The sequence below is a fragment of the Azospirillum formosense genome, from assembly GCF_040500525.1.
GTDB classification, from domain to species: domain Bacteria; phylum Pseudomonadota; class Alphaproteobacteria; order Azospirillales; family Azospirillaceae; genus Azospirillum; species Azospirillum formosense_A.
Window position 1 is genome coordinate 612569 of sequence record NZ_CP159402.1, and the last position, 54672, is coordinate 667240.

Below are 54672 nucleotides of genomic sequence, written 5' to 3' on the forward strand. Positions count from 1 at the left end.
GCCGGCCAGCGCGCGGCTGCGCTCGGCCAAACGCCGCTCCAGCGTGTCGAGCACCGCCGGGCGCCCCGCATGGTCGAGGTCGGTGCAGAACTGGTGCAGGGAGCGGAGTTGGCGGAGCAGCGCCTCGAACAGCAACTCGTCGAGGTCGCCGCCGTTGGCCGCCTTTCCGACAAGATCGAACAGCGTGTCGGAAAGCCGCCACGCCGCTGACAGGCAGTCGTTCATCGCCTTGCGGTCGGCGGGTTCGACGAAGGCGTTGGCCTCCTCGCGGTGCTCCTCTTGGTCGTCGAGGTTCCGCATCGCGACGACGAGCAGCCCGTCCACCGAGGCCAGCGTGGCGAGGCTGGCGTGCAGCGCCTTGATGCCGCGGTCGGCGCCGAAGCCGTCCATGGCCTCCGCCGCCCGGCGCAGGGCGTGGCGGGTGAGACGACGCGATTGATAGACGACGTCGCGCAGGGCGACGGTGGCGCCCAGCGTCTCCAGCATCAGCCGCCGCGCCTCGAAGCGCAGCAGGGCGTGGGCGAGGCTGTCCATGGCGCCGGCGGTGACGCCCCCCGCGATGCCGGCCGGATCGTCTTCCGCGGCCGGCGCATCGCCGCGCACCAGCCGGTCGGCGTCGGCGCGGGCGTCCGCCTCGATGGCCGAGACCACCGACAGCACCGCGCCGCGCCCGGCGCCGCGCAGCAGGGAGACCAGGGCGCGCAGGGCGGTGGCCACCTCCAGCGCGCCGGGCAGCCCATCCTCGGCGGTGCCCTTGTTGTGGACGACGCGGTCGATCAGATGGTCGCGCAGGCGCGGCAGCAGGACGTCCAGGATGATCGGCGCGGTGGGGCGCAGCAGCGCCTCCAGCAGGCGGCCCTGCGGCTGGCCGGGCATGGCGGCCAGCGGGTTGACCGGCTTGGGCACCAGACGCGGGCGGTGGGGCTCCAGCAGGGCCAGCACCTCGTCGCCGCGCAGGGGGGTGATGGTGCCGCGTAGAAGCCGGACGAGCGTCACGGCGTCGCGGGCTTCCCTGGCGCCGCGCAGCGGAACCGGCGCCCGACCCGAGCGCATCGGCATCTTTTCCGAGACGGCGGAAGGAAGAAGAACGCGCGGAGGCTGTGCCGCCCGGTTGCGCGTCTCCTGTTCCTTACGCTTCATCGGCCACATGGCCTTGCCTCGTCTTGCGGTGCACTGAATCCCGTTCGGAGAACTATGGTGTCGGCTCGTCATCCGTTCAAACGGATATTTTTAAGATATTTGGAGTAAGCCGAAAGTTGCTTCGGCCGTTTAATCGAATTGTTTTTGAATTCGAAATGTATTGCCGGGCGGACGGTTTCGTCCTGCGGTGACGCGGCCTCTTGGCGGACGCGCCGGTTCGCGGTATCCATGAAAGAATTGTGGATTTGAGAGCGCGATGGCGGACGGTTCGGCGAGCGGTGGATTGCGGGATGCGCGGGGGCGGCTGATCGATCCGGATTCGCCGCTCGCGCTGAAGGCGCATCGCACCAACCTGCTGAACGTGACGGCGGACGCGCTGTGCGCCGAGTCCTTCAACGACGAGCCGCGGCGCCTGCGCATCGGCGGCACGCGCAGCGAGCACGCCGTGCTGTTCGAGGCGCTCGACGAGAGCCCGGACAGCCTGATCGCCGCCGACATCTTCCAGCACTACATGGCCTTCACCTTCGGGCTGAACCCGGACTTCTCCGGCGCCGAGGGCATGGACGGGCGGCGGCGCTACCGCGCCAGCTATCTGCGCCTGCTGAAGGGGTGGCTGTTCGACAGCAACAACGCCGAGGGGGCTGTGCTGAAGGGCTGGGTGGAGAGCCGCTTCGGCCTGCTGCCCACCTATCACAAGGAGCCGATCCTCCGTTTCGCCTCCGACGCATGGCGGACCTATGGCGAGGAGAAGGTCGCCACCCGCTTCCACAACAACAACATCAACCTGCAGCTCGATCTGCTCTACGAATATTGCCAGTGGTGGATGCGCCGCGGCTGGCCGGACGCGCCGATGCCGTCCCGCGCCAGCCACATCCGGCTCTACCGCGGCGTCAACGATTTCGAGGAGCACCACATCGTCGCGCGCCCCGACAAGCGCACGGCGGTCCTGCGCCTCAACAACCTCAGCTCCTTTTCCATTGAGCGCGACATCGCCGGCCAGTTCGGGGACTACATCCTCGAAACCTGGGTGCCGCTCACCAAGGTGGTCTTCTTCCGCGACATCCTGCCCCGCTATCCCTTCAAGGGGGAGGGCGAGTATCTGGTCGTCGGCGGGGACTACAGGGTGGGGGTGTCGCTTCTCTGACAACCGATCACGGGACAGATCCGGCCCATGACTGACCATTCCATCCGCTCGCGCGCGCTGGGCGCCTATCTCGGGCTGGCCTGCGGCGACGCGCTGGGCGCCACCGTCGAGTTTCTGACAAAGGGCGAGATCGCCCACCAGTACGGCGTGCACAAGCACATCAAGGGCGGCGGCTGGCTGAAGCTGCCCGCCGGGCAGGTGACCGACGACACCGAGATGTCGATCCATCTCGGCCGCGCCATCCTCGCTGCTCCGGAATGGGACGCCCGCCGCGCCGCGGAGGAGTTCGCCGTCTGGCTGAAGGGCGTTCCCGTCGATGTGGGGGACACGACACGGCGCGGCATCCGCCGCTTCATCATGCACGGCACCCTGTCGGAGCCGGAGAGCGAATACCACGCCGGCAACGGGGCGGCGATGCGCAACCTGCCGATTGTCCTGGCGACGCTGGGCGACGACGCGGCCTTCGAGCGCTGGACGGTGGAGCAGGCGCACATCACCCACTGCAACGCGATGTCCGACGCGGCGACCCTGACGCTCGGCCGCATGGTGCGGCGGCTGGTGCTGGGCGGCGGCGTGCTCGATGTGCGCGACGAGATCAACGCGCTGATCGCCGCGCACCGCCAATTCAAGTTCCAGCCCTACCGGGGCCTGTCCACCGCCTACATCGTCGATACGATGCAGACGGTCATGCACTATTATTTCCAGACCGACTCCGTGGAATCCTGCGTCGTCGAGACCGTCAATCAGGGCGGCGACGCCGACACCACCGGCGCCATCGCCGGCATGCTGGCCGGCGCCACCTACGGGGTGGAGACCATCCCGCCGCGCTGGCTGCGCAAACTCGACCGCGCCGTCTACGACGAAATCTGCGCCCAGGTGGACGGGCTGCTCGCCCGCGCCCCGGCGCTCAAGCAGGGGTGACCGCAACCATGGCCGACGTGATCTTCTTCGAAAAGCCCGGCTGCGCCGGCAACAACCGCCAGAAGGCTCTGCTGGCGGAGGCCGGGCACACGGTCCACGCCCGCGACCTGCTGTCCGAACCCTGGACGGCGGACCGCCTGCGCCCCTTCTTCGGCGACCGCCCGGTGGCCGAGTGGTTCAACCGAAGCGCCCCGGCGGTGAAGAGCGGCGAGGTCGATCCGGACGCGCTGGACGAGGCCGCCGCCCTGGTGCTGATGCTGAAGACGCCGCTGCTGATCCGCCGTCCGCTGATGCAGGTGGGCGACCGTCGCGACTGCGGCTTCGAGGCGGAACGGGTGGACGCCTGGATCGGGCTGGCCGCCGGGGCGCCGGAAGGCAAGCTGGAAGGCTGCGCCCGCGCCGGGATGCCGCCCTGCCCACCACCCGCAAAGGGATGACGGGACAACCCGGACTGTCGTAGGTTTGCCCCCGTCCTGTTTGAAACCCGACATTTCAGCGATGGGGGCCGATCCATGTGCGAACTCCTGGGCATGAGCGCCAACGTGCCCACGGACATCTGCTTCAGCTTTCGCGGCCTGATGCGCCGCGGCGGGCAGACCGGTCCGCACCGCGACGGCTGGGGAATCGCCTTCTACGAGGGGAAGGGCTGCCGCGCCTTCCACGACCCGGCGCCAAGCTGCGAGTCGGAGATCGCGCGGCTGGTCAGCAGCTATTCCATCAAGTCCTGCGTGGTGATCTCCCACATCCGCCGCGCCAACCGCGGCCGGGTGTCGCTGGAGAACACCCATCCCTTCACGCGGGAGCTGTGGGGCCGCGTCTGGACCTTCGCCCACAACGGCCAACTCAAGGGCATCAAGGAACGGACGTTGACCTTCTACGAGCCGGTCGGGACGACGGACAGCGAGCACGCCTTCTGCTGGCTGCTCGACCAGATCCGCATGCAGTATCCGGAACCGCCCAAGAGCAGCGGCGCCCTGATGCGGCTGATCCGCGACCTCGCCACCGACCTCGGCACGCTGGGCGTCTTCAACATGCTGCTCAGCGACGGGCGGTACCTGTGGTGCCATTGCGCGACCAACCTCGCCTGGCTGACCCGCAAGGCCCCCTTCGGCCCCGCGACGCTGATCGACGAGGACATGAGCGTCGACTTCGCCAAGGAGACGACGCCCAACGACGTGGTGACGGTGGTCGCCACCCGTCCCCTGACCCGCGACGAGAACTGGACCGTCATGAAGGGCGGCGAGATGGTCGTGTTCAGGGGCGGCAATCGGGTGCGCTGACCGGACATTGTTCCAATCCATGCAACGAAGATTGGCGAAATCGGGGCTCAATCGATTGGCGTAAGCGGGCTTATGGTCACTCCCGAGACAAACCGAAGCGGTGACGGTGCCCGACCGGCGCCCCGCTTCCCGGACAGGAAGACGTGACCATGAAGATCCTTCACATCGACTCCAGCCCGCTGGGCGACGCCTCCGTTTCGCGCCAGCTCACCGCCTCCATCGTCGCGGCGCTGCGCCAGGCGACGCCGGACGCCGAGGTCTCCCACCGCGACCTCACCGTCGCCCCGCCGGACCACCTGACCGGCGAGCTGATGCAGGTCGTGAAGTTCCGCAACCTGGAGGGCCTGACCGCCCGCCAGCAGGAGGAACTGGCCCTGACCGACGCGCTGGTCGACGAGTTCCTGGCCGCCGACGTCGTGGTGATCGGCGCCCCCATGTACAACTTCACGGTCCCGACCCAGCTCAAGGCCTGGATCGACCGCATCGCCCAGGCGGGCCGCACCTTCCGCTACACCGAGACCGGCCCGGTCGGTCTGGCCGGCGGCAAGAAGGTCTACATCGCCTCGACGCGCGGCGGCGTCTACTCGACCAACGCCGCGATGAGCGCGCTGGACCATCAGGAGGCCTTCCTGCGCACGGTGCTGGGTTTCCTGGGCGTCACCGACGTGACGGTGATCCGCGCCGAGGGCGTCGGCATGGGCCCGGACGCCCGCGCCAAGGCGCTGGCCGCCGCCCAGCAGGAGATCGACGCCCTGGCGACCCCGGTCGCCGCGTAAGGGTTGACTGTCCCCAATGGTGCCCCCTCTCCCCTCCGGGGAGAGGGGTGTTTTACGCCCCCATCGCCTCGCTGATCCGCCGGACCGCCTCGTCCAGCGTCAGGTCGATGCGGGCGATGTTCTGCAGCTCCAGGAAGCGCGCCTCGTTCTTCGACAGCTCGCCCTCGATCACCGCCCAATGCCGGTCCGACGAGCGCTTGGCGATCTGGCGGGCGAAGGTGCGCTGGATTTCCTGGTCGAAGCGGCAGCCGAGATAAAGGAAGCTTCGGCCCGCCCGGCGTTCCTGCACGACGGCGGGAATCGGTGTCTGGATGTCGATCTCCGTCAGGATCTCGACGAAGTCACTGTCGGAAATCAGATAGTTCCCCGCCGGAGTCGCACTGCCCGACGGCTTGTAGAGCAGGGTCTCCCAGCCCGACGCCGCGCCGGCCTCGACCTCCGCTCCGCCCGGCGCGTAGTATTTCACCCATTCGCCGACGCCCTGCGGGTGGGACAGGCCCTGGATCTGGCCCCAGCTCCGCCCCGCATCGGCGGTCAGCAGGCGTTCCAGCGTGTTGTCGTACCAGACGTCGACGATCATCGGCGGGGCGGGCAGGGAAGCCAGCCACGCGTGAACCGGCGTCGCCGGAACCTCGCGCTTAAAGATCTCGTTCAGGATGCCGTCCAGCGTCTTGCGGTGGCGGCGCGATTCGATGAACTGGGCGACGGCGGTCAGCTGGCTGCGGATGCGGCCCGGTGCGGCGACTTTGGCGTTCAGCCGCTGCGCCAGCTCCAGCGAGGTGCGCGGGATCGGGCAGTCAGCCTCCGGCAGCAGCGCGAAGGCGCCCGGCCCGAGATAGGGCACCACGCCCCGCGCCTTCAGCACCGAGGCGATGTCCGCGATGATGGTGTCGGTGTCCGTGCTGGTGTCCGTGCTGTCGATGACGGCGGTGTCGGTCATGCTAACCCCGTTCGGCTGGCGTTTGCCCCCTCCCTGACCCTCCCCCGCTTCGCAGGGGAGGGGAATGGCGCTGGGAAGGGGCCGCGTTTCACAAATAGATCGCCGCGCCCGCCCCCGTGTTGACGGTGGCGTCCTTCAGCGTGTCGACGATGAACTGCACCTCGTCGGCGGTGACCTTGTGGTGCAGCGGCAGGGCCAGAACGCGGTCCACCGTCTTCTGGCAGACCGGGCAGTCGGCCCGGCTGGCGCCGCGCTCCTGGTAATATTGCTGGGTGTAGAGCGCCTGCCCGTAGTCCGACGCCTCGACGTCGTGCGTCGCCAGATCCTCCAGCACCGCCTTGCGCCCCGACGCGGTGAAGCGGGTGCCGAGATGGACGGCGTAGACCATCGGGTGCACGTCGTCGGCGCCCGGCCCCTTGTAGGGCGGCTTGATGCCTTCGAAGGAGGCCATGGCCGCCTCGTAGAAGCCGACCACCGCCCGGCGCTTCGCCAGGATTTCCGGCAGGCGCTTCAACTGGACGAGGCCGAGCGCGGCGGTGATGTTGCTCATGCCCGCCTGGAAGGGGATGTTGCGGGTGATGACCACCGTGTTGCGGTGCTCCGCCTCGCGCCGGCGCAGGTAGCGGAGCTGGTGGGCGAGGTGGCGGTCGTCGGTGACGATCATCCCGCCCTCGCCGGTCACCAGCACGCAGGGTTCGGAGAAGTCGAAGACCGCGCAGTCGCCGAAGCTGCCGACCAGCTTCCCCTTGTAGGAGGAGGCGATCGCCTCGGTCGAATCCTCGATCAGGATCAGCCCCTTGTCGGTGGCGAGCGCGCGCAGCTCGTCCCAATGGGCGGGGTGGCCGTTGACGTTGCCGGCCAGGATGGCCTTGGTCCGCGGCGTGATCTTCGCCTCGGCCTTCGCCGGGTTGATGGTGTGCTGCCAGTAGTCGATGTCGACGAAGACCGGCTCGGCGCCGGCCAGCGCGATGGCGTGCTGCACCTGATGCCAGCCGAAGGGGGAGCAGAGAACCTCGTCCCCCGGCCCGATGCCGTAGGCCTTAAGCACCATCAGCGTGGCGATGGTGCCGCTGGACACCGCGACCGCGTGCGCGCGGCCGAGCCAGGCGGCGAAGGCCTCCTCGAACCCCTCCGTCATCCGCCCGTCGCTCAGGCTGCCGGAGGTGAGGATGCGGCCGACCACCGCCACCTCCGCTTCCGAAATGTCCGGGTCAATCAGCGGGATGTACTCGCCGGGTCCGCCGTCGTCTTCGTCTTCGGCTGTGCCGTCCTGGGGCATCGTCATTCCGCGATCCTTGTTCAGTCGTCCTCGTTCAGTCGTCCTCGTCCCGTTGCGCGATCACCACGCCGGTCGCCGTCTCAGGCTTGTTGGTGATGAGCCAGCAATGGTTGGTGCCGTCCACGAGGTAGAGGTTGAAGCCGGGCTCCTCCCGGAAGGCGTCCTCCGCCATCACCGCGGCGTGCGCCCCGGTGACGTTGGACAGGTCCGGGTGCGCCTCGCGCACGGCGCGAACCACGGCGTCGAGCCGGGTGCCGTCGGCGAAGAGGCTGCCGGCCAGGGCGGCGATGGCGTCGATCCGTTCCGGGGACAGGGCCATGGCCGTCACTCCGCGCCGCGTTTCTTGGCTTCGACGGTGATGGGCAGGCCGGTGTCCGCCGGCATCTCCGGCAGGTCGAGCGTCCAGCCGTTGGCGACCTTGATCCAGCCGCCCCACAGGCCCGGCTTCTCCATCTCGACGACGGCTTCCTCCAGGTCCTTCTTGGCGACGTAGATCGTGTATTGCTCACCGGCCTTGCGCACCATCACCTTCATGTCACTCTCCAGTCGTCGTGTGTTTGGCTGTCTTCAGGTCAGGCCGCGATCCGCGCGTAAAGCGCGGGAAACTCGTTGAGGACCGATTCCACCTCCTCCGCCGTGGTGCAGCGGCTGAGGGAGAAGCGCAGGCTGGCCGCCGCTTCCGCCGGGCTCAGGCCCATGGCGGTCAGGACGTGGCTCGGCTCGTTGCCGCCGGACGCGCAGGCCGCCCCCATGGAGACGGCGATGCCGGCGCGGTCGAGCCGCATCAGCAGCTCCTCCGCGTCCAGCGGGCGGCCCTGCGGGTCGGCGAAACGGATGTTGCTGGTGTTGGGCAGGCGGACCGCCCCCTCGCCGTTGATCCGGCTGCCCGGCCAGGCGGCGAGCACGCCGCGCTCCAGCCGGTCGCGCAGGATCGCCATGCCGCCGGCCTCCGCCACCGTGGCGGCGGCGCGGCCGGCGGCGGCGCCGAAGCCGACGATGGCCGGCACATTCTCGGTCCCGCCGCGGCGGTGACGCTCCTGATGGCCGTGGATCAGCGGGGCGAAGGGCACGCCCTTGCGGATGAAGAGGGCGCCGATGCCCTTCGGCCCGTGCATCTTGTGGGCGGACAGGGTCAGCAGGTCGGCGTTCACCGCGTCCACCCGGATGGGCAGCCGCCCGGCGGCCTGCACAGCGTCGGTGTGGAACAGGGCGCCGCGCGCCTGGGCGATGTCGGCGGCGGCGCCGACCGGCTGGATCGCCCCGGTCTCGTTGTTCGCCCACATCACGGAGACCAGCGCCGTATCGGGCGTCACCGCGTCGCGCAGGTCGGCGAGCGCGATGGTGCCGCTGCCGTCCACCGGCAGGACGGTGACCCGCCAGCCCTGCCGTTCCAGATCCTTCGCCAGCATCAGCGTCGAGGGATGCTCGATCGCCGTGGTGACGAGGCGGCGGCGCCGCGGCTGTTCCGCCACGACGGCGTGCAGCGTGCCGAGCAGGGCCGTGTGGTTGGCCTCCGTCGCGCTGGCGGTGAACAGGATGTCGGCGGCCTTCGCGCCGACCAGCGCCGCCACCCGGGCGCGCGCCTCGCCCACCGCCCGCTTGGCCGCCATGCCGGCGGCGTGCGGGCTGGAGGGGTTGCCGAACTCCCCGGACAGGTGCGGCAGCATCGCCTCCCGCACCTCGGGCGCCAGCGGGGTCGTCGCGTTGTTGTCGAGATAGATCATGGGTCCATCGCAGGCCGTGGCACGGAGGGGGCGGTCAGTCCATCACGCCGGGGACGCCGCGGCGGCGGCCGTCGGCGGGCGTGATCTCCTCCTCCAGGCAGCCGACGACGACGCCGGCCGGGAACTCCACCAGATAGACGGGGATCTGCGTGCCCTCGGCGTGGCCGATGCGCACGATGGTCCCGGGCGTGCCCTTCGGGGCCAGCAGCGCGCCGTCCTCGGCGTTGGGGTGGCTGCCGTCGTTGTGGAGGTCCACCGCGGCGGTGACCGCCAGACCCCAGTCGTAGAGCGGTTCGCGGGGCGGGATGAAGCCGGGCTTCTTCGCTTCGGTGACGGCGTCGCTCATCGCGTGCTCCTCAGGCGGGAAGGTCATTGCGGGTCGTTGCAGCGGGCGTCGACCAGTTCGAGTTCCTTGGCGCGCATGCCGACGATGATGCGCTTCTCGTAAAAATCGACGCCGTAGATGTAATACATCTGTAGGTAGGTACCGATCGACTTCACATAGCCGATGTCCCCGGCGCGGATCAGGAAGTCGCCCATCGGGCGGCCGGGGTAGGTGCCGTCGTTGCGCACGTCGCGAAGCGCGCGGACCTTCTGGCCCTCCTCGAAGGCGGGGCGGTCTTCCAGTTCGATCGGTTCGTTCGGATCGCGGGCGCGCTCGCGCATTCGGTGCTCCTTGGTGCGGGGGCGTCAGTCGGGAATCAGGTCTCCGGTGGCGGGCAGTCCGGCGCGGCGCTTCTGCGCCACGGTCCGGACGTCGTCCACCGGGTCCTCGGTCAGCGGGGCGAGGTCTTCGGGCGGCAGGCGGCTGGCGACGACGAAGCGCACGCACCAGTCGGCGTCGCGGATCAGCGCGGCCAGCTTCTCCGGCGGCAGGCGCCGGGCGACGACCATGCGGACGCGGGCGCTGTCGTCCCAGGCCATGCTCATCAGCCACTCCAGCCCGATGCGGTTGGCGACCTCCAGCCGGATTTCCGGGTCCTCGTCGTGCATCATCGCCGGCAGCATGCCCTCGGGCACGCGGCGGGCGACGCGCAGGCGGACGGAGTAGTCGGGGTCGCGCATCAGCGGCGAGAGGTCGGCGTCCTCCAGACGGGAGGCGACGGCGATGCGCACCTCGCGGTCGGGGTCGCCGCGCATCTTCAGCAGCAGGCGGCGGGGCAGGCGGCGGGCGACGGCGGCGCGCACCGTCTCGTCCGGGTCGTCCATCAGCCGCGGCACGATGAAGATCGGCGCGAAGCGGGCGGCGTTGGCGCGGACCTCGAAATAGGGATGGTCGAGGTGCTCGCCGGCCAGATCGTCGTTCCACTGGAAGAAGCGCTGGATGCGCTTGGCGTAGCGGTCCTGCACGCAGGCGCGCAGCGGCTCGCAGCGCCCCTCGGCCAGACGGTCGCGGCAGGCGCAGCCGTCGCAGTCGACGGGGTTGCCCAGCCAGTCCAGCGCGCTGTCGATGTCGTCGCTCATGCGTCGTCGTCCTCCGGCCCGGCGTCGTCCTGGCCGGCTTCGTATCGGTCGGCGGCGGCGAGCAGGCGGGTGGTTCCGAAGCGGTCCTTCGGGTCCAGCTCCCGAACCTTGTTCAGGGCCTCGCGCCCTTCGGCCAGACGGCCCAGGCGCAGTTGCAGGTAGCCAACCGCGGTCAAGGCGAACAGGAACAGGCGCGGGGCCGGCTCAAGACCCGCGAAGTCGCTCTGATCCCGACTGACCGTGCGCCAGTCGGCGTGGTTCAGGCCGATGGCCGCCATGGCATGGCCGAGCATCCGCTCGCCATAGAGCAGGGCGGTGTCCAGGTTCGCCTTGTAGAAGTGGAACTTGTAATGGCCGAGATCGACCAGCCGGTGCCCCGGCGCCAGCTCGGCGGCGCGGGCGAGGTGACGCTCCGCCGCCTCGGCATCGGCGTGGCTGGCGGCGGCGAGATGCAGGAACCGCTCCGCCTCGGGCGGCAGGTCGCCGCCGTAGTATCGGCGGCTGAGCCAGCCTTCATCCACCTCGTCCAGCATGGCGGTGCGCTCCATGGACGCCCTCTCCCGTGATGGGACGGGAGAGGGGTTTCGGGCGATCAGGCCGGGACGCAGCAGTCGGCCGGGCAGACCGAGGCGCATTGCGGGCTGGAGAACTGGCCCTTGCATTCGGTGCACAGGTCCGCGTTGATGGCGTAGGCGCCCTTCTTGAAGCTGATGGCGTTGTTCGGGCACTCGGCCTCGCAGGCGCCGCAGGCGGTGCAGTCGGAAGCCTTGATCTTGTAAGCCATGACACTCTCCTTGCAGGTGGGGCGGCTGTTGCGGTGGGCCGCCGGGTGAATCCGTGGGTTCGGGCCGGTTTCTCGGCTATCAGGCCCGCAGGGCGGTGAAGGCGCCGGTGCGGATCACCGCGTCCTGGCCCTCGCGCGCGTTGATCGCACCTTGGCCGAGGCGCTCGGCGTAGTCCTTGAAGTAGGTCAATGCCGACTCTTCGATGTATTCGAAGGCGAAGCGATCAACCGGCTCGATGCCCGCGTCCTTGAGGTTCTGCGACGGGCAACCGCCGATCTTGGCGACGAAGACCGCGGTGCAATCGTTGATCGCCGACAGCACGCCGCCGAGCGCGTCCTCGTCGCCCGATCCGCCTTCGCAATACTGGTCGACGCGGCGGTGGCCGACGAACTTGGCGCCCTTCGGGCCAACCTCGTAGATCTGGAATTCCTTGGCGTGGCCGAAATGCTCGTTGATGCGCTCGCCGCCCTTGGTGGCGACGGCGATCAGGATCGGCTGCACGTCGGTGCCGACCGTCTCGGCCACGTCGGCCTGCGCTGCGGCCTTGGCGGCGTGGCGCCCGGCGCGCTCGCCCTCGACGTGCTCGCGGTAGGTGCGGGCGGCCTCCTGGTCGTACTCCACCTCGCCCATCGCCTCGATCTGGTCGATGGTGAATTCGGAGCCGCGGTCCTCGCCGAGCAGGCCGACCGCGTCGGCGCGGCACTGGCGGCAGTGGCGCATCAGCTTGGCCCCGCCTTCGCATTGGTCCTGCAGGACCTTCAGCTCCTGCGCGGTCGGGCCGCGCTGGCCGGTCAGGCCGAAATGCGTGCCGTGCGCCGGGTCGGAGATCAGCGGCATGATGTTGTGCAGGAAGGCGCCGCGTGACTTCACCGCCTTGTTCACGTCCATCAGGTGCTCGTCGTTGATCCCCGGGATCATGACGGAGTTCACCTTCACCAGGATGCCGCGCGAGGTCAGCATCTCCAGCCCGAGCATCTGGCGCTCGTGCAGGATCTTCGCGGCGTCCAGCCCGGTCCAGCGCTTGTGGTCGTGGAAGATCCACGGATAGATGCGCTGCCCGACCTCGGGATCGACCATGTTGATGGTGATCGTGACGTGGTCGATGTTGTAATTCGCGATGGTCTCCACATGGTCGGGCAGGGCCAGACCGTTGGTGGACAGGCACAGCTTGAGGTCCGGCGCCTTCTTCGCCAGCATCTCGAAGGTCTTGAAGGTGTTCTTGCCGCCCGCCGCCAAGCTGTCGCCGGGGCCGGCGATGCCGATGACGGAGAGCTGCGGAATTTCTTTGGCAACCGCCATGATCTTGCGGAGCGCCTGATCGGGGGTCAGCTTCTCGGAGACCACGCCCGGCCGGCTCTCGTTCGAGCAGTCGTATTTGCGGTTGCAGTAGTTGCACTGGATGTTGCAGGCCGGTGCCACGGCCACGTGCATGCGGGCGAAATAGTGATGCGCCTCCTCGAAGTAGCAAGGGTGGTTCTTCACCTTCTCCCACACCTCCGGCGCCATGTCGGCGGGGCCGTCCGACGACCCGCAGGAGGACGCGCAGCCGGAAGCGGCGGCGGGCGGCGCCTCGACGGGAGGCTTCAACTCACCCACGCCCAGGATGCTGTCGAGCGAAATAACGTTGGCCATCGTCCACTCCCTTCCCAGCCGCGCCGTCGGCGCCCTTGGTCGGGCTTGTCAAAAGCAAGTTCGGGGCCAACTAGATGAATTAAGCGTTTTCAATTGTTTAGAGGGATATGTCGGGTCTGCGGGCCATGTCGGCATTGCGACAAAGGCGGACAAAGCCAAACAATGGCCGACAAAGCGGAGCGCCTGTCGGAGACCCGACAAGGGGGCGTGCACCGTCAGGCGGTCCCAACTTGGAAGGCCAGGACATGGTCCTCGTCCGGCCGCAGCGGTTCTCCCCCGAAGCCGATCAGCCCGCTGCCGGTCAGCTTCGTCGAATCGCGGCGCAGCAGCAGGGAGGGGGAGTCGCCCGTGCGGATGAAGGTGCCGTTGGTCGAGTGATCGGTCAGCAGGAAGCCGCCGCGGCTGAAGTCGATCACCGCGTGCTGGCGCGACGTCCGGCGGGAGGGGATGCGCAGGCCGCAACTCTCGTCGCGGCCCACCGTGACGCGGGGCAGGAGCGGTGTCAGGGTTGCCTCGGCGCGGCGCCCGGACAGGTGCAGGGACGGCAGGCCGCGCCCGCTGCCGGGTTGCGACAAGGTCAGCCCGATGGTCGCGTTGTCCTCGGCCTCCGGCGGAGCGTCGCTGCTGCGGATCTGGTGGACGCGGACGGGCGCCGCCTTCCCCTTCACCGCGACGCTGTTCAGAAGACGCGCCTGTTTTCGCAGGGGAGGGGAGAGTCTGTCGACCAGATCATCGGTCGCCAGGATTTCGCCGGGGCGGGCGATGGATTCCAGCCGGGCGGCGACGTTGCAGGCGTCACCGTAAAGATCGCCGGGCCCGGCGATCACCGGACCGAAATGCAGCCCGGCGCGCAGCCGCAGCCCGAAATCCCCCTGCCGCTCCATCATGGCGAGCACTGCGCGGGTGGCGCCGTCGCTCATGGGGAACGAGGCCAGCAGCCCGTCGCCCAGGCTCTTCACCACCGTGCCGGCGTTCTCCCCGACGATCCGGCCTAAGTCCTCCAGAACCCGCTGGGTCAGCGCCGCCGCCTTCCGGTCGCCCGCCAGTTCATAGAGCAGCGTGCTGTCGGCGATATCCACGAAGAGGAGGGCGAGGGGCTTTTCCATCTCGTGCAAAGCCCTGAAGCTGGAGATTGCGGGAGGCGGGGCGCAGCGTACAGCCGGTGGTCTACCTTCATAACACAACTTTTTGTAACGGTCACAGGACCCTTGGGCCACAGACATTGTAAGCGTCTTGCGGGCGTCGGAACCCTTGACCGTCCTGCGACCCGCTGTCGAAAATCCTCAAGGGTGACGTGACCCGGCCAGACGCTGCTTCAATTCCTTGACGGTGACGCCCCCCACCGCGATGTCTTCATCCGGCAGTTCGTGGATCGACACCAGGAAAAGCTCCTTCGGGATTCCGGTGATCCGCACGGAAACGTCTGTCAACTGCTGGATCAGCTCCGCCTTGACCTCCTTGCTCAGCGCTCCGGATTCAAAAACGATCACAGGCATGGCTTGTCCTCCGGCATGGGTGGTTGCGGCGAAGGAATGAGAATCCCGGACGCCGCGGACGGTTATCGAAAGTTGAGAAAATGATCGATCAACGCACGCGGCGACCATGTGACCGTTGGTCTCACGGCGGCCGGTTTGGCCCCCAGCTATCGAGAGGCCGTCATCAAGGGCGATGGCGGAGGCCCCGGTCGTCAGAAGCGCTTGATCTCGATGTTGTACTTGCGCAGGGCGTAGCTGACCTGACGGGTGGTCATGCCGAGCAGGCGCGCGGCCTTGGCCTGCACCCAGCCGGTGCGCTCCATCGCCCAGAGCAATCGGTCGCGCAGCGATCCCGACTCCGGCTCGTCCAGTGGGACCTCGGCGGCGGACGGCGGAGCGGCGGCGGAAGCCGTCGAGGATGTTGGAGCCGGGACGGCGGGGGCGTTCGGCTCGGGCAGGGGCAGCGGGATCAGGGGAACCGGAGCCACCGGCTGGGCGGCGCCGCAGACCGGCGACGGGCCGGCGGAGCAGCCCGACGCGCAGGCTGGCCACGCGCCGCCGCCGGCACCCGCCGGTTCCGGCACCGGGGCTGGCATCGCCGAGGCCTTCGGCGCGCTGGCCGGTGCCGGGACGCCGGGGCGTCCGGGGGGAGCGCGGTTGATCGCCCCAGGCCCCATGGACGGGGCGAGCCCGCCGACCGACGCGCCCAGCGTGCGGTACTGGAACAGGACCGAGGAGTTGCAGAGGTTCAGGCTGCAGGACAGGGACTCGGTGCGGATGATGCCGTCGCGCGACTGGGTGGCCGCGCGCTCGATGCAGTTCTCCAGCTCGCGCACGTTGCCGGGCCAGGTGCAGCGGTTCAGCACCTCCAGCGCCTCGTCCTCCATGACGAGGGTCATGCCGTTGTCCTTGGCGAACTTCGCCACGAAATGGCGGGCCAGCGGGCCGATGTCCTGGCGGCGTTCGCGCAGCGGCGGCAGGTGGATGGTCACCACGTTGATGCGGAAATACAGGTCGGCGCGGAACTTGCCGTGGCCGACCGCCTCCTCCAGGTTCAGGTTGGTGGCGCAGATCAGCCGGACGTCGGTCTTGATGGTCTTGGACCCGCCGACCCGCTCGAACTCCTGCTCCTGCAGCACGCGAAGCAGCTTGGCCTGGAAGTTGGGCGAGATGTCGCCGATCTCGTCGAGGAACAGCGTGCCGCCCGACGCCAGCTCGAACCGGCCCTTGTGGTCCTTCTGCGCGCCGGTGAAGGCGCCCTTTTCATGGCCGAACAGCTCCGATTCCAGGAGCGATTCCGGCAGGGCGGCGCAGTTCACGCGGATGAAGGGCGCGTCCTTGCGCGGCGACATGTTGTGGATGGCCCGCGCGATCAGCTCCTTGCCGGTGCCGCTCTCGCCGCGGATCAGCACGGTGGACTTGAAGGGCGCCACCCGGTGGACCTGGGCCATCACCTCCAGCATGTTGGGGCTGGTGCAGACCACGTCGTTGATCGGGGCGGCGACCGGCCGCAGCTCCTTCTGCATGCGGAAGGTCTCCCGCATCATGAAGCGGCGCTCCTCGGCCACGGTGCGGTGCAGCCGCACGGTCTGGCCGATCAGGTTGGCGACCATGGTCAGGAAGCGCACGTCGCTGCCGAAATGGCCCTGCGGCCCCTCGTCGGAGATGCGGTCGATGGTCAGCACGCCGACGACCACCCCCGCCGCCTTGATCGGCACGCCGACCAGCGAGGCCACCTGCTCGTCCAGGTCCTCGCGCCCGCCGGTGCGGTTCAGGAACAGCGGTTCCTCCGCCAGGTTCGGGACGACGGCGGGCATGCCGGTCTTCAGGATGCGGCCGGTGATGCCTTCCCCGTCGCGGAATTCGATCTGGGCCGCGGCCTCGTTCGACAGGCCGTTCGCGGCCACGAGACGCAGCACGTTGTCCTCGCCGACCAGATAGACGCGCCCGCGGTGCATCTGCAGCTGGTAGGCCAGCGCGCGAAGCACCTCGCGCAATGTCTGCTGGAGGTCGAGAGAGGAACCGAGGACCTTGCTGACCTCATAAATGGTCAGCAGCTCCAGGTTCGACGTGGACTGGCGCATTGCACCCGGCATGATCGACACCCCCTGCTCAACCGGGATTCCGGACGCCGCGCACCGGCGCGCTCGTCGCATTGATCCCGGTACGGCGCCTTGAACCGTTCCTCCCGGGGTGGGGTGTGCGCTCGTTGCTGATCGGCGCCTTTGACCACCGGTGCGCCCGCCGCGCGTGCTTCCGTGACAAGCCGTTCGCGCTGCGGACTGTCGAAAGTTTCGGAAACTCTCGGACGAAAGGCAAGCCCTTTTGCATATCAGTTGCTGCGGCGCACAATGACTTATGGCTGCGGCAGAACGGCGCAACCCTTAGGAAAACTGGAAATTCTTCCGGCGATCCGTTAGTAACTGACCGGTCAGTAATATTTTCTCCACCCTGGAGAACGGCATGCCGGAGGAAGATCCCGCCGTTCCGCGCTGGCGCCGCCGGAAGGAGGCGCGCCCCCGGGAGATCGTCGACGCGGCCCTGACCGTCTTCGGCGAGCGCGGCTTCGCGGCGGCCCGGCTGGAGGACGTCGCGGCGCAGGCCGGGGTCAGCAAGGGCACGCTCTACCTCTACTTCCCGAACAAGGAGGAGCTGTTCAAGGCGGTGGTCCGCGAGGCCATCCTGCCCAATCTGGACATGGCCGAGCGTCTGCTGGCCGGGGCTCAGGGGCCGAGCTTCGCCGTTCTGGAAACGCTGCTGACCCTCTTCGCGACGCGCATCCTGAAATCCCGCGCCGGCGCCATCCCCAAGCTGATCATCGCCGAGGCCGGCAACTTCCCCGACCTCGCCCGCTTCTATTACGACGAGGTGATCCGCCGCGCCTTCGCCCTGCTGGCGGCGGTGCTGGAGCGCGGCATGGCGCGCGGCGAGTTCCGCCCGGTGGACGTCGATTCGACCGTCCGGCTGATCGTCGCGCCGATGCTGATGAGCGCGTTGTGGCGTTCCTCCTTCGAGGCGCTGGAGGGCCGCCCGCCTGACGTGGCGGCGCTGCTGGCCGCCCATCTCGACGCGCTGCGCCGGACGCTCGCCCCGGAGGGAGGGCCGCCGTCATGAGCTGGATCGCCGAAACGCTGGCGGTGGCCTTGTCGGTTCTCGGGCTGGGTGGTGGGGACGCCGTGCCGCTGGCCCACGGCTACGCCGAAGGGGAATATCTGCGCATCGCCGCCCCGGTGGCCGGGACGCTCGACACGCTGGCGGTGACGCGCGGCGGGCGGGTGGAGGCGGGCGCGCCCCTCTTCGCCCTCGACCGCACCGGCGCGCGGGCGGAGCGCGACCGGCTGGCCGCCGCGCTCGCGCAGGCGCTGGCGCAGCTTGCCGACCTGCGGACCGGCCGCCGCCCCGACGAGCTGGCGGTGGTCGCCGCCCAGCGCGCGCAGGCCGAGGCGGCGCTGCGCTACTCCGAAGCGGAACTGGCGCGGCAGCAAACACTGGTGGCGCGCAAGGTCAGCTCCGACGATCGGCTGGACGCCGCCCGCGCCACCCGCGACCGCGACCGCGCGCGGCTGGAGGAGCTGACCGCGCAACTGGCCGTCTCCAACCTGCCGGCCCGTCCCGACCAGATCCGCGCCGCCGAGGACGCCGTCGCCCAGGCCGAGGCGGCGCTGGCCCAGGCGGACAAGCGGCTCGCCGAACTGGCCCCGCCGGCGCCCGAGGCGGCGCTGGTCGAGGACACGCTGTTCAACCCCGGCGAATGGGTGCCGGCGGGCGCCCCGGTGGTCTCGCTTCTGCCGCCGTCGAAGCGGAAGCTGGTTTTCTTCGTCCCGGAGCCGCTGATGGCCCGCGTCCGTCCGGGCGACCGGGTGACGGTGCGCTGCGACGGCTGCCCGCCCGGCCTGTCGGCGCGGGTGACCTATGTGGCGCCGCGGGTGGAATACACCCCGCCGGTCATCTACAGCGTCGGCAGCCGCGAGAAGCTGGTCTTCCGCGTGGAGGCGCGGTTGGAGGATGGCGCGGCGCTGAACCCCGGCCTGCCGGTGGACGTGGAACTGCCGCGATGACCGGGGAACCCGCCATTGACGTGCGCGGTCTGGTCAAGCGCTTCGGCGCCAAGACGGTGGTGGACGGCTTCTCCATCCGGGTGGCGCGCGGGCAGATCTACGGCTTCCTGGGGCCGAACGGGTCGGGCAAGACGACGACCATCCGCATGCTCTGCGGGCTGCTGACCCCCGACGCCGGGGAGGGGACCTGCCTCGGGCTCGACATCCGCCGCGAGAGCGCCGCGATCAAGCGGCAGGTCGGCTACATGACCCAGAAGTTCAGCTTCTGGGAGGATCTCAGCATCGCCGAGAATCTGGATTTCGTCGCCCGGATGTACGGGCTGCCGGAGCGGCGGCAGAAGGTCGCCGCGGCGCTGGAGCGGCTGGGGCTGGGCAACCGGCGGGCGCAATTGGCCGGCGAGCTGTCCGGCGGCTGGAAGCAGCGTCTGGCGTTGGCCGCCTGCATCCTGCACGAGCCGAAGCTGCTGCTGCTCGACGAGCCGACCGCCGGGGTGGACCCCAAGGCGCGGCGGGAGTTCTGGGACGAGATCCACCGGCTGGCCGGCGACGGGCTGACCGTGCTGGTCAGCACCCATTACATGGACGAGGCGGAGCGCTGCCACGCCATCGCCTACCTCGCCTACGGTCGGCTGATGACCCAGGGCAGCGTGGAGGAGGTGATCGCCAACTCGGGGCTGGTGACCTACGAGGTCGGCGCGCGGGGAACGGACGGGCCGGACCTCGGGTCCGTCGCGGCGGCGCTGCGCGACCGTCCGGGGGTCGAGATGGTCGCCGCCTTCGGCGCGCGGCTGCATGTCAGCGGCGGCGACGGCGCGGCGCTGGAGGCGGCGCTGCGTCCCTGGTCCGGCGACTCGGGCCTGTCGGTGCGGCGGACGGAGCCGACGCTGGAAGACGTCTTCATTCACCTGATGAACCGCAGCACGGACAATTTCGCATGACCGCACCGGGGATCGGAAAGATTGGGCCGTCCCCGCGCCGATGCGAACGCCGGGGCGGGGACGGTGCGCGGTCATTCGATCGACGCGGAGGTCACCCCGGTGTTCTTGTTCCAGCGCAGCGTCAGCTTGGAGATCTTGCAGAGGTTCAGGTTCTGCCAGACCGCCGACTCGCCGTCGTCGTAGATGACCTTCATGTCCCACTTGCAGGTCTTCTCAGCCTTGTCGAAGCTCAGTTCGAACTCTTCACCATCGTCGAGAACGTCACGGCCGAGGATGTCTTCATCCCACTTCTCGTTGGCGGACTCGCTGACGTAGATGTGCTTCAGCGCGTAGCCCGTCTGGTTCGCGATGGTGAAATCCTGCTGCCCGGCCAGGGCGGCGCCATGAAACAGGAACAGGGCGGCGACGGCGGCGGCGCCCTTGGCAAGAATAGAGGTCATGGTATGTGTCCCGCATACGAGTTAATCCGTTTGGACGATGCTTGAGGCAATTTCGATATGTCAACGGGACTCAAGTTGCATGATGCGGCATTGAAGTAAAAAGTTGTGTTTCATCCTTGAAACGCACGGACGGTGAGGCTTTCGTGATGCGCTTTTCCTTCGCGCGCTTCGTCGCGGTGATGGTGAAGGAATTCATCCAGATGCGGCGCGACCGGTTGACCTTCGCCATGATGGTGGGGGTGCCGGTGCTCCAGCTCGTGCTGTTCGGCTTCGCCATCAACTCCGACCCCAAGAGCCTGCCGACCGCCGTCCACGTCGCCGACTCCAGTCCCTTCGCGCGGACGCTGGTGTCGGCCATGGCCAATTCCGGCTATTTCGACGTGACGCGCGGCGCCGACAGCCCGGCGGAGCTGGACCGCCTGCTGGCGGAAGGGCGGGTGCAGTTCGCCGTCACCATCCCCGCCGGCTTCGCCCGCGACCTGCAGCGGGGCGAGCGGCCCGTGCTGCTGGTCGAGGCCGACGCGACCGACCCGGCGGCGACCAGCAACGCGCTGGCCGCCCTGTCCACCCTGGCGCGGCAGGCGCTGGACCCCGACCTGACCGGGCCGCTGGCCCAACGGCGCGCCACCCCCGACCCGGTCGAGCTGCGGGTCCACCGCCGCTACAACCCGGAGGGGATCACCCAGTACAACGTGGTGCCCGGCCTGATGGGGGTCGTCCTGACCATGACCATGGTGATGATGACCGCGCTGGCCGTCACCCGCGAGCGGGAGCGCGGGACGATGGAGAACCTGCTGGCGATGCCGGTCCGCCCGTTCGAGGTGATGCTGGGCAAGATCGTGCCCTTCATCCTGGTCGGCTACATCCAGGTCGTCATCATCGTCCTGGCCGCCCGGCTGCTGTTCGGCGTGCCCATCGTCGGCAGCCTGGCCCTGCTGTCGGCCGTGCTGGTGCTGTTCATCGCCGCCAATCTGGCGGTGGGCTTCACCTTCTCCACCGTGGCGAAGAACCAGCTCCAGGCGATGCAGATGTCCTTCTTCTTCTTCCTGCCGTCGATGCTGCTGTCCGGCTTCATGTTCCCCTTCCGCGGCATGCCCGGCTGGGCGCAGGCGGTGGGGGAGGTTCTGCCGCTGACCCATTTCCTGCGCATCGTCCGCGGCATTCTCCTGAAGGGCAACGGCCCGGCGGAAATCGCGGAGGAGGTGGCGGCGCTGCTGGTTTTCCTGGTCGCGGTTACGGTCGTCGCGCTGAAGCGCTACCGGCAGACCTTGGACTGAGCAGTAAACGAGGACCGGACGGCGCCCGTCATCATCGGCGCCCGGCGTCGGCGCCAAGTCGAAACCGGTTGTGACATGAGCGTGAGCCTCACCTTTCGTTAAGGAACATTGGCTCTAATCTTTCCCGATTGGCGGTCCGTGGGGGAAGATGATGGGGCGCTTGGCGATTGGCCCGACGATCGGGATTCTTGCGGCGGCCTTGGTCACAGCCGGTTTGGTCGCCGCTGCTCTCGCCGGCCCCGCCGAGGCCGGATCGCACAAGAAAAAGAAGCACGCGCCGCCGGCCCCCAACTCCATCGCCTGGAGTCAGGTGAGCGGCCCCGCCCTGGGGCCGGCACAGTCCATCGGCGGCTACGCCGCGGGCTGCGTCACCGGCGCGCAGGCCCTGCCGGCGGAGGGCACCGGCTATCAGGTGATCCGCCTGTCGCGCCAGCGCTTCTACGGCCATCCCGAACTGATCGATTATCTGAAGGGCTTCGGGCGGAAGGTCGCGGCGGCCGGGCTGGGGACCGCGCTGATCGGCGACATGGGGCAGGCGCGCGGCGGCCCGATGAGCTTCGGCCACGCCAGCCACCAGATCGGGCTGGACGCCGACGTCTGGTTGCGGCTCGACCACCCGCCGATGGGGCGCAACGCTCGGGAAAGCCTGTCCGAGATCAAGTACGTCGATTACGGGCGCGTCCGCGTCACCGAGGACTGGTCGGAGCGGCAGGCCCAGCTCGTCCGCATCGCCGCCAGCGATCCTCGGGTGACCCGCATCTTCGTCAACCCGGCGATCAAGCTCGCCATGTGCCGCCATCCCTGGCCGGACCGCGCCTTCCTGCGCAAGCTGCGCCCCTGGCACGGCCATGACGGGCACATGCACGTCCGGCTGGGCTGCCCGGCGGGAAGCCCGCAATGCGAGGACCAGCGCGACATTCCCGACGGCGACGGCTGCGGCGACGAGGTCGCGTCCTGGCTCGGCTCCGTCTACCCGGTGGTGGAGCGGCACAATGGCAAGCCGCAGCCGCGCTACGTCAGCATGCCGCCCGCCTGCACCGTGGTGCTGCGCGCCGCCGGGACGCGGGTCGCCGCCATGGACGATTCGCACGCGGAGAAGGCGTTACGGTAATGTGACGCAGGATTTTGCGCTTGCACGAACGGATCACCCGGATACTGTGAAAGTCGGAATGAATTCGTCCGGCGGTCCAGGCAATGGGGCAGGCGCGAAGGCGATGAGCGATAAGGGCGGACACGATCAAGCGGGGGCTCCCCGCATCACGCTCAAGACCCGCCTTCACGCCTGGTGGGAGGGGTACGACCTCTCCGGCCTGAAGGGCCGGGGCGGGGAGGACGATGGCAAGCCGCCGCCCGCCGCCGCCGCGTCCCAGCCCGCCCCCCGGGGCCATGGTCCCGGCGTGAACCGCTGGGGAAAGCCGCTGTGGAGCGCCACGCGGATCGAGGTGGCGGAGAAGCTGTGGGGCGAGGGCTTCAACACGCCCGGCGGCCACGACCACATTCCCTATCTGGTGAAGCCGCTGGGACTCAACCCGGCGATGAGCGTGCTGGACCTGTCCGCCGGGCTGGGCGGGACCAGCCGCACCATGGCGAGCAAGTACGGCTGCTGGGTCACCGGGCTGGAGGCGTCGGAGCTTCTGGCGAAGGAGGGGATGATCCGCTCCTTCAAGGAAGGGCTGGAGAAGAAGGCCCCGGTCGAAACCTACGACCCGGAGAACTTCAGCTATTCCAAGCGCGTGGACGCCATCGTCTACAAGGAGGGGATGTTCTCCGTCCAGGGCAAGGACCAGCTGTTCGACGGGATGGAGCTGGCTTTGAAGCCGCGCGGCCATCTGTTGATGACCGACTACGTGATCGACCCGGCGCTGGCCGGGGCCAAGGCCGTCCAGGTTTGGTGCGACAAGGAGCCGATGCAGCCGCATTTGTGGTCCAAGGACCAGATGGCCGCCGCCTTCGCCCAGCGGAACCTGGACCTGCGAATCGCCGAGGACATCACCGACACCCATCGCGCCCTGATCGTCAGCGCCATCCAGGGGCTGGTCGAGCATCTGGAGCGCCATCATCTGGATCACGAGACCAAGCTCGCGGTGATGGACGAGGTCGAACTGTGGGTCCGCCGCGTGTCCGCCATCGAGGCGGGCATGAAGGTCTGCCGTTTCTACGCGCTGAAACCGGCGGAGTAGCGTCGAAACGGCCGTGTCCGGCGGGAAACGCAACCGCCACGGGGGCCGTTGACAGCGGGGGTGCGCCGCACTATGGTGCGCGCCTTCGATCGAGCCGCCGACCGACCAGGATGAAGAATTATGAAGATCGTTAACTCTCTGAAGTCGATGAAGACGCGCCACAAGGCCTGCCGCGTGATCCGCCGCAAGGGCCGCGTCTACGTCATCAACAAGCAGAACCCGCGCTTCAAGGCCCGCCAGGGCTGAGACCGGCGGCCGGGTCCGCCCGGCCGACGCGTGTTGTGCTGTTGAACGCGACGCCGCGCCGTTCCCCTGGGACGGCGCGGCGTCGCGTTTTGGCGTGTCCGGATGCCGGTCAGTCCTGCAGGCGCGGGAAGACGCCGCCGGTGGCAATGAAGTAATGCAGGCCGGGCGCGGGCGACTCCAGCGTCGGCAAGGCGAAGTCCTTCCGCCCATCGCCGCCATAGGTCGTGCCGAGCAGCGTGAAGAGCGCGATGAAATCGTTGACCGACAGCAGGCGCCCGTCCGCCGGCAACCACCCGAGAGGCAGCCGGGCGTAGGAGAACAGGCGGATCTCGCCGATGTAGACATCAATCTCGGGATTGCCGGGGTGCATTCGCGTGTCTCCGTTCCGTGGCATTCGCAAGGCGTGGCCGGCGAGCCGGGGCGGCGCGCCGTGGTTCCCTTTTTATCGTCTGCCGTAAAAATGGCAATCCGGACATCGTCCTTCCGTCAAGGTTGAAGGGGGAAACCTGCGGGGGCAGGGCCGAACGCACGCGGGGGCTGGCATCGCCCCTCGTCCGATGTTACCTGTGGAAGGGAACGCCGCGGGAACAATCCGGGCGACGGAACCTGGGGGAGGAACGGCCGGCCATGCGGATGCCCGCGCCCGACGACGGCGTCATCGCGCGCCGCCGCGAGATCATCGCAGCGCTGCGGGCCATCGTGCCCGGCGAGGGCGTGATCGCCGACGAAAGCGAACTGCGCGCCTATGAATGCGACGGGCTGACCGCCTACCGCCAGCTTCCCATGGTCGTGGTGCTCCCCAGCACGGTGGAGCAGGTCAGCCGGGTGCTCCGGACCTGCAAGGACATGGGGGTGAAGGTGGTGCCCCGCGGCGCCGGAACCTCCCTGTCCGGCGGCGCCCTGCCGCTGGCCGACGGCGTGCTGCTGGGGATGGGCAAGTTCAACCGCATCCTCGACATCGACGTCGCCAACCGCTGCGTGGTGACCCAGCCGGGGGTGACCAACCTCGGCATCTCCAACGCGGTGGCGCATGAGGGCTTCTATTACGCGCCCGACCCGTCCAGCCAGATCGCCTGCACCATCGGCGGCAACATCGCCGAGAATTCCGGCGGGGTGCATTGCCTGAAATACGGGCTGACCACCAACAACGTGCTGGGTCTGGAGATGGTGCTGATGGACGGCACCGTCCTGCGGCTGGGCGGCAAGCATCTCGACGCCGGCGGCTACGACCTGATGGGCGTCGTCACCGGCTCCGAGGGGCTGCTGGGGGTGGTGACCGAGGTCACGGTGCGCATCCTCAGGAAGCCGGCGACCGCCCGCGCCGTGCTGATCGGCTTCCCGACCAGCGAGCAGGGCGGCGACTGCGTGGCGGCCATCATCGCCGCGGGAATCATCCCCGGCGGCATGGAGATGATGGACAGGCCGGCCATCCACGCGGCGGAGGATTTCGTCCATGCCGGCTACCCGCTGGACGTCGAGGCCCTGCTGATCGTCGAGCTGGACGGCCCGGCGGCGGAGGTCGACCACCTGATCGAGCAGGTGGCGGAGATCGCGCGGTCCAAGGGCTGCTGCTACTCGCGCGTCTCGACCTCGGAGGAGGAGCGGCTGTCCTTCTGGGCCGGGCGCAAGGCGGCCTTCCCGGCGGTGGGGCGCATCAGCCCCGACTACTACTGCATGGACGGCACCATCCCGCGCAAGGCGCTGCCCCTGGTGCTGCACCGCATGCAGGAGATGTCCGACCGCTACGCCCTGCGGGTCGCCAACGTCTTCCACGCCGGCGACGGCAACCTGCATCCGCTGATCCTCTACGACGCCAACAAGCCGGGCGAACTGGAGCGGGCGGAGGCCTTCGGCAACGACATCCTGCGCCTGTGCGTCGAGGTCGGCGGCGTGCTGACCGGCGAGCACGGCGTGGGGGTGGAGAAGCGCGACCTGATGACCGACCAGTTCGACGAGGTCGATCTCGACCAGCAGCAGCGCATCAAATGCGCCTTCGACCCCGACGGGCTGCTGAACCCCGGAAAGGTCTTCCCCAAGCTGCACCGCTGCGCCGAGCTTGGCCGCGTCCACATCCACAAGGGGGAGCTGCGCTTCCCCGACATTCCCCGATTCTGAGCCCCCGATCCTGAGGCCACCCGCATGACCGTGACCACCATCAAGCCCGACTCGGCGGGCCAGGCCGCCGACGCGGTGCGCTGGGCCTTATCGGAGGGGACGCCGCTGGACGTCGCCGGTTCCGGGTCCAAGCGCGGCCTCGGGCGCCCGATCCAGACCGCCTGCACGCTCGACCTCTCCGGCCTGTCCGGGGTCGTCGCCTACGAGGCGGAGGAACTGGTGCTGACCGCCCGGGCCGGCACGCCGATGGCCGAAATCCTGCCGATGCTGGCGGAGCGGCGGCAGCAGCTCGCCTTCGAACCGCAGGACCTCGGGGCGCTGTTCGGGCAGCCGGAGCGGCAGGGGACGCTGGGCGGGGTGATATCCTGCGGGCTGGCCGGGCCGCGGCGCATCAGCGCCGGCTCCGCCCGCGACCACACGCTGGGCATCGAAGGGGTGAACGGGCGCGGCGACCTCTACAAGGGCGGCGGCAAGGTGGTGAAGAACGTCACCGGCTACGACGTGCCCAAGCTGATGGCCGGCTCCTTCGGCACGCTGACCGTCCTGACGGAGCTGACGGTGAAGGTGCTGCCGGCGCCGGAGGATGTCCGGACTCTGCTGCTGGCCGGGCGCGAGGACGCCGGGGCTGTCGCGGTGCTGACCGCGGCGCTGCAGAGCCCCTACGACGTGTCCGGCGCCGCCCATCTGCCGGCCGCGGTGGCGGCGCGGTCCCAGTTGCGGGTGGTCGCCGGAGCGGGCGGGGCGGTCACGCTGGTGCGGGTGGAGGGCTTCGGCCCGTCGGTCACCGCCCGCGTCGCCGCGCTGAAGGAGGAGCTTGGCGCCGACGCCGTGCTGGACCGGGACGAGTCGCGGGCGCTGTGGAAGGAGGTTCGGGACGTGGCGTATTTTGGCCCCTCCCCTGCGTCAGCGGGTGAGGGCCGGGGTGGTGGCGACGACTCCCGCCACTCCTCCCGCCACGTCTGGAAAATCTCCGTCCAGCCCTCCGAAGGGCCGCGCGTGGCGGAGTCGATCCGCTGGGCGCTGGACGCCGAGCTGTACTTCGACTGGGGCGGCGGGCTGATCTGGGCGGCGGTGGCGCCGACACCCGACGCCGCGACGGCGATCCGCGGCGCCTTGGGCAGCGCCGGCCACGCGACGCTGGTGCGCGCGCCCGAGGATGTGCGGATCACGGCGGAGGTGTTCCACCCGTTGCCCGACCCGGTGATGGCGCTGAGCCGCCGGGTGAAGGAGAGCTTCGACCCCTGCGGCATCCTGAACCCCGGCCGCATGTACGCGGGAGTGTAAGGCATCCATGCAGACCAACTTCACGCTCACCCAGCTCGCCAACGCCGACTACCGGGACTCGGAAGCGATCCTGCGCAAGTGCGTCCATTGCGGCTTCTGCACGGCGACCTGCCCGACCTACGTGCTGCTGGGCGACGAGCTGGACAGCCCGCGCGGCCGCATCTACCAGATCAAGGACATGCTGGAGAAGGGCGGGCCGCCCACCGAGCATCAGGTGAAGCACATCGACCGCTGCCTCTCCTGCCTGTCCTGCATGACGACCTGCCCGTCGGGCGTCAACTACATGCATCTGGTCGATCACGCCCGCGCCCATGTCGAGGCGACCCACGCCCGCCCGCCGGCCGACCGCGCCATCCGCGACCTGCTGGCCCGCGTGCTGCCCAACCCGCGGCTGTTCCGGCTGGCCCTGCTCGCCGCCTGGTTCGGCAAGCCTTTCGCCGGGCTTCTGCCGGGACGGCTGGGCGCGCTGCTGGCGCTGGCGCCGAAGTCGGTGCCGGGGCCGAGCCACAGCGACCGGCCGGGCAGCCATCCGGCGGTCGGGCCGCGCCGCAAGCGCGCCGCGCTGCTCGTCGGCTGCGCCCAGCAGGTGCTGGCGCCGCAGATCAACGAGGCGACCATCCGCCTGCTAAACCGCCACGGGGTCGAGGTGGTGGTGGCTAAGGGCGCCGACTGCTGCGGCGCCCTGACCCATCACATGGGCAAGACGGACCTCAGCGACGCCGCGGCGAAGAAGACCATCGACGCCTGGATCGCCGAGATGGACGGGGAGGGGCTGGACGCCATCATTGTCAACACCTCGGGCTGCGGCACCACGGTGAAGGACTATGCCTTCCAGTTCCGCGAGGACGCGGAATACGCGCCCAAGGCGCTGCGCGTGGCGGCCATCGCCCGCGACGTGACGGAGTTCCTGGCGGAGATCGGCCTGTCCGCTCCCGTGATCGAGACCGGGCAGGCCATCGCCTACCATTCCGCCTGCTCCATGCAGCACGGCCAGCGCATCAAGGACCCGCCGCGCCATCTGCTGCGCGGCGCCGGTTTCCAGGTGAAGGAGGTCCCGGAGGCGCACATCTGCTGCGGCTCGGCCGGCACCTACAACATGCTCCAGCCGGAGATCGCCGTGCAGCTGCGCGACCGCAAGGTCCGCAACATCGAGAGCACGGGGGCCGCCGCCATCGCCGCCGGCAACCTCGGCTGCATCACCCAGATCGCCACCGGGACCGGGCTGCCCGTCGTCCACACGGTCGAACTGCTGGACTGGGCGACCGGCGGTCCGAAGCCGGAGGCGCTGAGGGACAGCCCGGCCTTCGCCGGTCCGGACCGCTCGCCGGGCGCGGCGGCGCGCGCGGCGGAGTAGGCCCACCGGCCCCTCCGCCCCGCCCACCGACCCCCTTGGACTTTTCGCGGCGTATGGCTAGGTTGGCGCCAACGGGACGATGAGGCGCTCAGTGGACAGCGGGTTCAAGGACGACAGCGACGGCGGTTACGGGATCGGGCGGCGGCTGTCGGCCTGGGGGGTGCACGCCTTCACGGGCAGCGGCGTCGTGCTGGGGCTGCTGGCCCTGCTCGCCGCGGTCAACGGCGAAGCCAAGGCGTGCCTGGGCTGGCTGGGGCTGGCGCTGGTGGTCGACGGGGTGGACGGCACGCTGGCCCGCCGGGCCTCGGTGAAGGAGGTGCTGCCGGGCATCGACGGGTCGGCGCTCGACCTCGTGATCGACTATCTGACCTACGTCGTCGTCCCGGCGGTCTTCCTGTACCGCTTCGGCCTGCTGCCCGACGGCTTCGGCGTGGCGCTGGCCGCCTTCATCATGATGACCTCGCTCTACTGCTTTTCGAACACCGGGATGAAGAGCGGCGACAACTACTTCGTCGGCTTCCCGGCGATCTGGAACGTGGTCGCGCTCTATCTGTGGATTCTGGCGCTCGATCCGTGGATCAACACCGCGGTGGTGCTGGTCCTCGGCCTGCTGACCTTCACGACGGTGAAGTTCCTGCACCCCTTCCGGGTGCGCCGCTGGATGCGCCTGAATCTTCTGGTCAGCGGGGCGTGGCTGGCCTCCAGCGCGGCGTTGGTGGTCCTCTATCCGGACCGTCCCGACGCCGTCTGGTACGTCTGGCTGGCCAGCAGCGCCTATTACGCGGCGATCTGCGCGTGGCGGACGCTGCGCGGGCCGGCTGCGGCTTAGGCCGAATTACGGCTTCTCGGGAGCGGTCTCCCGGTTGATGTCGTCCTTGGCGTCGCGGGCCTTCTGCTGGATGGCCGCGCCGGCGTCCTGCATCATCCGGCCGGCCTCGGCGCCGATGCCCTTGGCGGCCTCGCCCACGCGCTCCGCGGTCTGGTCCACCGCCCGCCCGATCTCCTGGCCGGTCTTCTCCGCCGACTGCTGGTCGTCGCAGGCGGCCAGCAGCGGCAGGGCCAGGAGCGGAAGGGCAAGGACGGCGGTGCGAATCCCGTTACGACGAGCCATGGAATGGTCTCCACAATTGATCCATGGAGGCGTAACGGCTCACGGAGGCGTTTGGTGCCTTAAAGGCTGCCGTCGGCAAAGGAAAAGCGGACGCCGTAGCGCCGCAGCGAGAGATTCGGCACCATCCGTGCCGCCGCCTTGGCCTTGGCGTCGAAGTCGGAAGCGACCAGGATGCCACGGATGTCCCGTCCCTCCTCCTCCTCGGCGATGTCGCCCATGTAGCTGAGGATTTGGGCCACGGCCCGCTGTCCGGCGGTTCCGGTCTTCAGTTCGATGACGACCACGCGCCCTTGGGCATCGCGTGCGGTGATGTCAATGAAGCCGGACGGAACCGACCGTTCCGCACCCTCGTCGATCACCGTCATTCCGGCTTCGAGCTGACCGATTTCCAGGCGCAGCGCGGCCTGCAGATCGCGTTCCAGCCCGATGCGTTGCCCGAGATCCTCGTCCGCAATCGCCACCGTCATTCCCTCCGCCGCAACATCGGCCAGCGCATCGGCGGTGTCGCGGAACCGGCGGTAGCGCTCGATGGCGCCGCGGTACGAGGCGAGGTTGGCCCGGATGTCGCCTTCGATGGGAATCTTGCTCGGGTTGGGCCGGTTGAGCCGCGCATCGTCCGTCGAATAGCGCAACTGCTGGAGAAGCGACGCCATCCGGTCGCGGACGTAATGCTCGTCGACATCGCCGTAATGCTCTTCTACGCGCGCTATGCGGTATATCTGCGCGGTGACCGTTCCGGCCCCGTATTTCTGCCGCTCCAGCCAAGCCCGGTATCCGGTCTGCATCGAACACTCCACGTTTGCGGCGGTGAAGCCCCGTCCATCCGGAAGACGGACGGGGCTTCACCGGGCTGTTGACGTCAGAACTGGTCCTCGCTCAGCGCCATGACCGTGCGGTGCGCGGTCAGGATCGGCAGCAGCAGGCCCGGCCCCTGGGCCAGGATCTGCTCGGCGTAGAAGCGGGCGGTGACCAGCTTGGCCTCCAGGAAGGGGGCGTTGGCGCCGGGCTGGCGCAGCCCCTCCAGGGCCTTGGCGGCGGAGCGGGCGAGCATCCAGCCGCCGGCCACCGTGCCCCACAGCTTCAGATAGTTCACCGCCCCCGCGGCCGCGGCGCGCAGGTCGCCGTCGGCCTGGGTCTTGACCACCCAGGCCACCGCCTGCTCCAGCGCGTCCAGGCCGGCGGACAGGTTGGTGCGGATCGCCTCCATGTCGTCGCCGGGGATGCTCTCCAACTCCGCCACCGTGGCGCGCATCTCGGCAATGAAGGTCCGGGCCGACTCGCCGCCGTCGCGGCCGGTCTTGCGGAAGGTCAGGTCGTTGGCGTGGATGCCGTTGGTGCCCTCGTAGATCGGGGTGATGCGGGCGTCGCGGTAATGCTGGGCGGCGCCGGTCTCCTCGATGAAGCCCATGCCCCCGTGGATCTGCACGCCGGTGGAGGCGACGTCGCAGCCGATGTCGGTGCTCCACGCCTTCACGACGGGGGTCAGGATGTCCACGCGGGCGGTGGCGGCGGCGCGCACCGCGGCGTCCTCGTGGTGGCGGGACACGTCGAGCTGGGTGCCCGCGTAGAGCGCCAGCGCGCGGGCGGCCTCCGTCTTGGCGCGCATGTCCAGCAGCATCCGGCGCACGTCCGGGTGGCGGATGATGGCGACGCCGGAGCCCTTCGGGTCGGCCAGATCCTTGCTCTGCACGCGGCCCTTGGCGTAGTCGCGGGCCTGCTGGTAGGCGCGCTCGGCGATCGCCACGCCCTGGATGCCGACGCCCAGGCGGGCGTTGTTCATCATGGTGAACATGTATTCGATGCCGCGGTTCTCCTGGCCGACCAGGAAGCCGACGGCGCCGCCGTTGTCGCCGAAGGCCATGACCGCGGTGGGGCTGGCCATGATGCCCAGCTTGTGCTCCAGGCTGGCGCAGCGCAGGTCGTTGCGCTCGCCCGGCGTGCCGTCCTCGTTCGGCAGGAACTTCGGCACGATGAACAGGCTGATGCCCTTGATGCCCGGGGGCGCGTCGGGCAGGCGGGCCAGCACCAGATGGACGATGTTGTCCGTCAGGTCATGCTCGCCGTAGGTGATGAAGATCTTCTGGCCGGTGATGCGGTAGGTCCCGTCGTCGGCCCGAACCGCGCGGGTGCGCACGGCGGCGAGGTCGGAGCCCGCCTGCGGCTCCGTCAGGTTCATGGTGCCGTTCCACTCGCCGGCGATCATCTTCGGCAGGTAGAGCGCCTTCTGCTCGGCGCTGGCGTGCTCGGTCAGCAGGTCGACGGCGCCCTGGGTCAGCAGCGGGCACAGGCCGAAGGACAGGTTGGCCGCCTGCCACATCTCGTTCACCGCGAAGGCCACGGTCCAGGGCAGGCCCTGCCCGCCATACTCCGGCTCGAAGGGCAGGCTGTTCCAGCCGCTCTCGATGAACTGGCTGTAGGCGTCCTTCCAGCCGGTCGGCGTGCGGACCACGCCGTTCTCCAGCACCGAGCCCTCCTTGTCGCCGACCCGGTTCAGCGGGGCGAGGACGCCGGAGGCGAACTTGCCGGCTTCCTCCAGCACGGCGTCCACCAGATCGGGAGCCGCCGAATCGCAGTTCGGAAGCGCGGCGACCGTTTCGAGGCCGACCACCTCGTTGAGGACAAAGCGGAGGTCATCGACCGGAGCGGTGTAGGGAATCATGGATGGAACGGCCTCCCGTGACCCGATTGTGCGTGCGTTTCTGCGTGCCCGATTGCGCGTGAACACGCCTTGGGCGGTTTACGTGCGCGTCACCATACCGTACCGAATGGTGCATGGCGAGCCTCACCGTCGGACAGGAATATTGGCATCTGGGTTGCGGCGCGAACAGCGCGGCTGCGACGCAGGAGGAACTGCCCGACTTGGCATCCCGGTTGCAAGAGTGGGGCAGCACCGCTCACAGGGGTTCCTCCCATGACCATCGCCTCCGCCCTTGCCCGTCAGGCCGAATCCGCCGTCCAGGCCGCGAAAATCAGCCGCGGGCCGGAGAACGTCGAGGCGGCGGTCCGCAACGCCAGCGCCAAGACCGGGGTCGATTTTTCCTACCTCATGGAAAAAGCTGCCGTGGAGAGCGGCTACCGGACGGACGTGAAGTCCTCTTCCTCCTCGGCGACCGGGCTCTATCAATTCATCGACAGCACGTGGCTGGCGACGATGCGCGACCATGGGGCGGACCACGGCTACGCCAAGTACGCCAACGCGATCCAGACGCGCGGCGACGGGCGCCCCTACGTCACCGATCCCGACCTGAAGCGCGAAATCCTGGACCTGCGCAAGGACCCCAACGCCTCGGCCCTGATGGCCGCGGAATACACCCGCGACAACAAGGAGTATCTGGAGGACACGGTCAAAGGAGGGAAGGTCGGCTCCACCGAACTCTACATGGCGCATTTCCTGGGGGCGGGCGGGGCCTCGAAGTTCCTCAACGCCATGCAGGACAACCCCAACCGCGCCGCCAAGGAGCTGTTCCCCGACGCGGCCTCGGCCAACAAGGCGGTGTTCTTCGACAAGGACACCGGCCGGGCCAAGTCGCTGAAGGACATCTACGACCGCTTCGCGACGAAGTTCGCGGAGACGCCCAACGCCGACTTCGCGCCGGCCCAGACCGCCATCGACCGGGTGCGCCGCCAGGACATGCCGGACGGCTTCACCACCCAGGTTCCCAGCATGCCGCAGAAGGCGCTGAACGGCACGCCGCTGTCGATCTACCATGTGCTGGCCCTGAACGCGCTGGAGACGCCGGACGAGGTGGACAGCATCTCCGGCAAGCCCGCCCGTGGCCGCCGTCCGGACGGCGAGGACAAGGACAACCGCCGCATGCGCGACCAGCCGGTCCGCACGGATCAGAACGAGCACACGGGGCTGGGCCTCGGGCTTGGCCTGTCCAAGGTGGTCGGGCAGGGAACCGGGACGGCGGACACGACGACGAAGGCGGCCTGACCGGCTGACCGCGGGGCTACAGGTCCTTGAGGCAGTCGCGGGCGTCCGCCGCGATGGCCGCGAACACTTGGCGGTCGCCGGGCAGCAGCGCGTCGGCGGTCAGCCGGCGGTGCGGCTCGAACCGCAGGCCCGCCCGGTGCGCCGCCGCGGCGCTTCCCCAGAAGGCCGACGGCCGATGGCTCAGGCCCGCCGCATGGCGCGGTTCGCGCAGCCGCACCTCCCGCAGCACGTTGGTCAGGTCGAAATCGATGAGGAGCCGCCGTCCGCCGGAACCCGTCAGGCGAATCCAGGCGTGGAAGGGGAAGGACTCCGTCTCCTGCCGCCGCTGCGCCGGATCGGGCGGACGGACATCGGCCGCCGCCGCCGGGTAGCCGAGCCAGCGGGCCCGGCCGTGGGGCTCGGACTTGCGGAACGCCACGCGGCCCAGCGCGACCTCGGCCCGCCCGTGGCCCAAGGACTCCAAAAGCATCGCCCCGGCGAAGGCGTAATACTGGCAGCCGCCCAGCCGGTGGGTGTGGACCAGGTCGCGGTGAAGCGGGTGGGCGGTCACGGCGTCATGCACCGCCCGCCGGATGCGCTCCTGCTCCGGCGGCAGGGCGCCCGTGGTAGACGCGCCCTGCACCGGCGTCGTCTCGGCCTCGCCCAGCATCAGGCGCATCCACGCCGACATCGCGAGAAGCATCGCCGCCTCCGTTCCGCGGTTACCGACCGACTCCTACGAACAGGCCGGAACCGCGAAAGGTCGCACGGGGCGGGCAGGGCAGCTCTTTAGAGCAACATCCCTTACGGCAGCATCTTGCCGGGGTTCAGAAGGCCATTAGGGTCGAGCGCCGTCTTCATGGCGCGCAGCAGGTCGAACTCGACCGGGCTCTTGATGACCGGCATCTCGTCCTTCTTGAAGCGGCCCACCCCGTGCTCGGCGGAGATGGATCCGTCCAGGTCGAAGATGACCTCGTTCACGACGTGGCAGATCTCGTCCCAGCGGGCGAGGTAGGCGGCGGTGTCGGCGCCCTCCGGCTGGCTGAGGTTGAAGTGGATGTTGCCGTCGCCGACATGGCCGAAGGGGGTCGGGCGGATGCCGGGGCAGGCCGCGGCCACGGCGGCCTCGGCGCGCTCGATGAACTCGGCGACGCGCGATACCGGGACCGACACGTCGTTCTTGATCGAGCCGCCCTCGAACTTCTGCGCCTCGACGATGGCCTCGCGGATGAACCAGAGCTGGTTGGCCTGGGTCTCCGACTGGGCGATGGTGGCGTCGGTGGCAAGCTCCGCCTCGAAGGCTTCGCCCAGCGCCGCCTCGACCGCCTCGCGGAAGGAGTCGGACTGGGTGCCGGCGGTCAGCTCGGTCAGCACGTACCAGGGCGACGGCTCCGCCAGCGGGTCGATGGTGCCGGCGACGTGCTTGAGCGCGAACTCCAGGCAGCGGCGCGACATCAGCTCGAAGGCGGCGACGGCGTCGCCCGACGCCGCGCGCAGGCGGGCCAGCAGTTCGATGGCGGCGGCGGGGCTGGGCACGGCGATGAAGGCCGTTTCCGACTGGCGCGGGCGCGGGTAGAGCTTCAGCACCGCGGCGGTGACGATGCCCAGCGTGCCTTCCGCCCCGATGAACAGGTGCTTCAGGTCGTAGCCGGTGTTGTTCTTGCGAAGGCTGCGCAGGCCGTTCCAGACGCGCCCGTCGGCCAGCACGACCTCCAGCCCGAGCACGAGGTCACGCATGTTGCCGTAGCGCAGCACGTTGATGCCGCCGGCGTTGGTGGAGATCAGCCCGCCGATCTGGCAGGTGCCCTCCGCCCCCAGGCTCATCGGCAGCAGGCGGTCCTTGTCCTTCGCGGCCTCCTGCGCGGTCTTCAGAACGACGCCGGCCTCAACCGTCATGGTGTAGTTCAGCGTGTCGATGCCGCGGATCTTGTTCATCCGCGACAAGCTGATGACGATCTCGCGCCCCTCCTCATAAGGGATGGAGCCGCCGACGAGGCTGGTGTTGCCGCCCTGCGGGACGACCGGGATGCCGGCCTCCGCGCAGATTTTCACCACCGCCGCGACCTCCTCGGTGCTGGACGGGCGGACCACCGCCGGGCTGTTGCCCTTGAAGCGCCCGCGCCATTCCGACAGGTAGGGGGCCATGTCCTCCGGCGCGGTGAGAAGGCCGTTCGGGCCGACGATGGCGCGGATCCGGTCGAGGGCTGCGGCGAGGCTGGCGGCGTCAGGGCTGGCGGAGGTCATGGGCAGGGCGTCCGAGGCTGGTGTAAGCGCTGGGCCCCCTCCCCAACCCTCCCCCGCTGCGCGGGAGAGGGGACCGCCGCCGTCCTTGCAAATCGGCCCTCTCCCGCGCAGCGGGGGAGGGAGGGACCCGCGGAGCGGGAGGGTGGGGGCAAACCGCAGAACTTCTACAGCCTTGCGGGCCGGGATTCTAGCTCCGCGGCGCGGCGGCCCGCCGCAGCCGGTCGTTAATGGCCACGCCCAGCCCCTCGTCCGGGATCGGCATCACCGCGATGGCGCGGGTCCCCTCCTGGTCAAGCGCGCGAAGATGGGCGAACAGGTTCGCCGCCGCCTCGTTCAGGTCACCCTGGAGGCTCAGGTTCAGCCGGGCCTTGCCGCCGCGGATGAAGCGGTCGGGGCCGAAGGTCAGGAACGCCTCGTCCTCCTCGGCGCTGGTGGCGTTCAGGCGCACCGGGGCGTTGGGGGCGTAGTGGCTTTCCAGCTGACCGGGCGACTTCGGGGCGTCCGGGTTGCCGGCGGAGAGCAGGACGGGGCCGACCAGCCGCTCGATCTCCTCGCGCAGCACCGCGCCGGGGCGCAGCAGCACGGGTGTCTCGCCGGTCAGGTCGAGGACGGTGGACTCCACCCCGACCTGGCACTTCCCGCCGGCCACCACCATGCTCACCCGGTCGCCCAGGCTCTCGATGACGTGGTGGGGGGCGGTCGGGCTGACCGCGCCGGAGCGGTTGGCGCTGGGTGCCGCGATCGGCTTGCCGGCGGCCTTGAGCAAGGCCTGCGCCACCGGGTGGGCGGGCACGCGCACCGCCACGCTGTCCAGCCCGGCGGACACCAGCAGCGACAGACCAGCCTCGGCGCGGCGGGGCAGCACCAGGGTCAGCGGGCCGGGCCAGAACTGGTGGGCCAGCTCCACCGCGCGCTCGTCGAGCACGGCGATGGCCTCGGCCGCTTCCAGGTCCGGCACATGGGCGATCAGCGGGTTGAACTGCGGGCGGCCCTTGGCGGCGAAGATCGCGGCCACGGCCCGGTCGTCGGTGGCGTCGCCGCCGAGGCCGTAGACGGTCTCGGTCGGGAAGGCGACCAGGTCGCCGCTGCGCAGGGCCTCGCCGGCGCGGGCAAGGCCGGCGGGCGTGGCGGGGATGATGTCGGGATGCTTGTCGGTCACGGGACGATTTGTAAAGCGTCGGGGGATGAAGTCAATTCGCGCGGTTGCGCCGGCTCTGTCCAAGCCTTATGACGGGTGTGCGCGATAAACAACCAAATGATGGGTGTGGGCATGGCGGGCAAGGTCTTCACCGTGGCTCAGCAGAAGGGCGGGGCCGGCAAGACCACGCTGGTCGCCCATCTCGCCATCGCCTGGATGCAGCTCGGGCGGTCGGTCGCCACGGTGGATATCGACCCGCAGGGCAGCCTGACCCGCTGGCAGGCGGTGCGGGCGGAGGCCACGGGCGGGGCGCCCGGCTTCACCCATGTCCAGATCACCGGCTGGCGCACCCAGACCGAGGTGGAGAAGCTGGCCCGCGACCACGACATCGTGCTGATCGACAGCCCGCCCCACGCCCAGACGGAGGCGCGGATCGCCGTGCGCGCCGCCAGCCTCGTCATCGCCCCGGTGCAGCCCAGCCCGATGGACCTGTGGGCGGTGCAGCCGACGCTGGACCTCGCCGCGCAGGAGAAGCGCCGCCTGCTGCTGGTTCTGAACCGCGTGCCGCCGCGCGCCCGCATCGCCGACGAGCTGATCGCGCGGGTGCGCGGGTTGGTGAACCCGCCGGCGGTGGACATCGCGGAGGCGCAGATCGGCAACCGCACCGCCTACGCCGGGACCCTGCTGTCCGGCCTGTCGGTGACCGAGGCCGCCCGCAAGACCCAGGCGGCGGCGGAGATGCAGGCGCTGGCGGAAGAGATCCTGACCCGCGCCGGCTGAGTCCGGGACGCTGGCACCGACACCGGCACGGGGGGTGCATGGACGGCACGATACAGAGCGTCGATCTGGTCGAGCATCTGGCGGCCAACCCGCATCTCGGCCACCTCCTGCGGGGCGGCGACGGCAACCCGGTCGCTGCCGTCTTCGACCGCTGCGTTCTGAACAACCACCTGATGTTCCCGGTGACGCCGGATCTGCGCTGCTTCCGGCCGCATTTCGGCATGTTCCACGAGATGGCCTACGGGATGGTGGGGCAGCCTCCCTCACCGGTCTTCCTGAAGGCGCTCGATCAGCCCGAACCGCCCGGCCGGTATCTGGCGATGGGCGGCAGCGACAATTACTTCCATTGGTGCCTGGATTTCCTGCCGCGTCTGGTCTTCGGAGCGCTCGCCCCGGACGGCGCGGAGCGGCGGGTCATCATGGACGGCCCTCCCAACCCGTGGCAGGCGGCTTCGCTGCGCCTCTTCATGACCGGGCTGAAGCTCGACAGTCTGGACCTGCATGTCAGCCGCAGCGATTGGAGCGGTTATTCCGATTGCCTCGTGCCGCTTCCGCTGCGGTCGCAGGCGGTGGCGATCTGGAACGTGGTGCTGAACCACGCCCGCGACGTCCTGCCGGCGCCGAGCGGGGCGAAGCGGCTGTTCGTCCTGCGCAGGAACACCACAAAGCGCTTCGCCGTGAACCAGGACGAGGTGGCGGAGGCGTTGGAGCCGCTGGGCTTCCTCGCCGTCGATCCGGGAAGCCTCACCTTCGAGGAACAGATGACCCTGTTCAGCGGCGCGGAACTGATCGTCGGCTGTCACGGCGCGGCCTTGACCAACATCCTGTTCGCTCCGGCGGGAGCCACCCTGATCGAGCTGCGTGGCCGCGTTCTGCAGCCCTTTTTCGGGAATCTCGCGGCCCAGCGGGGGATGCGCTACCGCGATCTGGCTTGCCCTGACCAGCCCGACAGCCATCACGACATCATCGAGCGGGACTACGTGGTTCCGCTCGATGGCTTGCGCGACCTCCTCGCCGGGGTCGGCGTCCGCTGACGCGGCGGGGGATGATGCCCCCACCGCGTCCCGCAACGATCACAGCGCCTGCAGCGCCTTCAGCACCGCCGCCACATGGCCGGTGACCTTCACCTTGCGCCAGACATTGCGGACGATGCCGTCCTTGTCGATCAGGAAGGTCGCGCGCTCCAGCCCCATGTACTTGCGGCCGTACATGCTTTTCTCGACCCAGACGCCGTAGGCCTCGGCGACGCCGGTCTCCTTGTCGGAGGCCAGCGTGAAGGGCAGCTCGTACTTCGCCTTGAACTTGTCGTGGCTGGCCACGCTGTCCTTGGACACGCCGATGATGACGGCGTCGAGACCGCTGAAGTCCGGAAGCTGGTCGCGGAAGCCGCAGGCCTCCGACGTGCAGCCCGAGGTGTCGTCCTTCGGGTAGAAGTACAGGATCACCGGCTTGCCCCGCAGCGCGGACAGCGTGACGCTGCCGCCGCCGTCGGTCGGCATGGTGAAGTCCGGGGCGGGGGTACCCACCTCGATGGCGGGCGTCTGGATATCGCTCATGGAAGTTTGGCTTCTTCGTTGGTCTCTGGGGGAGGCAGCCTTGACGCCGGCTCCTCGACCAGCGCCACGAAATGGCGGTGGGCGCGGGCGGCGATGTCCCGGATTCTGCTGTCGAGCGCGGCGAAGTCAACCGCCGGCTCCTCGTCCGGGAAGGCGGCGCGCGAGAGGCCCTCCCGCAGCGTCGGCGAAACCTGCCGCGGATCGAGCACGCCGTCGGTGGTCAGGCGCAGGAAACCCTGCACCCGGCGCCACAGCTTCAGCGTCGCCACCAGCTCCTCCGCCACCTCCGGCGCCAGCAGCCCGGCCGCGGCGGCGTTGAGCAGGGCGCGGCTGGTGGCGATGGACAGGATCTCCGGATGCGCGTGGCCGTGGCGGAGCTGGAGATACTGGGCGGTGAACTCGATGTCGATCAGACCGCCGCGGGCGTATTTGACGTTCCACGGGTTGGTGGTGCCGAACTCCTTGTCGATGCGGCGGCGCATGTCGGCGACGTCCCGCAGCACCTTGGCCGGGTCGCGCGGGCCGGTCAGCACGCCGCGGATCGCCGACTCGACCTTGCGGCCCAGCGCCGGATCGCCGCCGATGACGCGGGCGCGGGTCAGGGCCATGTGCTCCCACGTCCAGGCGTCCTTGGCCTGATAGGCGGTGAAGGCGTCCAGCGCGGTGGCGAGCGGCCCGGCGTTGCCCGACGGGCGCAGCCGCATGTCCACCTCGTACAGCCGCCCGTCGGCCATCGGGGCGGTGATGGCGTTGGTCAGGCGCTGCGTCAGCTTGATGTAGTACTCGTTGGGGGCCAGCGGCTTGGCCCCGTCCGACTGGCGCGTGCCCGGCGGCACCTCGTAGACCACGATCAGGTCGATGTCGGAGGTGATGGTGAGCTGCCGGCTGCCCAGCTTGCCCATCGCCACCACCACCCAGGCGCCGCCGGGGATGCGGCCGTGGCGGGCGGCGAACTCCTCCTCCACGCGGGCGGCCAGCTCCGGCACCACCACGTCGGCCAGATCGGCGAGGAAGGGGCCGCAGCGGTCGCCGTCGGTGATGCCGCGCAGGATGTGCGCCCCGGCGCGGAAGCGCTGGTCGTTGGTCCAGCGCCGCGACAGGGTCAGCACGTCCTCGAAATTGTGCGCCCCGGCGATGAAGCGCCGGTACTCCGGCGTCAGCCCCGCCGCGTCGGGCAGCGGGTCGAAGAAGTCGGGCGACAGCACGGCGTCGAGCAGCGACGGGTTGCGCGACAGCGTCTCGGCCAGCTGCGGCGCCGTGCCCATGATCTCCGCCACCAGGGCGAGCAGCCAGGGGTTGGCGATGAACAGCGAGAACAGCCCGACCCCCGCCGGCAGCCGCTCCAGGAAGCTGTCGAACTTGACCAGCGCGTCGTCCGGGGCGGGCGTCTTGGCCAGCTCGTTCAGCATGGCCGGCACCAGCTCGGTCAGCAGCTCCCGCGCCCGGCCCGAGCGGGTGGAGCGGTAGCGCCCGCGGTGCCAGGTGGAGACCACGGCGATGACCCGGCTGGGGTCGCGGTAGCCCATGCCGGCCAGCGTCTTCACCGTGCCGGGATCGTCGTCGGTGCCGGTGAAGACGAGGTTGCCGGGGCCGGACAGCGACGGCGCCTCCTCGAACAGCTCGGCGTAGCGGTCCTCCACCCGGCCGAGCTGGGCCAGCAGGTCGGCGCGGAAATCCTCCGCCCGTTCGTAGCCGAGGAAGGTCGCCAGATGCGCCACCCCCTCGTCGTCCTCCGGGATCTGGTGGGTCTGGCGGTCGTCGGTCATCTGGATGCGGTGCTCGACCCGGCGCAGGAAGCGGTAGGCCTCCTCCAGCTCCTCCACCGCCGCCTCCGGCACGCGCCCGATGGCGCAGAGCGCCTTGTTGGCCAGCAGGGTGGGGGCGATGCGCACGCGGATGTCGCGGCCGCCGAAAATGAGCTGCTGGGTCTGGGCGAAGAACTCGATCTCGCGGATTCCGCCACGGCCGACCTTGATGTCGTGGCCGTTCACCGTCACTTCACGATGGCCCTTGTGGGCGTTGATCTGACGCTTGATGGAATGGATGTCCTGGATGGCCGCGAAGTCGAGGTGGCGCCGCCACACGAACGGTTCGAGGAAGCGCAGGAAATGCGCCCCCGCTTCCGGATCGCCGGCGATGGGACGGGCCTTGATCATGGCCGCGCGCTCCCAGTTCTGCCCGACGCTGCCGTAATAAATTTCGGCCGCCGAGACGGACACCGCCAACGGCGTGGCCCCGGGATCGGGACGCAGCCGCAGATCTGTACGGAAGACGTAGCCGTCCTTGGTCCGTTCATCCATAATGCGGACAAGATCGCGCGCGATACGAATGAACGTGCGGGCGAGGTTGTCCGGCTGGGGCGTTTGAACGACGGCGTCGTCGTACAGGACGATCAGGTCGATATCGCTGGAATAGTTGAGCTCGCGCGCACCAAGTTTGCCCATGCCAAGCACGATCAGGCCCGACCCGACCCATGGCCGCTGCGGTTCCGGCAGCGTCAGCGTGCCCGCCTCCGCGGCGCGGCGCAGCAGGTGGTTTGCCGCCATCCGCACCGACGTCTCGGCGATGTCGGACAAGGCGCCGGTGACGGCCTCCAGCTCCCACGCGCCGGTGATGTCGGCGACCGCGATCAGCAGCGCCGCCCGCCGCTTGGCGACGCGCAGGGCGGCCATCAGCCGGTCGATGTTGCGCTCCTCGGCGCAGTCCGCCTCCAACCGGCGCAGCAGCGCCGCGAAGGCGTCGCCGTACCCCTGCGTCACCATTTCGCGGACGAAGGGCAGCTCGCGCGTCATGATCTGGCCGAGATACGGGCTGTTGCCGCACACCGCGTCGATCAGCGCCCGGCCCTCGGCCGAATCGGCGTACGCCTCGGCCCAGGCGCGCAGGGCGTCGCCGCCGGCATCGTCGCCGTCATTGTCCGCGGCGTTCGCCGCCTCGGCGCGCCAGCGCTCCAGGCCGCGTTCGGCGAGGGCGGTGTCGAAGGGTTTCGGCAGCGTGGTGGTCATGGTCGCGGCTATCCCTGCACAAGAACTGAGCAGGAGGGTGCGCGGTCGCGAGGGTTCGGTCAACTGTGACAACACGCGGGCATCGTCGCCGGGACACCGTCCGTGATCCGGCGCACCGCGAAGATTCTCGCCTGGACCGCCGCGGGCGCGGTCGTCGTCGCCGGCGCCGCCGGCGGGCTGTTCGCCTGGCGGCTGGCCCAGGGGCCGATCGCGCTCGACCCGCTGACCCCCTATGTGGAGCGGGCGCTGAGCGACCCGCAGGGCCGCTACCGCGTCGATGTCGGCCAACTCGTCCTGTCCTGGGTGGACGAGGAGGAGAGCGACGGGCTGACCCGGCTGGACCTGCGGGCCATCGACGTGCACGCGGTCAACGCCGAAGGGGACGAGCTTGCCGCGGTGCCGGAGCTGGGCGTCGGCTTCTCCGTGCGCGCGCTGTTCCAGGGCAAGCTGTCGCCGACCCGGCTCGACCTCGTGCGACCGCGCCTTCAAGTGGTCCGCCGGGCTGACGGCAGCCTGGATTTCGACGTGCGCTCGATCCCGTCTCCCGGCGAGCCGGAGAAGGAGGAGCCGGACGGCGGCCCCGATTTCGCGGGAGAGATCGTCGCCACCCTGATGCAGCCCCCGGACATCGCCCGGCCGCTGGGCCTGCTGCGGCGGCTGACCGTCATCGGCGCCGACCTGACGGTGACGAACCGCATGCTGGGCCTGTCCTGGCACGCCAACCGCGCCGACATCGTGCTGACTCGCGACGGGACGGAGATCGTCGGCGGGGCGCAGCTGCTGCTCGACCTCGACGGGCGGACGGCGGCGGTGGAGGCGTCGGGCGTCCATCGCATGGCCGACGCGGAAACCGCGCTGTCCACCCGCTTCGACGGGCTGCAGCCGGCGGCGCTGGCCAAGATCGGCCCGCTTCTGGCGCCGCTGTCGGCGGTGACCGTGCCGCTGGGCGGGCGCATCGACGCCACCCTGGATTCGCGGTTCGAGCCGGTGCGCTTCAGCTTCGACCTGCAGGGCGGCGCCGGGGAGGTCAGCCTGCCGACGCTGCGGCCCGACCCCTACCGGGTCGACCGTCTGCGGCTGCGCGGTGGGCTGGACGTGCCTGGCCGGCGGGCGGAGCTGGAGCGGCTCGACCTCGCGTTCGACGGGATGGCGATGGCCGGGCGGGGCGACCTGCGCGAGCAGGGCGGGCAGCGCAGCGGCAGCCTGCGGCTCGACCTGGCGGCGGGCGGCGGGCGGGCCTCGCTCGCCCTCGACGGCACGCAGGTTCCCGACAAGGGCGCGTCGCTGACCGCGACGCTCGGTGGGCTGGTGCCCGCCGCTCTGGCCGGGCTCGCGCCGGCGCTGGCGCCTCTGGCCGCGGCGCAGCTTCCCCTGTCGGGCACGGCCAGCCTGGAGCTGGACCCCGACGGGCAGCCGCGCGGCGGCCGGGCGGAGCTGACGGCCGGCGCCGGGCGCGTCGTCCGGCCGGACCTGTTCCCGGAGCCGCTGCCCGTCGCCTCCGCCGCCCTGACGGTGACGGGGGACCGCGCCTCGGGCCAGCTGGACGTGGAGCGGCTGGCCATCGACCTCGGCGGGCCGACCGTGGAGGGAACCGCGCGGGCCACCATCGACCAGCTGGGCACGCCGGACGCCCGCCTGTCGGTGGAGGCCGCCGTGACGGCCCGCCGGGTGCCGGCGGACGAGCTGCCCCGGCTGTGGCCGCTGGGGGTGGGGAAGAACCCGCGGGAGTGGGTGACCGAAAACCTGTCGCACGGCGTCGTGCCGGAGGCGACGGCCACCGTGCGGGCCGCCGGGCCGCTGTCCGACCTGTCGGCGATTGACGTGACGCAGTTCCAGGCCGGCATCAAGGCCGAGGACATGACGGTGGACTATTTCCACCCGCTGCCCAAGGTCTCCGGCGTTGGGGCGGAGGTGACCACCGACGGCAAGACCTTCACCATCCACACCAAGGGCGGGCGGATCGACGACGTCCAGCTCGGCGAAGGCACGATCGTCATCGGCGGCCTGGACACCGGCAAGGAGACCATGGACATCCGCGTCCCAGTCCGCGGGCCGGTGCGCACCATCCTGACCGTTCTGGACAGCCCGCCGCTGGGCTATCCCAGCCGCCTCGACCTCGACCCCAAGAAGACCCAGGGGCAGGCCGACGCGCAGCTCCACTTCCAGTTCCCGCTGCTGGTCGACCTGAAGGTGGAGCAGCTGAACCTGGACGTCGCGGCGAAGCTGCGCGGCGTCGGGGTGGAGAAGGTGGCCGCCGGGCTGACCGCGACCGAGGGCGACCTGACGCTGGCGCTCGACATGAACGCCATGACGGTGAAGGGCACCACCAAGCTGGACGGCATCCCCGTCACCATCGACTGGAAGGAGCAGTTCACCTCCACCGCCAAGGGGCCGCGCACCCGCATCGCCGTGAAGGGCGACGTGGACGCGAAGGACCTGCGCAGCCACGGCATCGACCTCGGCGAGCATGTCGCGGGGCCGCTGGGGGCGGACGTGCTGTTCACCGTCGACCAGCGCCGCCGCTTCGGCCTGACCGCCGGGCTTAACCTGGAAAAGACCCATCTGCGCATCGACGAGCTGGGCTGGGAGAAGCGCCCCGGCGTGCCCGGCACCGGCAAGCTGGCGCTGGAGTTCCAGAAGGACCGGGTGACCCGCGTCACCGGCCTGTCCGTCGATGCCGGGGGGCTGCGCGCCCAGGCGGTCGTCGACCTCGCCCCGCAGACCATGGCGGTCACCAAGGTGGCGGTCAGCCAGATGTCGGTCGGCCAGACCGACCTGAGGGCCGACGTGACGGTGCATGACGGCGGCAAGGGCGGCTATTCCGGGACCATCACCGGCCAGAGCCTGGACGCCCGCGTCCTGGCCGGCAAGGCCGACCCGCCCGGCGGCAAGAAGCAGGGGCCGCCCGACGAGAAGCCGCTGCCGCTCGACTTCGACCTGAAGCTGAACCGCGTCGTCTTCGGCGACGGCCGCCACCTGTCCGACGTGGTCGGGCGGATCAGGCGCGACAGCCTGTCCTGGACGGCGCTCGACGTGACGGCCAAGGCGGGGCGCGACGGGGCGGTGTCCCTGCGCTACCTGCCGGGCGCCCAGGGCTTCTACGACGTGGCCATCTCGGCCAGCGACGCCGGAGCGACCTTCCGCGCGCTCGACATCAACGACCGGGTGCAGGGTGGTGCGCTGGCGATCACCGGCCGCACGGTGGAGCCGCGGGCCGACGCCGCCATCGAAGGGCGGATGGAGCTGACCGACTACGCGCTGATCGACCCGCCGGTTCTGGCCCGCATCCTCAACGCCATTTCGCCGTCCGGCTTCGCCGAGCTGATGGGCGGCGGCAAGGGCATCCGGTTCGGGCGGGCGGTCAGCGACTACCGCAAGGACGGCCGCCTGCTCACCGTGAAGGATCTGCGCACCTCCGGCTCCGCGCTCGGCCTGACGCTGACGGGGGAGGTGGACATCGAGACGGACACCGCTAACCTGCGCGGCACCATCGTGCCCATCTACGGGCTGAACCGGCTGATCGGCCAGATCCCGCTGCTCGGCGACGCGCTGAGCGGTGGCGAGGGGCAGGGCATCTTCAGCGCCACCTGGCACGTCCGCGGCCCGCTGGCCGACCCGGACGTGACGGTGAACCCGCTCGCCATGCTGGCGCCGGGCTTCCTGCGCAACCTGTTCTTCCTGGGCGAGGGGGGCGAGGGCAAGGAAGCGCCGTCGCCGGGGACTTTCGAGAAGTAGGGGGATGATTGTCCCTCTCCCGCCTCAGGAGAGGGAGGGGCCCGCCGCATTGCGGCGGGAGGGTGAGGGTGCCGGCAACAGGGCTGGTGCCCGCTCCCTGGCTTTACCCTCACCCGCCCGCTGTCGCAGGCACCCTCCCCCGGGGCGGGAGAGGGATTCAGCGGTGCCTCACACCGCCTTGACCAGCGCGTGACGCTTCTTGCCGGCGCTCAGCTTGATGACGCCGTCGGCGTTCAGGTCGGCGGCGGTGGCCTTGGCGGCCTCGTCGGGGATGGCGGCGTCGTTCATCTTGGCGCCGGCGCCCTTGATGAGGCGGCGGGCCTCACCCTTCGACGCGGCCAGCCCGGCGGACACCAGCAGGTCCACCAGCGCGACGCCGGCCTCAAGCTCGGCGCGGGGCACGTCGATGCTCGGCAGGCCCTCGGCGGCGGCGCCCTGCTCGAAGGTGCGGCGGGCGGTCTCGGCGGCCTCCAGGGCGGCCTCCTCGCCGTGGGCGAGCTTGGTCACCTCGTGGGCGAGAATCTTCTTGGCCTCGTTGATGCCGGCGCCCTCCAGGGACTCCAGCCGCGCCACCTCGTCCAGCGGCAGCTCGGTGTAGAGACGCAGGAAGCGGCCGACGTCGGCGTCCTCGGTGTTGCGCCAGTACTGCCAAAAATCATAGGCGCTGAGCTTGTCGGCGGTCAGCCACACCGCGCCCGCGGCGGTCTTGCCCATCTTGGCGCCCGACGAGGTGGTCAGCAGCGGGGTGGTCAGGCCGAACAGCTCCGCCCCGTCGGTGCGGCGGCCCAGCTCGACGCCGTTGATGATGTTGCCCCACTGATCCGACCCGCCCATCTGGAGCATGCACTTCTCGCGGCGGAACAGCTCCACGAAGTCGTAGGCCTGGAGAATCATGTAGTTGAATTCCAGGAAGGTCAGCGGCTGCTCACGGTCCAGCCGCAGCTTGACCGATTCGAAGGTCATCATGCGGTTGATCGTGAAATGCCGGCCGATGTCGCGGAGCAGCGGGATGTATTTCAGCTCGTCCAGCCAGTCGGCGTTGTTGACCATCACCGCGTCCGTGGCGCCGTCGCCAAAGGACAGGTAGCGCCCGAAGATGCGCTTGATGCCCGCCATGTTGGCGTTGATGGCCTCGTCGGTGAGGAGCTGGCGCGCCTCGTCCTTGCCCGACGGATCGCCGATCTTGGTCGTGCCGCCGCCCATCAGGACGATGGGCTTGTGGCCGGTCTTCTGCAGCCAGCGCAGCATCATGATCGGCAGCAGGCTGCCCACATGCAGGCTGTCCGCCGTGCAGTCGAAGCCGATGTAGGCGATGATCGGCCCCTTCGCCGCGCGCTCGTCGAGCCCGGCGAGGTCGGTGCACTGGTGGATGAAGCCGCGTTCCTGCAGCGTGCGGAGGAAATCCGATGTCAGCGTCGTCATGGCCGCGATCCGGCTGTCGTGGTAGGGTCCAGGGTCGCGTCTGTTAGCATGGAACGCGCGGCCCCACAATTCTCGGGGCTGACTCGACAAGGGATTGGGGCCCGATGGAATGAGACAGGGAATGCGGACGGTCGTCGGGCTGATGAGCGGCACCTCCATGGACGGGATCGACGCGGCGCTGGTCCGCACCGACGGCGAGCGCCGGGTGGAGCCGCTGGCCTTCGTGACCATTCCCTACGCGGACGGCTTCCGCGCCGAGCTGCGCTCCTGCCTCGGCGGCAAGGGGCCGGTGGAGGCGGTGGAGCGCGCCCTGACCGACGCCCATGCCGACGCGGTGCGCCGCCTGCTGGCGGAGGCCGGGACGGAGGCCGCGGCGGTGGACCTGATCGGCTTCCACGGCCACACGATCTTCCATGACCCGGCGCAGCGCCGCACCTGGCAGATCGGCGACGGCGCGCGGCTGGCGCGGGCGACCGGCATCGCCGTGGTCGACGACTTCCGCACGGCGGATGTGGCGGCGGGCGGGCAGGGCGCCCCGCTGGTGCCGCTGTTCCACCGCGCGCTGGCCGACGCCCTGCCGCGCCCGCTGGCCGTGCTGAACATCGGCGGCGTCGCCAACGTCACCTGGATCGGCGCGGGCGTGGACGACGTGATCGCCTGCGACACCGGGCCGGGCAACGCTCTGGTCGACGACTGGGTGCTGTCCGGGCAGGGCGCCCGCTACGATTCCGGCGGGTCGCTGGCGGCGGCGGGCGCGGTGGACGAGGGCGCCTTGGCGGCGCTGCTCGCCCATCCCTATTTCGACCTGCCGGCGCCGAAGTCGCTGGATCGCGACGCCTTCGACCCGGCGCCCGTCCGCGGCCTGTCGGTGGCGGACGGGGCGGCGACCCTGACCACCTTCACCGCCGCGTCGGTCGCCCGCATCGTCCCGCACCTGCCGGCCGCGCCGCTGCGCTGGCTGGTCTGCGGCGGTGGGCGGCACAACGCGACTCTGATGGGCATGCTGGCCGATCGGCTGGGCGTTCCGGTCGATCCGGTGGAGGCGGTGGGCTGGAACGGCGACGCGCTGGAGGCCGAGGCCTTCGCCTATCTGGCGGTGCGCAGCCGCAAGGGCCTGCCGCTCAGCCTGCCGTCCACGACCGGCGTGCCCCAGCCGATGAGCGGCGGGCGCTTCCACGTGGTGTGACGCCTTAGGGAGCCGCGGCCTTCAGGCGACCGGCATCCAGCCGGTGGCGGCTTCGCGCCAGCGCCGCGCTGTCCAGCCGACCGTCGCGTCCGGCGTCGATCAGGCAGTCAAGGGCCGGGAAGGTCTGCTCCCAGTCGTAGGACACCAGGAGGATGTCCACCCCGGCGTTCAACGCCGCGACGGCGCCCCGGCAGAGCCCGCCGTTGAAGACCGCGCCCATGGTCATGTCGTCGGTGACGATGATTCCCCGAAACCCCCAGTTCCCCCGCAGCAGACCCCCGACCACAGGCCGGGACAGCGAGGCCGGCGCCTGCGGGTCCACCGCGGCGAGGGTGGCGTGTCCGACCATCAGCCAGGCGTCGAGCCGCCCGAGGGTTTCCCGGAAGGGGCGCCAATCCCGCCGCTCCAGCGCGTCGGTGGGGGTGTGCAGGGTGGCGCCGATGATGTGCGTATCCTCGGCCACCCCACCCAGGCCGGGGAAATGCTTCAATGTCGGGGTGACGCCGGCCTGCCGCAGCGCCTCGCCATAGGCCACCGCGACCTCCGTGACGATGGCCGGATTGTCGGAAATCGCGCGGCGGGCGATCTGGCTGCCGAAGTCCAGCGGATGGGCCGGGTCGTCCGTTCGCAGATCGACCACGGGGGTGAAATTGATGGTGACGCCCAGGCCGGCCAACTCCTGGCCATGGACGGCGCCGTAGGCCAGCGCCGCGGCCCGTCGCTGATCGGCGGGCTGATCCGCCAGCGTTCCGAGGGGCGGCAGGGCGGTCAGGGGCGGCGACAGGCGGGAGACGATCCCGCCCTCCTGGTCGGCGGCGACCGCCAGCGGCGGCAGTCCCGCTTCCCGGCGCAGCGCCTGCAGGCGCGCGATGTCGGCGCGCAACCCCTCCGCCGAACGGGCGGCGATGTTGCTGCGGGTGACAAAAATCCCGCCGATCAGGCCGTTGGCCGCCAGCGGCTCGATGTCGGCCAGGGTGCCGTAGCCGACCATCAGGTGACGGCCGATATCCCGCGCCATGGCACCGCGGGCGGCCAGCACCCGCTGCTTCTGCAGCAGGAAACGGCCCTCCATGGCCAGCGCGACCGCAGGGCCCGCCGCGCAGAGCGCAATCAGGAGCCAGCCCAGCGGGCGTCGTCCTTTCGGCAACCGCCAGGAGGCCAGGGCCACGCCGAGCGCTCCCGCGCACAGCACGGCCGCCAAAGCCCAGGAGCGGATGGAGAACAGGTAAGGGGTCCGGATCGCCAGCGCTGCGAGGAGCGTCAGCGCTCCGCCGAGCCACAAGGCCACCGGCACCGCCAACGCCATGGCGGTCCGCGCGACGGTGCCCATCCGGCTCATGGCGTCGCGTCAGGGGCGCGGGCGGCTGTTGTCGGTGCATTTGTCGGTGTGCCTGCACCAGTTGCCGAAGGTGCTGGCGATCTGGGCGTTGCTGCAGCCGGACAGCAGGAGCGCCGCGAGGCCGGCGGCAGCGGTGAGGCGAAGGGTCTTCGCAACGGCCACTCCCCCAGTCATGCCGACACTCACCCGGCCGCTCATTCCGCCACGGCGGCGACGGGGTTGCCCATCGCGCGGTCCAGATAGTCGTCCACCTGCACCGCCAGATCGTCGCTGCGGTTGGCGAAGAAATGGTTGGCGCCCGGCACGACGCGGTGGTCGATGCGGATGTCCTTCTGGTGCGACAGCTTGGTCACCAGCTTGTTCACCGCCGCCCCCGGAACCAGCTCGTCCTTGTCGCCGTGGATGATCAGGCCGGAGGAGGGGCAGGGCGCCAGGAAGGAGAAGTCGAACAGGTTGGCCGGCGGCGAGACGGACACGAAGCCGTCGATCTCCGGGCGGCGCATCAGAAGCTGCATGCCGATCCAGGCCCCGAAGGACACCCCGGCGATCCAGCAGACCGGGGCGTTGGGGTTGTGGGTCTGCAGCCAGTCCAGAGCCGCCGCCGCGTCGGCCAGTTCGCCCTCGCCCTTGTCGTAGGCGCCCTGGCTGCGGCCGACCCCCCGGAAATTGAAGCGCAGGGCCGAATAGCCGCGCTTCGTGAAGGACTGGAACAGGGTGAAGACCACCTTGTTGTTCATGGTCCCGTTGTGATGCGGGTGCGGATGCAGCAGCAAGGCCATCGGCGCGTTGGGGATCGTGCCGTGTGTGTAGCGCCCTTCCAGACGTCCGGCCGGACCGTTGATCATCACTTCAGGCATGGGAACGGCGATCCTGACGCGAATATAAGGTGATCCGGACCACCGGCGGAGCGGCGGGCGGACGCCACGGCAAGCGGACGTGGTTGCCCATGGACAAGCATGGATTTTTCGCACACAATTCTTGACCGTTTTGCTTGGTCATCATATATGCGTCGATGCGTCCTTCCAGGGCAACCCGCGCGACCGGCGAGGCACGGGTCGAGGGCTCTTGCGAAAGATCACCTCTTCCGGCAAGAGGGCGGACTATACCACGGCGGGTGTTCCGGTGTTCAAGCATCTTCGCGAAGAGATCGACGGTATCATGGCCCGCGACCCGGCCGCGCGGTCACGGGCCGAGGTCGCGCTGTGCTATCCGGGCTTCCACGCCATCGTCCTGCACCGCGTCGCGCGCTACTGCTGGGACCGCCGCTGGCACCTGATGGCGCGCGCCGTCTCGCAGATCGCCCGTGCCCTGACCGGCATCGAGATCCATCCCGGCGCCACCATCGGGCGCCGCTTCTTCATCGACCACGGGATGGGCGTCGTCATCGGCGAGACCGCCGAGATCGGCGACGACGTGATGCTCTATCATGGGGTGACGCTGGGCGGCACCTCGCTGAACCAGGGCAAGCGCCATCCCACGCTGGAGAGCGGCGTGATCGTCGGTGCGGGGGCCAAGGTGCTGGGCGCCATCACCATCGGGCGCGGCGCCCGCGTCGGCGCCAACGCCGTCGTGGTGGCGGACGTGGCGCCGGGCATCGCCGTGGTCGGCATCCCGGCCAAGGCGGTGGTGACTCGCGACCGTGTCGAGACGCAGAAGTTCATGCCCTACGGCACGCCCTGCGGCGACATCCCCGATCCGGTGGCCCGCGCGCTGAACGGCCTGCTCGATCAGGTGTCGACCCTGCGCCGGCGCGTCGAGGAACTGGAATCGGAGCGCGGCGACGCGCATAATTCATCCGTATACGAAACATCGGGCGGTCCCAACGGGAGCGTCCGGCCCGACAATGGGGTGCGCGAGCCGGTGTCCGCCGAAAGCGGGCCGGCGGCGTCCTGTTGAATCAAACACAAACACGAGGCTTGGCGCCGATCCGCTGGACGGTCGGGCCGGGGTGAAGGAAGGGTAAGGAGGGTAAAATGAGACTCAGCACCAAGGGACGCTATGCCGTCATGGCCATGGTCGATCTTGCTGCCACCAGCCAGGGGAGCCCCGTCGCCCTTGCCGACATCGCCGACCGGCAGGAGATTTCGCTCTCCTATCTGGAGCAGCTGTTCGCCAAGCTGCGCAAGGGCGGCCTCGTGAAGAGCGTGCGCGGTCCGGGCGGCGGCTATCTGCTGGCCCATCCGGCGGACGCGACCCGCGTGTCCGACATCATCCTGGCGGTGGACGAGCCGATCCGCACCACCCGCTGCGCCAACGGCACGCCGCAGGGCTGCCGGACCAACCGCTCGCGCTGCCTGACCCATGACCTGTGGGAGGAGCTGGGCAACCAGATCCACATGTATCTCAGCTCGGTCACCGTGGCCGACGTGGTGGAGCGCCGGATCATCGGCACCAGCAGCCTGACCATCCGCGGCCCGCAGCCGGCGGACGAGGGTGCCGCGGTCGCGGCGGAGTAAGGGAGCGCCTTCCGGCGCCTCGACCCGATGACCCGCGTCTACCTCGACCACAACGCCTCGGCGCCCCTGAAGCCGGCGGTGAAGGCGGCGATGGTCCAGGCCATGGATCTCGCCGGCAACCCGTCGTCGGTGCACGGCTTCGGCCGCACGGTCCGCCGCGCGGTGGAGGAGGCGCGCGCCCAAGTCGCCGCCCTGGCCGGGGTGCGGCCGGCCCAGGTCTTCTTCACCGGCAGCGGCACGGAAGCCAACAATCTGGCGCTGCGCGGCTTTCCCGGCCGGGCGGTGGTCACGTCGGCCATCGAGCATGATTCGGTGCTGGAGGCGGTTCCCGGCGCCGCCCGCATTCCGGTGGACCGCCACGGCGTCGCCGACCTCGCCGCGCTCGACCGCAGGCTCGCCGACGGACAGGGACCCGCGCTGGTCTCCCTGATGCTCGCCAACAACGAGACCGGCGTGATCCAGCCGGTGGCCGAGGCGGCGCGGATCGCCCACGCGCACGGCGCGCTGGTCCATTGCGACGCGGTGCAGGCCGCCGGCCGCCTGTCCCTCGACCTCGCGACGCTCGGCGCCGATCTGCTGACCCTGTCGGCCCACAAGATCGGCGGTCCCGCCGGCGTGGGCGCCCTGATCCTCGCCGACGGGCTGGAGCCGGAGGCGCTGATCCGCGGCGGCGGGCAGGAGAAGCGCCGCCGCGCCGGGACCGAGAACGTCGTCGGCATCGCCGGCTTCGGCGCCGCCGCCCGCCTGGCGCGGGAGGAGCTTCCCGACAGCGCCCGCCTGACCGCCCTGCGCGACGCGCTGGAAGCGCGGGCGCTCGCCGCCGTTCCGGCCGCGCGGGTGATGGGCGCCGGCGCGGCGCGGGTCGGCAACACCAGCAACCTGCTGCTGCCCGGCGTGGTGGGGGAGACGCAGGTGATGGCGCTGGACCTCGCCGGGGTGGCGGTCAGCGCCGGGTCGGCCTGCTCCAGCGGCAAGGTGAAGCCGTCGCACGTCCTGGCCGCCATGGGCGAGAGCGCGGGTGACGCCGCCTGCGCCATCCGCGTCAGCCTGGGCTGGGACAGCGACGACGCGGCGGTGGAGCGTTTCGCCGCCGCCTACGCCGCCATGGCCGCAAGGCTGGCGCGCGCCCCTGCGGCGTAATCGCCTCTCCATGACCTCCTCCTCCCGCGGCGGGCCGTGTAAGGTTGCGCGGCGCCCCGCTTCTGGGTATCACCCGGCCGAAGGAACGGCGATCCGCCGGCCTCGCGGTCGACCTGTGCAGCGTTTCAACGGACGGCAAGCATGACGACATCCGATTCCGGCCCGCCGCAGTCTTCCGGGGGCGGGGCTCCCAAGGGGATCGCCGGGACCATCGACGGCGATCTGGAGCCGTGCTGGCTGTGCGGCCGTTCGGTCGCGGCGCGCGCGATGTTCTGCCATTCCTGCGGGGCGGTGCAGGCGCCGCGCCCGCTCGACCATTTCACCCGGCTGGGTCTGGAGCGCCGCTTCGACATCGAGCCGGAGGCTCTGGCCCGCCAGCACGCCGGCTTCTCCCGCGCCATGGACCCGGAGCGCTTCGCGGCGCGCGGCGCGCGGCAGCAGGCCAACGCCCGCGCCCAGGCCGAGGCGCTGGGCGACGCCTATGAGACGCTGCGCGATCCGGTGCGCCGCGCCCGCTATCTGCTGGAGCTGCTGAACGCCCCCGCCGCCGTCCTGTCCGCCGAGGAGGACGAGGAGGTGACGGCGCTCGCCGACCGGCTGGACGGCGCCCCGGACGCGACCGCGGTCGACCGGCTGGCCCAGGACGTCGGGCAACGCGTGGAAAGTTGCATCAAGTATCTTGCCATTGCCTTCCGCAACGGGCAGACCGACAACGCCGCGCGCATCCTCGCGCGGCTGGAGCGGTTGGAGGCGCTGGCGGCCGAATCCCGGACGCGGCGTTCCGGCCTCGCCCCGAAGTCACCCTAACCATTGCCACCGCACACCGACGCCTTTGTTCAGGAGAGCACCCCAATGCCCAAGATGACCTTCATCGAGCCGAACGGCACCCGCCACGAGGTGGACGCCCCGCTCGGCCTGTCCGTGCTCGAGGTCGCGCACAAGCACGGCCTGGACCTGGAAGGCGCCTGCGAGGGCTCGCTCGCCTGCTCGACCTGCCACGTCATCGTGGAGCCGGAGTGGTTCGACGTGCTGAACGAGGCCTCGGAGGACGAGGAGGACATGCTCGACCTCGCCTTCGGCCTGACCAAGACCTCGCGCCTGGGCTGCCAGATCATCGTCAGCGAGGAGCTGGACGGCCTGACCGTGCGCCTGCCCGGCGGCACCAACAACGCCATGCGCTGACCCGCCGCCG

General features: G+C 70.0%; 55 protein-coding genes (1 of these 55 running past the window's edge). 26 read left to right on the forward strand and 29 right to left on the reverse strand.

The features are described from left to right. Window positions 1-1053: the 5' portion of a hypothetical protein gene (locus ABVN73_RS02890; RefSeq protein ID WP_353858847.1), read on the reverse strand. Its footprint begins 192 nt before the window's first position; 1053 of the gene's 1245 nt are visible here — the first part of the coding sequence; its start codon is at window positions 1051-1053; the stop codon falls past the left edge of the window. A gap of 343 nt (window positions 1054-1396) precedes the next feature. On the opposite strand from ABVN73_RS02890, the gene ABVN73_RS02895 reads away from it, so the two are divergent. The 5 genes from ABVN73_RS02895 to ABVN73_RS02915 all read left to right on the forward strand — a co-directional run bounded on the left by ABVN73_RS02895 (window position 1397) and on the right by ABVN73_RS02915 (window position 5261). Next, window positions 1397-2284: an NAD(+)--dinitrogen-reductase ADP-D-ribosyltransferase gene (locus ABVN73_RS02895; RefSeq protein ID WP_353858848.1), complete on the forward strand. Its 888-nt coding sequence runs from the start codon at window positions 1397-1399 to the stop codon at window positions 2282-2284. A 27-nt stretch (window positions 2285-2311) separates the two neighbouring features. Then, complete coding sequence (gene draG / locus ABVN73_RS02900) at window positions 2312-3205, forward strand: ADP-ribosyl-[dinitrogen reductase] hydrolase (RefSeq protein ID WP_353858849.1); 894 nt, start codon at window positions 2312-2314, stop codon at window positions 3203-3205. Window positions 3206-3213: 8 nt separating this feature from the next. Beyond that, complete coding sequence (locus tag ABVN73_RS02905; protein WP_353858850.1) at window positions 3214-3642, forward strand: ArsC/Spx/MgsR family protein; 429 nt, start codon at window positions 3214-3216, stop codon at window positions 3640-3642. Window positions 3643-3717: 75 nt separating this feature from the next. Then, window positions 3718-4485, forward strand: a complete 768-nt coding sequence (locus ABVN73_RS02910; RefSeq protein ID WP_353858851.1) for a class II glutamine amidotransferase — start codon at window positions 3718-3720, stop codon at window positions 4483-4485. A gap of 149 nt (window positions 4486-4634) precedes the next feature. Further along, window positions 4635-5261 (forward strand): FMN-dependent NADH-azoreductase, encoded by a 627-nt coding sequence (locus ABVN73_RS02915; protein ID WP_188260779.1) that lies wholly within the window; start codon window positions 4635-4637, stop codon window positions 5259-5261. 52 nt (window positions 5262-5313) lie between these two features. Here the strand turns inward: ABVN73_RS02915 and ABVN73_RS02920 are convergent, their stop codons facing one another. The 14 genes from ABVN73_RS02920 to nifA all read right to left on the reverse strand — a co-directional run bounded on the left by ABVN73_RS02920 (window position 5314) and on the right by nifA (window position 16656). After that, window positions 5314-6201, reverse strand: a complete 888-nt coding sequence (locus ABVN73_RS02920) for an SIR2 family protein (RefSeq protein ID WP_353858852.1) — start codon at window positions 6199-6201, stop codon at window positions 5314-5316. A gap of 88 nt (window positions 6202-6289) precedes the next feature. Next, a complete protein-coding gene (locus tag ABVN73_RS02925) occupies window positions 6290-7486 on the reverse strand; it encodes a DegT/DnrJ/EryC1/StrS family aminotransferase (RefSeq protein ID WP_353858853.1) in 1197 nt (398 codons plus the stop codon). Window positions 7487-7514: 28 nt separating this feature from the next. Beyond that, window positions 7515-7799, reverse strand: coding sequence for a hypothetical protein (locus tag ABVN73_RS02930; RefSeq protein ID WP_237904017.1), 285 nt, complete (start codon window positions 7797-7799; stop codon window positions 7515-7517). 5 nt (window positions 7800-7804) lie between these two features. Further along, window positions 7805-8014 carry a putative nitrogen fixation protein NifT gene (gene nifT / locus ABVN73_RS02935; protein ID WP_353858854.1) on the reverse strand — a complete coding sequence of 70 codons (210 nt, stop codon included), beginning with the start codon at window positions 8012-8014 and terminating at the stop codon, window positions 7805-7807. 38 nt (window positions 8015-8052) lie between these two features. After that, entirely contained in the window at window positions 8053-9204 is a 1152-nt protein-coding gene (locus ABVN73_RS02940; RefSeq protein ID WP_353858855.1) for an aminotransferase class V-fold PLP-dependent enzyme, read from the reverse strand. A gap of 34 nt (window positions 9205-9238) precedes the next feature. Continuing rightward, the gene (locus tag ABVN73_RS02945) at window positions 9239-9550 is read right to left on the reverse strand and encodes a nitrogen fixation protein NifZ (protein ID WP_051657911.1); all 312 of its coding nucleotides are present in this window, start codon (window positions 9548-9550) and stop codon (window positions 9239-9241) included. A 23-nt stretch (window positions 9551-9573) separates the two neighbouring features. Further along, entirely contained in the window at window positions 9574-9870 is a 297-nt protein-coding gene (locus tag ABVN73_RS02950; protein WP_353858856.1) for a nitrogen fixation protein NifZ, read from the reverse strand. A gap of 24 nt (window positions 9871-9894) precedes the next feature. Next, window positions 9895-10668 carry a 4Fe4S-binding leucine-rich repeat protein gene (locus ABVN73_RS02955; RefSeq protein ID WP_353858857.1) on the reverse strand — a complete coding sequence of 258 codons (774 nt, stop codon included), beginning with the start codon at window positions 10666-10668 and terminating at the stop codon, window positions 9895-9897. Next, window positions 10665-11216 (reverse strand): hypothetical protein, encoded by a 552-nt coding sequence (locus ABVN73_RS02960; RefSeq protein WP_353858858.1) that lies wholly within the window; start codon window positions 11214-11216, stop codon window positions 10665-10667. The genes ABVN73_RS02955 and ABVN73_RS02960 overlap by 4 nt, the downstream gene beginning before the upstream one ends. 44 nt (window positions 11217-11260) lie before the next feature. Then, window positions 11261-11452 (reverse strand): 4Fe-4S binding protein, encoded by a 192-nt coding sequence (locus ABVN73_RS02965; protein WP_014239802.1) that lies wholly within the window; start codon window positions 11450-11452, stop codon window positions 11261-11263. A gap of 79 nt (window positions 11453-11531) precedes the next feature. Next, window positions 11532-13085, reverse strand: a complete 1554-nt coding sequence (gene nifB / locus ABVN73_RS02970; RefSeq protein ID WP_353858859.1) for a nitrogenase cofactor biosynthesis protein NifB — start codon at window positions 13083-13085, stop codon at window positions 11532-11534. Window positions 13086-13300: 215 nt separating this feature from the next. Beyond that, window positions 13301-14191, reverse strand: a complete 891-nt coding sequence (locus ABVN73_RS02975; protein WP_353858860.1) for an adenylate/guanylate cyclase domain-containing protein — start codon at window positions 14189-14191, stop codon at window positions 13301-13303. A gap of 177 nt (window positions 14192-14368) precedes the next feature. After that, complete coding sequence (dmpI, locus tag ABVN73_RS02980; protein WP_353858861.1) at window positions 14369-14581, reverse strand: 4-oxalocrotonate tautomerase DmpI; 213 nt, start codon at window positions 14579-14581, stop codon at window positions 14369-14371. 191 nt (window positions 14582-14772) lie between these two features. After that, the gene (gene nifA / locus ABVN73_RS02985) at window positions 14773-16656 is read right to left on the reverse strand and encodes a nif-specific transcriptional activator NifA (RefSeq protein ID WP_353858862.1); all 1884 of its coding nucleotides are present in this window, start codon (window positions 16654-16656) and stop codon (window positions 14773-14775) included. Between the two features lie 367 nt (window positions 16657-17023). Here nifA and ABVN73_RS02990 point away from each other — a divergent pair, with 367 nt between their 5' ends. From ABVN73_RS02990 to ABVN73_RS03000, 3 genes are read left to right on the forward strand one after another with little or no spacing between them, the layout of a single operon-like run. Continuing rightward, window positions 17024-17674 (forward strand): TetR/AcrR family transcriptional regulator, encoded by a 651-nt coding sequence (locus tag ABVN73_RS02990; RefSeq protein WP_353858863.1) that lies wholly within the window; start codon window positions 17024-17026, stop codon window positions 17672-17674. Next, a complete protein-coding gene (locus ABVN73_RS02995; RefSeq protein WP_353858864.1) occupies window positions 17671-18618 on the forward strand; it encodes an HlyD family efflux transporter periplasmic adaptor subunit in 948 nt (315 codons plus the stop codon). The genes ABVN73_RS02990 and ABVN73_RS02995 overlap by 4 nt, the downstream gene beginning before the upstream one ends. Beyond that, window positions 18615-19556: an ABC transporter ATP-binding protein gene (locus ABVN73_RS03000; protein ID WP_353858865.1), complete on the forward strand. Its 942-nt coding sequence runs from the start codon at window positions 18615-18617 to the stop codon at window positions 19554-19556. The genes ABVN73_RS02995 and ABVN73_RS03000 overlap by 4 nt, the downstream gene beginning before the upstream one ends. Window positions 19557-19627: 71 nt before the next feature. On the opposite strand, the gene ABVN73_RS03005 is transcribed toward ABVN73_RS03000, so the two are convergent. Then, window positions 19628-19996: a hypothetical protein gene (locus ABVN73_RS03005; RefSeq protein WP_353858866.1), complete on the reverse strand. Its 369-nt coding sequence runs from the start codon at window positions 19994-19996 to the stop codon at window positions 19628-19630. Window positions 19997-20142: 146 nt separating this feature from the next. On the opposite strand from ABVN73_RS03005, the gene ABVN73_RS03010 reads away from it, so the two are divergent. The 4 genes from ABVN73_RS03010 (at window position 20143) to ykgO (ending at window position 23699) form a co-directional block, all read left to right on the forward strand. After that, entirely contained in the window at window positions 20143-21273 is a 1131-nt protein-coding gene (locus tag ABVN73_RS03010) for an ABC transporter permease (RefSeq protein WP_353858867.1), read from the forward strand. Window positions 21274-21487: 214 nt separating this feature from the next. Beyond that, on the forward strand, window positions 21488-22384 hold the full coding sequence (gene mepA, locus ABVN73_RS03015; protein WP_353858868.1) for a penicillin-insensitive murein endopeptidase: 897 nt from the start codon (window positions 21488-21490) through the stop codon (window positions 22382-22384). A 103-nt stretch (window positions 22385-22487) separates the two neighbouring features. Further along, entirely contained in the window at window positions 22488-23453 is a 966-nt protein-coding gene (locus ABVN73_RS03020; RefSeq protein WP_353858869.1) for a methyltransferase domain-containing protein, read from the forward strand. A gap of 120 nt (window positions 23454-23573) precedes the next feature. Then, window positions 23574-23699, forward strand: a complete 126-nt coding sequence (gene ykgO, locus ABVN73_RS03025; RefSeq protein WP_012973122.1) for a type B 50S ribosomal protein L36 — start codon at window positions 23574-23576, stop codon at window positions 23697-23699. Between the two features lie 109 nt (window positions 23700-23808). On the opposite strand, the gene ABVN73_RS03030 is transcribed toward ykgO, so the two are convergent. Further along, window positions 23809-24069: a tail fiber protein gene (locus ABVN73_RS03030; protein WP_353858870.1), complete on the reverse strand. Its 261-nt coding sequence runs from the start codon at window positions 24067-24069 to the stop codon at window positions 23809-23811. A 257-nt stretch (window positions 24070-24326) separates the two neighbouring features. Here ABVN73_RS03030 and ABVN73_RS03035 point away from each other — a divergent pair, with 257 nt between their 5' ends. From ABVN73_RS03035 to pcsA, 4 genes are all read left to right on the forward strand, one after another. Then, on the forward strand, window positions 24327-25814 hold the full coding sequence (locus ABVN73_RS03035) for an FAD-linked oxidase C-terminal domain-containing protein (protein WP_353858871.1): 1488 nt from the start codon (window positions 24327-24329) through the stop codon (window positions 25812-25814). 24 nt (window positions 25815-25838) lie between these two features. Next, the gene (gene glcE / locus ABVN73_RS03040) at window positions 25839-27098 is read left to right on the forward strand and encodes a glycolate oxidase subunit GlcE (RefSeq protein WP_353858872.1); all 1260 of its coding nucleotides are present in this window, start codon (window positions 25839-25841) and stop codon (window positions 27096-27098) included. Between the two features lie 7 nt (window positions 27099-27105). After that, on the forward strand, window positions 27106-28452 hold the full coding sequence (gene glcF / locus ABVN73_RS03045) for a glycolate oxidase subunit GlcF (RefSeq protein WP_353858873.1): 1347 nt from the start codon (window positions 27106-27108) through the stop codon (window positions 28450-28452). A gap of 79 nt (window positions 28453-28531) precedes the next feature. Then, complete coding sequence (gene pcsA / locus ABVN73_RS03050; protein WP_353858874.1) at window positions 28532-29281, forward strand: phosphatidylcholine synthase; 750 nt, start codon at window positions 28532-28534, stop codon at window positions 29279-29281. 6 nt (window positions 29282-29287) lie between these two features. Here the strand turns inward: pcsA and ABVN73_RS03055 are convergent, their stop codons facing one another. The 3 genes from ABVN73_RS03055 to ABVN73_RS03065 all read right to left on the reverse strand — a co-directional run bounded on the left by ABVN73_RS03055 (window position 29288) and on the right by ABVN73_RS03065 (window position 32222). Then, entirely contained in the window at window positions 29288-29563 is a 276-nt protein-coding gene (locus ABVN73_RS03055) for a hypothetical protein (protein ID WP_014239820.1), read from the reverse strand. A gap of 59 nt (window positions 29564-29622) precedes the next feature. After that, window positions 29623-30348 (reverse strand): endonuclease NucS domain-containing protein, encoded by a 726-nt coding sequence (locus ABVN73_RS03060; RefSeq protein WP_353858875.1) that lies wholly within the window; start codon window positions 30346-30348, stop codon window positions 29623-29625. A gap of 74 nt (window positions 30349-30422) precedes the next feature. Continuing rightward, complete coding sequence (locus tag ABVN73_RS03065) at window positions 30423-32222, reverse strand: acyl-CoA dehydrogenase (RefSeq protein WP_353858876.1); 1800 nt, start codon at window positions 32220-32222, stop codon at window positions 30423-30425. Between the two features lie 252 nt (window positions 32223-32474). On the opposite strand from ABVN73_RS03065, the gene ABVN73_RS03070 reads away from it, so the two are divergent. Beyond that, window positions 32475-33500, forward strand: a complete 1026-nt coding sequence (locus tag ABVN73_RS03070; protein WP_353858877.1) for a hypothetical protein — start codon at window positions 32475-32477, stop codon at window positions 33498-33500. A 16-nt stretch (window positions 33501-33516) separates the two neighbouring features. Here ABVN73_RS03070 and ABVN73_RS03075 read toward each other — a convergent pair whose 3' ends face one another. The 3 genes from ABVN73_RS03075 to ABVN73_RS03085 all read right to left on the reverse strand — a co-directional run bounded on the left by ABVN73_RS03075 (window position 33517) and on the right by ABVN73_RS03085 (window position 36882). Next, the gene (locus ABVN73_RS03075; RefSeq protein WP_353858878.1) at window positions 33517-34182 is read right to left on the reverse strand and encodes a hypothetical protein; all 666 of its coding nucleotides are present in this window, start codon (window positions 34180-34182) and stop codon (window positions 33517-33519) included. A 101-nt stretch (window positions 34183-34283) separates the two neighbouring features. Further along, complete coding sequence (locus ABVN73_RS03080; protein ID WP_353858879.1) at window positions 34284-35723, reverse strand: FAD-binding oxidoreductase; 1440 nt, start codon at window positions 35721-35723, stop codon at window positions 34284-34286. 187 nt (window positions 35724-35910) lie between these two features. Then, window positions 35911-36882 (reverse strand): L-threonylcarbamoyladenylate synthase, encoded by a 972-nt coding sequence (locus tag ABVN73_RS03085; RefSeq protein WP_353858880.1) that lies wholly within the window; start codon window positions 36880-36882, stop codon window positions 35911-35913. 111 nt (window positions 36883-36993) lie between these two features. Between ABVN73_RS03085 and parA the strand changes: the two genes are divergently transcribed. Together parA and ABVN73_RS03095 are read left to right on the forward strand one after the other, a co-directional pair. Beyond that, window positions 36994-37641 carry a ParA family partition ATPase gene (gene parA / locus ABVN73_RS03090; protein WP_353859454.1) on the forward strand — a complete coding sequence of 216 codons (648 nt, stop codon included), beginning with the start codon at window positions 36994-36996 and terminating at the stop codon, window positions 37639-37641. A gap of 38 nt (window positions 37642-37679) precedes the next feature. Beyond that, window positions 37680-38675 carry a glycosyltransferase family 61 protein gene (locus ABVN73_RS03095; RefSeq protein WP_353858881.1) on the forward strand — a complete coding sequence of 332 codons (996 nt, stop codon included), beginning with the start codon at window positions 37680-37682 and terminating at the stop codon, window positions 38673-38675. A 39-nt stretch (window positions 38676-38714) separates the two neighbouring features. On the opposite strand, the gene bcp is transcribed toward ABVN73_RS03095, so the two are convergent. Both bcp and ABVN73_RS03105 read right to left on the reverse strand, forming a co-directional pair. Continuing rightward, window positions 38715-39197 (reverse strand): thioredoxin-dependent thiol peroxidase, encoded by a 483-nt coding sequence (gene bcp / locus ABVN73_RS03100; RefSeq protein ID WP_353858882.1) that lies wholly within the window; start codon window positions 39195-39197, stop codon window positions 38715-38717. After that, window positions 39194-42202, reverse strand: a complete 3009-nt coding sequence (locus ABVN73_RS03105; protein WP_353858883.1) for a bifunctional [glutamine synthetase] adenylyltransferase/[glutamine synthetase]-adenylyl-L-tyrosine phosphorylase — start codon at window positions 42200-42202, stop codon at window positions 39194-39196. The genes bcp and ABVN73_RS03105 overlap by 4 nt, the downstream gene beginning before the upstream one ends. Window positions 42203-42304: 102 nt before the next feature. On the opposite strand from ABVN73_RS03105, the gene ABVN73_RS03110 reads away from it, so the two are divergent. After that, a complete protein-coding gene (locus ABVN73_RS03110) occupies window positions 42305-45937 on the forward strand; it encodes a DUF3971 domain-containing protein (RefSeq protein WP_353858884.1) in 3633 nt (1210 codons plus the stop codon). Between the two features lie 168 nt (window positions 45938-46105). Here the strand turns inward: ABVN73_RS03110 and tyrS are convergent, their stop codons facing one another. Beyond that, a complete protein-coding gene (tyrS, locus tag ABVN73_RS03115; protein ID WP_353858885.1) occupies window positions 46106-47359 on the reverse strand; it encodes a tyrosine--tRNA ligase in 1254 nt (417 codons plus the stop codon). 121 nt (window positions 47360-47480) lie between these two features. Between tyrS and ABVN73_RS03120 the strand changes: the two genes are divergently transcribed. Then, window positions 47481-48545 (forward strand): anhydro-N-acetylmuramic acid kinase, encoded by a 1065-nt coding sequence (locus tag ABVN73_RS03120; RefSeq protein WP_353858886.1) that lies wholly within the window; start codon window positions 47481-47483, stop codon window positions 48543-48545. Between the two features lie 4 nt (window positions 48546-48549). Here the strand turns inward: ABVN73_RS03120 and ABVN73_RS03125 are convergent, their stop codons facing one another. Genes ABVN73_RS03125 through ABVN73_RS03135 form a run of 3 tightly spaced genes read right to left on the reverse strand, consistent with a single transcriptional unit; the run spans window position 48550 to window position 50741 of the window. Beyond that, window positions 48550-49884, reverse strand: a complete 1335-nt coding sequence (locus ABVN73_RS03125) for a glycoside hydrolase family 3 N-terminal domain-containing protein (RefSeq protein ID WP_353858887.1) — start codon at window positions 49882-49884, stop codon at window positions 48550-48552. A gap of 9 nt (window positions 49885-49893) precedes the next feature. Beyond that, window positions 49894-50058: a hypothetical protein gene (locus ABVN73_RS03130; RefSeq protein WP_353858888.1), complete on the reverse strand. Its 165-nt coding sequence runs from the start codon at window positions 50056-50058 to the stop codon at window positions 49894-49896. Between the two features lie 20 nt (window positions 50059-50078). After that, on the reverse strand, window positions 50079-50741 hold the full coding sequence (locus ABVN73_RS03135) for an alpha/beta hydrolase (protein WP_109068538.1): 663 nt from the start codon (window positions 50739-50741) through the stop codon (window positions 50079-50081). Between the two features lie 265 nt (window positions 50742-51006). Between ABVN73_RS03135 and epsC the strand changes: the two genes are divergently transcribed. The 5 genes from epsC to ABVN73_RS03160 all read left to right on the forward strand — a co-directional run bounded on the left by epsC (window position 51007) and on the right by ABVN73_RS03160 (window position 54662). After that, window positions 51007-51780, forward strand: a complete 774-nt coding sequence (gene epsC, locus ABVN73_RS03140) for a serine O-acetyltransferase EpsC (protein ID WP_353858889.1) — start codon at window positions 51007-51009, stop codon at window positions 51778-51780. A gap of 77 nt (window positions 51781-51857) precedes the next feature. Beyond that, complete coding sequence (locus ABVN73_RS03145; protein WP_014239836.1) at window positions 51858-52340, forward strand: Rrf2 family transcriptional regulator; 483 nt, start codon at window positions 51858-51860, stop codon at window positions 52338-52340. Window positions 52341-52367: 27 nt separating this feature from the next. After that, complete coding sequence (locus tag ABVN73_RS03150; protein WP_353858890.1) at window positions 52368-53480, forward strand: cysteine desulfurase family protein; 1113 nt, start codon at window positions 52368-52370, stop codon at window positions 53478-53480. Between the two features lie 141 nt (window positions 53481-53621). Then, the gene (gene hscB, locus ABVN73_RS03155) at window positions 53622-54287 is read left to right on the forward strand and encodes a Fe-S protein assembly co-chaperone HscB (RefSeq protein ID WP_353858891.1); all 666 of its coding nucleotides are present in this window, start codon (window positions 53622-53624) and stop codon (window positions 54285-54287) included. A 45-nt stretch (window positions 54288-54332) separates the two neighbouring features. Then, window positions 54333-54662 (forward strand): ferredoxin family 2Fe-2S iron-sulfur cluster binding protein, encoded by a 330-nt coding sequence (locus ABVN73_RS03160; protein ID WP_145679071.1) that lies wholly within the window; start codon window positions 54333-54335, stop codon window positions 54660-54662. Window positions 54663-54672: the final 10 nt, after the last annotated feature.

Bases quoted from the DNA above. Each gene is read 5' to 3' on its own strand.
- ABVN73_RS02895 (WP_353858848.1), top strand. From the start codon at position 1,397: ATGGCGGACGGTTCGGCGAGCGGTGGATTGCGGGATGCGCGGGGGCGG.
- draG (WP_353858849.1), top strand. From the start codon at position 2,312: ATGACTGACCATTCCATCCGCTCGCGCGCGCTGGGCGCCTATCTCGGG.
- ABVN73_RS02905 (WP_353858850.1), top strand. From the start codon at position 3,214: ATGGCCGACGTGATCTTCTTCGAAAAGCCCGGCTGCGCCGGCAACAAC.
- ABVN73_RS02910 (WP_353858851.1), top strand. From the start codon at position 3,718: ATGTGCGAACTCCTGGGCATGAGCGCCAACGTGCCCACGGACATCTGC.
- ABVN73_RS02915 (WP_188260779.1), top strand. From the start codon at position 4,635: ATGAAGATCCTTCACATCGACTCCAGCCCGCTGGGCGACGCCTCCGTT.
- ABVN73_RS02920 (WP_353858852.1), bottom strand. From the start codon at position 6,201: ATGACCGACACCGCCGTCATCGACAGCACGGACACCAGCACGGACACC.
- ABVN73_RS02925 (WP_353858853.1), bottom strand. From the start codon at position 7,486: ATGACGATGCCCCAGGACGGCACAGCCGAAGACGAAGACGACGGCGGA.
- ABVN73_RS02930 (WP_237904017.1), bottom strand. From the start codon at position 7,799: ATGGCCCTGTCCCCGGAACGGATCGACGCCATCGCCGCCCTGGCCGGC.
- nifT (WP_353858854.1), bottom strand. From the start codon at position 8,014: ATGAAGGTGATGGTGCGCAAGGCCGGTGAGCAATACACGATCTACGTC.
- ABVN73_RS02940 (WP_353858855.1), bottom strand. From the start codon at position 9,204: ATGATCTATCTCGACAACAACGCGACGACCCCGCTGGCGCCCGAGGTG.
- ABVN73_RS02945 (WP_051657911.1), bottom strand. From the start codon at position 9,550: ATGAGCGACGCCGTCACCGAAGCGAAGAAGCCCGGCTTCATCCCGCCC.
- ABVN73_RS02950 (WP_353858856.1), bottom strand. From the start codon at position 9,870: ATGCGCGAGCGCGCCCGCGATCCGAACGAACCGATCGAACTGGAAGAC.
- ABVN73_RS02955 (WP_353858857.1), bottom strand. From the start codon at position 10,668: ATGAGCGACGACATCGACAGCGCGCTGGACTGGCTGGGCAACCCCGTC.
- ABVN73_RS02960 (WP_353858858.1), bottom strand. From the start codon at position 11,216: ATGGAGCGCACCGCCATGCTGGACGAGGTGGATGAAGGCTGGCTCAGC.
- ABVN73_RS02965 (WP_014239802.1), bottom strand. From the start codon at position 11,452: ATGGCTTACAAGATCAAGGCTTCCGACTGCACCGCCTGCGGCGCCTGC.
- nifB (WP_353858859.1), bottom strand. From the start codon at position 13,085: ATGGCCAACGTTATTTCGCTCGACAGCATCCTGGGCGTGGGTGAGTTG.
- ABVN73_RS02975 (WP_353858860.1), bottom strand. From the start codon at position 14,191: ATGGAAAAGCCCCTCGCCCTCCTCTTCGTGGATATCGCCGACAGCACG.
- dmpI (WP_353858861.1), bottom strand. From the start codon at position 14,581: ATGCCTGTGATCGTTTTTGAATCCGGAGCGCTGAGCAAGGAGGTCAAG.
- nifA (WP_353858862.1), bottom strand. From the start codon at position 16,656: ATGCCGGGTGCAATGCGCCAGTCCACGTCGAACCTGGAGCTGCTGACC.
- ABVN73_RS02990 (WP_353858863.1), top strand. From the start codon at position 17,024: ATGCCGGAGGAAGATCCCGCCGTTCCGCGCTGGCGCCGCCGGAAGGAG.
- ABVN73_RS02995 (WP_353858864.1), top strand. From the start codon at position 17,671: ATGAGCTGGATCGCCGAAACGCTGGCGGTGGCCTTGTCGGTTCTCGGG.
- ABVN73_RS03000 (WP_353858865.1), top strand. From the start codon at position 18,615: ATGACCGGGGAACCCGCCATTGACGTGCGCGGTCTGGTCAAGCGCTTC.
- ABVN73_RS03005 (WP_353858866.1), bottom strand. From the start codon at position 19,996: ATGACCTCTATTCTTGCCAAGGGCGCCGCCGCCGTCGCCGCCCTGTTC.
- ABVN73_RS03010 (WP_353858867.1), top strand. From the start codon at position 20,143: ATGCGCTTTTCCTTCGCGCGCTTCGTCGCGGTGATGGTGAAGGAATTC.
- ABVN73_RS03020 (WP_353858869.1), top strand. From the start codon at position 22,488: ATGAGCGATAAGGGCGGACACGATCAAGCGGGGGCTCCCCGCATCACG.
- ykgO (WP_012973122.1), top strand. From the start codon at position 23,574: ATGAAGATCGTTAACTCTCTGAAGTCGATGAAGACGCGCCACAAGGCC.
- ABVN73_RS03030 (WP_353858870.1), bottom strand. From the start codon at position 24,069: ATGCACCCCGGCAATCCCGAGATTGATGTCTACATCGGCGAGATCCGC.
- ABVN73_RS03035 (WP_353858871.1), top strand. From the start codon at position 24,327: ATGCGGATGCCCGCGCCCGACGACGGCGTCATCGCGCGCCGCCGCGAG.
- glcE (WP_353858872.1), top strand. From the start codon at position 25,839: ATGACCGTGACCACCATCAAGCCCGACTCGGCGGGCCAGGCCGCCGAC.
- glcF (WP_353858873.1), top strand. From the start codon at position 27,106: ATGCAGACCAACTTCACGCTCACCCAGCTCGCCAACGCCGACTACCGG.
- pcsA (WP_353858874.1), top strand. From the start codon at position 28,532: ATGAGGCGCTCAGTGGACAGCGGGTTCAAGGACGACAGCGACGGCGGT.
- ABVN73_RS03055 (WP_014239820.1), bottom strand. From the start codon at position 29,563: ATGGCTCGTCGTAACGGGATTCGCACCGCCGTCCTTGCCCTTCCGCTC.
- ABVN73_RS03060 (WP_353858875.1), bottom strand. From the start codon at position 30,348: ATGCAGACCGGATACCGGGCTTGGCTGGAGCGGCAGAAATACGGGGCC.
- ABVN73_RS03065 (WP_353858876.1), bottom strand. From the start codon at position 32,222: ATGATTCCCTACACCGCTCCGGTCGATGACCTCCGCTTTGTCCTCAAC.
- ABVN73_RS03070 (WP_353858877.1), top strand. From the start codon at position 32,475: ATGACCATCGCCTCCGCCCTTGCCCGTCAGGCCGAATCCGCCGTCCAG.
- ABVN73_RS03075 (WP_353858878.1), bottom strand. From the start codon at position 34,182: ATGCTTCTCGCGATGTCGGCGTGGATGCGCCTGATGCTGGGCGAGGCC.
- ABVN73_RS03080 (WP_353858879.1), bottom strand. From the start codon at position 35,723: ATGACCTCCGCCAGCCCTGACGCCGCCAGCCTCGCCGCAGCCCTCGAC.
- parA (WP_353859454.1), top strand. From the start codon at position 36,994: ATGGCGGGCAAGGTCTTCACCGTGGCTCAGCAGAAGGGCGGGGCCGGC.
- ABVN73_RS03095 (WP_353858881.1), top strand. From the start codon at position 37,680: ATGGACGGCACGATACAGAGCGTCGATCTGGTCGAGCATCTGGCGGCC.
- bcp (WP_353858882.1), bottom strand. From the start codon at position 39,197: ATGAGCGATATCCAGACGCCCGCCATCGAGGTGGGTACCCCCGCCCCG.
- ABVN73_RS03105 (WP_353858883.1), bottom strand. From the start codon at position 42,202: ATGACCACCACGCTGCCGAAACCCTTCGACACCGCCCTCGCCGAACGC.
- tyrS (WP_353858885.1), bottom strand. From the start codon at position 47,359: ATGACGACGCTGACATCGGATTTCCTCCGCACGCTGCAGGAACGCGGC.
- ABVN73_RS03120 (WP_353858886.1), top strand. From the start codon at position 47,481: ATGCGGACGGTCGTCGGGCTGATGAGCGGCACCTCCATGGACGGGATC.
- ABVN73_RS03125 (WP_353858887.1), bottom strand. From the start codon at position 49,884: ATGAGCCGGATGGGCACCGTCGCGCGGACCGCCATGGCGTTGGCGGTG.
- ABVN73_RS03130 (WP_353858888.1), bottom strand. From the start codon at position 50,058: ATGACTGGGGGAGTGGCCGTTGCGAAGACCCTTCGCCTCACCGCTGCC.
- ABVN73_RS03135 (WP_109068538.1), bottom strand. From the start codon at position 50,741: ATGCCTGAAGTGATGATCAACGGTCCGGCCGGACGTCTGGAAGGGCGC.
- ABVN73_RS03145 (WP_014239836.1), top strand. From the start codon at position 51,858: ATGAGACTCAGCACCAAGGGACGCTATGCCGTCATGGCCATGGTCGAT.
- ABVN73_RS03150 (WP_353858890.1), top strand. From the start codon at position 52,368: ATGACCCGCGTCTACCTCGACCACAACGCCTCGGCGCCCCTGAAGCCG.
- hscB (WP_353858891.1), top strand. From the start codon at position 53,622: ATGACGACATCCGATTCCGGCCCGCCGCAGTCTTCCGGGGGCGGGGCT.
- ABVN73_RS03160 (WP_145679071.1), top strand. From the start codon at position 54,333: ATGCCCAAGATGACCTTCATCGAGCCGAACGGCACCCGCCACGAGGTG.